The 56488-nt window shown below is 70.5% G+C and carries 55 protein-coding genes and 1 pseudogene (1 of these 56 cut by a window edge); 32 read left to right on the top strand and 24 right to left on the bottom strand.

The window, feature by feature from the left end; genetic code table 11:
* Positions 1–230: the 5' portion of a hypothetical protein gene (locus WA675_RS22225; protein WP_336086784.1), read on the bottom strand. Its footprint begins 223 nt before the window's first position; only the first 230 of its 453 coding nucleotides appear in the window; the start codon lies at positions 228–230; the stop codon falls past the left edge of the window.
* Positions 231–958: 728 nt separating this feature from the next.
* Here WA675_RS22225 and pheS point away from each other — a divergent pair.
* The 6 genes from pheS to WA675_RS22195 all read left to right on the top strand — a co-directional run bounded on the left by pheS (position 959) and on the right by WA675_RS22195 (position 8490).
* Positions 959–2020, top strand: coding sequence for a phenylalanine--tRNA ligase subunit alpha (gene pheS / locus WA675_RS22220; RefSeq protein WP_336086783.1), 1062 nt, complete (start codon positions 959–961; stop codon positions 2018–2020).
* Positions 2021–2057: 37 nt separating this feature from the next.
* Positions 2058–4559 carry a phenylalanine--tRNA ligase subunit beta gene (gene pheT / locus WA675_RS22215; RefSeq protein WP_336086782.1) on the top strand — a complete coding sequence of 834 codons (2502 nt, stop codon included), beginning with the start codon at positions 2058–2060 and terminating at the stop codon, positions 4557–4559.
* 113 nt (positions 4560–4672) lie between these two features.
* Positions 4673–6133 carry a TerD family protein gene (locus tag WA675_RS22210; RefSeq protein WP_336086929.1) on the top strand — a complete coding sequence of 487 codons (1461 nt, stop codon included), beginning with the start codon at positions 4673–4675 and terminating at the stop codon, positions 6131–6133.
* The gene (locus WA675_RS22205) at positions 6130–6897 is read left to right on the top strand and encodes an alpha/beta hydrolase (protein ID WP_336086780.1); all 768 of its coding nucleotides are present in this window, start codon (positions 6130–6132) and stop codon (positions 6895–6897) included. The genes WA675_RS22210 and WA675_RS22205 overlap by 4 nt, the downstream gene beginning before the upstream one ends.
* A 23-nt stretch (positions 6898–6920) precedes the next feature.
* Entirely contained in the window at positions 6921–7421 is a 501-nt protein-coding gene (locus WA675_RS22200; protein WP_336086779.1) for a PspA/IM30 family protein, read from the top strand.
* Between the two features lie 46 nt (positions 7422–7467).
* Positions 7468–8490 carry a hypothetical protein gene (locus tag WA675_RS22195; protein ID WP_336086778.1) on the top strand — a complete coding sequence of 341 codons (1023 nt, stop codon included), beginning with the start codon at positions 7468–7470 and terminating at the stop codon, positions 8488–8490.
* Positions 8491–8580: 90 nt separating this feature from the next.
* Here WA675_RS22195 and WA675_RS22190 read toward each other — a convergent pair whose 3' ends face one another.
* Positions 8581–9966 carry a lipase family protein gene (locus WA675_RS22190; RefSeq protein WP_336086777.1) on the bottom strand — a complete coding sequence of 462 codons (1386 nt, stop codon included), beginning with the start codon at positions 9964–9966 and terminating at the stop codon, positions 8581–8583.
* An 80-nt stretch (positions 9967–10046) separates the two neighbouring features.
* Entirely contained in the window at positions 10047–10688 is a 642-nt protein-coding gene (locus tag WA675_RS22185) for a TetR/AcrR family transcriptional regulator (protein WP_336086776.1), read from the bottom strand.
* Positions 10689–10758: 70 nt separating this feature from the next.
* Here WA675_RS22185 and WA675_RS22180 point away from each other — a divergent pair, with 70 nt between their 5' ends.
* Both WA675_RS22180 and ppc read left to right on the top strand, forming a co-directional pair.
* Positions 10759–11316: a sugar O-acetyltransferase gene (locus tag WA675_RS22180; protein ID WP_336086775.1), complete on the top strand. Its 558-nt coding sequence runs from the start codon at positions 10759–10761 to the stop codon at positions 11314–11316.
* 47 nt (positions 11317–11363) lie between these two features.
* Positions 11364–14135 carry a phosphoenolpyruvate carboxylase gene (gene ppc, locus WA675_RS22175; protein ID WP_336086774.1) on the top strand — a complete coding sequence of 924 codons (2772 nt, stop codon included), beginning with the start codon at positions 11364–11366 and terminating at the stop codon, positions 14133–14135.
* A 4-nt stretch (positions 14136–14139) separates the two neighbouring features.
* Here the strand turns inward: ppc and WA675_RS22170 are convergent, their stop codons facing one another.
* A complete protein-coding gene (locus WA675_RS22170) occupies positions 14140–14307 on the bottom strand; it encodes a hypothetical protein (RefSeq protein ID WP_336086773.1) in 168 nt (55 codons plus the stop codon).
* Positions 14308–14426: 119 nt separating this feature from the next.
* Between WA675_RS22170 and WA675_RS22165 the strand changes: the two genes are divergently transcribed.
* Positions 14427–15701, top strand: a complete 1275-nt coding sequence (locus WA675_RS22165; protein ID WP_442945699.1) for an amino acid deaminase — start codon at positions 14427–14429, stop codon at positions 15699–15701.
* A gap of 21 nt (positions 15702–15722) precedes the next feature.
* Here WA675_RS22165 and WA675_RS22160 read toward each other — a convergent pair whose 3' ends face one another.
* Entirely contained in the window at positions 15723–16265 is a 543-nt protein-coding gene (locus WA675_RS22160) for a TetR/AcrR family transcriptional regulator (RefSeq protein WP_336086771.1), read from the bottom strand.
* A 97-nt stretch (positions 16266–16362) separates the two neighbouring features.
* Here WA675_RS22160 and WA675_RS22155 point away from each other — a divergent pair, with 97 nt between their 5' ends.
* Positions 16363–17460, top strand: coding sequence for an FAD-dependent monooxygenase (locus WA675_RS22155; protein ID WP_336086770.1), 1098 nt, complete (start codon positions 16363–16365; stop codon positions 17458–17460).
* 104 nt (positions 17461–17564) lie between these two features.
* Here WA675_RS22155 and WA675_RS22150 read toward each other — a convergent pair whose 3' ends face one another.
* Complete coding sequence (locus WA675_RS22150; protein WP_336086769.1) at positions 17565–18530, bottom strand: helix-turn-helix transcriptional regulator; 966 nt, start codon at positions 18528–18530, stop codon at positions 17565–17567.
* 62 nt (positions 18531–18592) lie between these two features.
* Here WA675_RS22150 and WA675_RS22145 point away from each other — a divergent pair, with 62 nt between their 5' ends.
* The 10 genes and pseudogenes from WA675_RS22145 (at position 18593) to WA675_RS22100 (ending at position 27205) form a co-directional block, all read left to right on the top strand.
* Entirely contained in the window at positions 18593–19084 is a 492-nt protein-coding gene (locus WA675_RS22145) for a pyridoxamine 5'-phosphate oxidase family protein (protein WP_336086767.1), read from the top strand.
* Positions 19085–19161: 77 nt separating this feature from the next.
* The gene (locus WA675_RS22140) at positions 19162–20388 is read left to right on the top strand and encodes a cation:proton antiporter (protein ID WP_336086765.1); all 1227 of its coding nucleotides are present in this window, start codon (positions 19162–19164) and stop codon (positions 20386–20388) included.
* A 27-nt stretch (positions 20389–20415) separates the two neighbouring features.
* Positions 20416–21474, top strand: coding sequence for an N-acetyl-gamma-glutamyl-phosphate reductase (gene argC / locus WA675_RS22135; RefSeq protein WP_336086764.1), 1059 nt, complete (start codon positions 20416–20418; stop codon positions 21472–21474).
* Positions 21471–22670 carry a bifunctional glutamate N-acetyltransferase/amino-acid acetyltransferase ArgJ gene (argJ, locus tag WA675_RS22130; RefSeq protein ID WP_336086763.1) on the top strand — a complete coding sequence of 400 codons (1200 nt, stop codon included), beginning with the start codon at positions 21471–21473 and terminating at the stop codon, positions 22668–22670. The genes argC and argJ overlap by 4 nt, the downstream gene beginning before the upstream one ends.
* Entirely contained in the window at positions 22667–23551 is an 885-nt protein-coding gene (gene argB, locus WA675_RS22125) for an acetylglutamate kinase (RefSeq protein ID WP_336086762.1), read from the top strand. Before argJ ends, argB begins: the two co-directional genes overlap by 4 nt.
* The gene (locus tag WA675_RS22120; protein WP_336086759.1) at positions 23548–24750 is read left to right on the top strand and encodes an acetylornithine transaminase; all 1203 of its coding nucleotides are present in this window, start codon (positions 23548–23550) and stop codon (positions 24748–24750) included. The genes argB and WA675_RS22120 overlap by 4 nt, the downstream gene beginning before the upstream one ends.
* Complete coding sequence (gene argF / locus WA675_RS22115) at positions 24747–25679, top strand: ornithine carbamoyltransferase (protein WP_336086758.1); 933 nt, start codon at positions 24747–24749, stop codon at positions 25677–25679. The genes WA675_RS22120 and argF overlap by 4 nt, the downstream gene beginning before the upstream one ends.
* Positions 25680–25713: 34 nt before the next feature.
* Positions 25714–26217, top strand: coding sequence for an arginine repressor (locus tag WA675_RS22110; protein ID WP_336086757.1), 504 nt, complete (start codon positions 25714–25716; stop codon positions 26215–26217).
* Between the two features lie 373 nt (positions 26218–26590).
* Positions 26591–26677: pseudogene (locus WA675_RS22105) on the top strand (hypothetical protein); the annotation flags it as partial.
* Positions 26678–26731: 54 nt separating this feature from the next.
* Positions 26732–27205, top strand: coding sequence for a helix-turn-helix domain-containing protein (locus tag WA675_RS22100; protein ID WP_336086928.1), 474 nt, complete (start codon positions 26732–26734; stop codon positions 27203–27205).
* Positions 27206–27226: 21 nt separating this feature from the next.
* Here the strand turns inward: WA675_RS22100 and WA675_RS22095 are convergent, their stop codons facing one another.
* The gene (locus tag WA675_RS22095; protein ID WP_336086756.1) at positions 27227–28030 is read right to left on the bottom strand and encodes an aldose epimerase family protein; all 804 of its coding nucleotides are present in this window, start codon (positions 28028–28030) and stop codon (positions 27227–27229) included.
* 52 nt (positions 28031–28082) lie between these two features.
* On the bottom strand, positions 28083–28235 hold the full coding sequence (locus WA675_RS22090) for a hypothetical protein (protein ID WP_336086755.1): 153 nt from the start codon (positions 28233–28235) through the stop codon (positions 28083–28085).
* A 131-nt stretch (positions 28236–28366) separates the two neighbouring features.
* On the opposite strand from WA675_RS22090, the gene WA675_RS22085 reads away from it, so the two are divergent.
* Complete coding sequence (locus WA675_RS22085) at positions 28367–28720, top strand: GNAT family N-acetyltransferase (protein ID WP_336086754.1); 354 nt, start codon at positions 28367–28369, stop codon at positions 28718–28720.
* A gap of 4 nt (positions 28721–28724) precedes the next feature.
* Here the strand turns inward: WA675_RS22085 and WA675_RS22080 are convergent, their stop codons facing one another.
* The gene (locus WA675_RS22080) at positions 28725–28865 is read right to left on the bottom strand and encodes a hypothetical protein (RefSeq protein ID WP_336086752.1); all 141 of its coding nucleotides are present in this window, start codon (positions 28863–28865) and stop codon (positions 28725–28727) included.
* Positions 28866–28890: 25 nt separating this feature from the next.
* Positions 28891–29031, bottom strand: coding sequence for a hypothetical protein (locus WA675_RS22075; protein WP_336086750.1), 141 nt, complete (start codon positions 29029–29031; stop codon positions 28891–28893).
* A gap of 274 nt (positions 29032–29305) precedes the next feature.
* Between WA675_RS22075 and WA675_RS22070 the strand changes: the two genes are divergently transcribed.
* The 3 genes from WA675_RS22070 (at position 29306) to WA675_RS22060 (ending at position 32357) form a co-directional block, all read left to right on the top strand.
* Positions 29306–30508, top strand: coding sequence for an argininosuccinate synthase (locus WA675_RS22070; protein WP_336086749.1), 1203 nt, complete (start codon positions 29306–29308; stop codon positions 30506–30508).
* A gap of 102 nt (positions 30509–30610) precedes the next feature.
* The gene (gene argH, locus WA675_RS22065) at positions 30611–32029 is read left to right on the top strand and encodes an argininosuccinate lyase (RefSeq protein WP_336086747.1); all 1419 of its coding nucleotides are present in this window, start codon (positions 30611–30613) and stop codon (positions 32027–32029) included.
* 4 nt (positions 32030–32033) lie between these two features.
* Complete coding sequence (locus WA675_RS22060) at positions 32034–32357, top strand: DMT family transporter (protein WP_336086745.1); 324 nt, start codon at positions 32034–32036, stop codon at positions 32355–32357.
* 3 nt (positions 32358–32360) lie between these two features.
* Here WA675_RS22060 and WA675_RS22055 read toward each other — a convergent pair whose 3' ends face one another.
* From WA675_RS22055 to WA675_RS22020, 8 genes are all read right to left on the bottom strand, one after another.
* Positions 32361–32837 (bottom strand): GNAT family N-acetyltransferase, encoded by a 477-nt coding sequence (locus tag WA675_RS22055; RefSeq protein WP_336086744.1) that lies wholly within the window; start codon positions 32835–32837, stop codon positions 32361–32363.
* 82 nt (positions 32838–32919) lie between these two features.
* Complete coding sequence (ilvA, locus tag WA675_RS22050; RefSeq protein ID WP_336086743.1) at positions 32920–34143, bottom strand: threonine ammonia-lyase; 1224 nt, start codon at positions 34141–34143, stop codon at positions 32920–32922.
* A 42-nt stretch (positions 34144–34185) separates the two neighbouring features.
* Entirely contained in the window at positions 34186–35364 is a 1179-nt protein-coding gene (locus WA675_RS22045) for a serine hydrolase domain-containing protein (protein WP_336086742.1), read from the bottom strand.
* Between the two features lie 77 nt (positions 35365–35441).
* A complete protein-coding gene (locus WA675_RS22040) occupies positions 35442–35810 on the bottom strand; it encodes a hypothetical protein (protein ID WP_336086740.1) in 369 nt (122 codons plus the stop codon).
* 182 nt (positions 35811–35992) lie between these two features.
* Positions 35993–36556: an isopentenyl-diphosphate Delta-isomerase gene (gene idi, locus WA675_RS22035; protein WP_336086739.1), complete on the bottom strand. Its 564-nt coding sequence runs from the start codon at positions 36554–36556 to the stop codon at positions 35993–35995.
* Complete coding sequence (locus WA675_RS22030) at positions 36553–37425, bottom strand: geranyl diphosphate 2-C-methyltransferase (RefSeq protein ID WP_336086738.1); 873 nt, start codon at positions 37423–37425, stop codon at positions 36553–36555. The genes idi and WA675_RS22030 overlap by 4 nt, the downstream gene beginning before the upstream one ends.
* Positions 37422–38696, bottom strand: a complete 1275-nt coding sequence (locus tag WA675_RS22025) for a family 2 encapsulin nanocompartment cargo protein terpene cyclase (protein ID WP_336086737.1) — start codon at positions 38694–38696, stop codon at positions 37422–37424. Before WA675_RS22025 ends, WA675_RS22030 begins: the two co-directional genes overlap by 4 nt.
* A 12-nt stretch (positions 38697–38708) precedes the next feature.
* Complete coding sequence (locus WA675_RS22020; protein WP_336086736.1) at positions 38709–40115, bottom strand: family 2B encapsulin nanocompartment shell protein; 1407 nt, start codon at positions 40113–40115, stop codon at positions 38709–38711.
* A gap of 510 nt (positions 40116–40625) precedes the next feature.
* Between WA675_RS22020 and WA675_RS22015 the strand changes: the two genes are divergently transcribed.
* Positions 40626–43643, top strand: a complete 3018-nt coding sequence (locus WA675_RS22015) for an AMP-binding protein (RefSeq protein ID WP_336086735.1) — start codon at positions 40626–40628, stop codon at positions 43641–43643.
* Positions 43644–43680: 37 nt separating this feature from the next.
* Here the strand turns inward: WA675_RS22015 and rffA are convergent, their stop codons facing one another.
* Together rffA and WA675_RS22005 are read right to left on the bottom strand one after the other, a co-directional pair.
* Positions 43681–44817 (bottom strand): dTDP-4-amino-4,6-dideoxygalactose transaminase, encoded by a 1137-nt coding sequence (gene rffA, locus WA675_RS22010; protein WP_336086734.1) that lies wholly within the window; start codon positions 44815–44817, stop codon positions 43681–43683.
* Positions 44814–45938 carry a glycosyltransferase gene (locus tag WA675_RS22005; RefSeq protein ID WP_336086733.1) on the bottom strand — a complete coding sequence of 375 codons (1125 nt, stop codon included), beginning with the start codon at positions 45936–45938 and terminating at the stop codon, positions 44814–44816. Before WA675_RS22005 ends, rffA begins: the two co-directional genes overlap by 4 nt.
* A 139-nt stretch (positions 45939–46077) precedes the next feature.
* Between WA675_RS22005 and WA675_RS22000 the strand changes: the two genes are divergently transcribed.
* The 4 genes from WA675_RS22000 to WA675_RS21985 all read left to right on the top strand — a co-directional run bounded on the left by WA675_RS22000 (position 46078) and on the right by WA675_RS21985 (position 49880).
* A complete protein-coding gene (locus WA675_RS22000) occupies positions 46078–48315 on the top strand; it encodes a hypothetical protein (RefSeq protein WP_336086732.1) in 2238 nt (745 codons plus the stop codon).
* Positions 48312–48755, top strand: coding sequence for a GtrA family protein (locus WA675_RS21995; RefSeq protein ID WP_336086731.1), 444 nt, complete (start codon positions 48312–48314; stop codon positions 48753–48755). Before WA675_RS22000 ends, WA675_RS21995 begins: the two co-directional genes overlap by 4 nt.
* A 9-nt stretch (positions 48756–48764) precedes the next feature.
* Positions 48765–48989, top strand: coding sequence for a Trm112 family protein (locus WA675_RS21990; protein ID WP_336086730.1), 225 nt, complete (start codon positions 48765–48767; stop codon positions 48987–48989).
* Between the two features lie 81 nt (positions 48990–49070).
* Entirely contained in the window at positions 49071–49880 is an 810-nt protein-coding gene (locus tag WA675_RS21985; protein WP_336086729.1) for a class I SAM-dependent methyltransferase, read from the top strand.
* A gap of 1 nt (position 49881) precedes the next feature.
* On the opposite strand, the gene WA675_RS21980 is transcribed toward WA675_RS21985, so the two are convergent.
* The 4 genes from WA675_RS21980 to WA675_RS21965 form a co-directional block, all read right to left on the bottom strand.
* Positions 49882–50502, bottom strand: a complete 621-nt coding sequence (locus WA675_RS21980) for a TetR/AcrR family transcriptional regulator (RefSeq protein WP_336086728.1) — start codon at positions 50500–50502, stop codon at positions 49882–49884.
* A 17-nt stretch (positions 50503–50519) separates the two neighbouring features.
* The gene (locus WA675_RS21975) at positions 50520–51284 is read right to left on the bottom strand and encodes an ABC transporter permease (RefSeq protein ID WP_336086726.1); all 765 of its coding nucleotides are present in this window, start codon (positions 51282–51284) and stop codon (positions 50520–50522) included.
* On the bottom strand, positions 51281–52012 hold the full coding sequence (locus tag WA675_RS21970) for an ABC transporter ATP-binding protein (RefSeq protein ID WP_336086725.1): 732 nt from the start codon (positions 52010–52012) through the stop codon (positions 51281–51283). The genes WA675_RS21975 and WA675_RS21970 overlap by 4 nt, the downstream gene beginning before the upstream one ends.
* Positions 52013–52086: 74 nt before the next feature.
* Positions 52087–53598 carry a multicopper oxidase family protein gene (locus tag WA675_RS21965; protein ID WP_336086724.1) on the bottom strand — a complete coding sequence of 504 codons (1512 nt, stop codon included), beginning with the start codon at positions 53596–53598 and terminating at the stop codon, positions 52087–52089.
* Positions 53599–53738: 140 nt separating this feature from the next.
* On the opposite strand from WA675_RS21965, the gene WA675_RS27440 reads away from it, so the two are divergent.
* Genes WA675_RS27440 through tyrS form a run of 3 tightly spaced genes read left to right on the top strand, consistent with a single transcriptional unit; the run spans position 53739 to position 56156 of the window.
* The gene (locus WA675_RS27440) at positions 53739–54356 is read left to right on the top strand and encodes a sigma factor-like helix-turn-helix DNA-binding protein (protein WP_442945695.1); all 618 of its coding nucleotides are present in this window, start codon (positions 53739–53741) and stop codon (positions 54354–54356) included.
* Positions 54238–54867 carry a DNA-3-methyladenine glycosylase gene (locus WA675_RS21955; RefSeq protein ID WP_442945694.1) on the top strand — a complete coding sequence of 210 codons (630 nt, stop codon included), beginning with the start codon at positions 54238–54240 and terminating at the stop codon, positions 54865–54867. Before WA675_RS27440 ends, WA675_RS21955 begins: the two co-directional genes overlap by 119 nt.
* 2 nt (positions 54868–54869) lie before the next feature.
* On the top strand, positions 54870–56156 hold the full coding sequence (gene tyrS, locus WA675_RS21950) for a tyrosine--tRNA ligase (protein WP_336086722.1): 1287 nt from the start codon (positions 54870–54872) through the stop codon (positions 56154–56156).
* Positions 56157–56488: the final 332 nt, after the last annotated feature.

Below are 56488 nucleotides of genomic sequence, written 5' to 3'. Positions count from 1 at the left end.
AACCAGGCCGCCGCACCCGGATGCCGCTCCCGGTCGTAGACCCGCCTGTCCGCCTCGTACGGATTCACCAGATGATCGGTGAACCAGTCGTTACCGCTGCGGCGGAACCGCTCCTGCTCCACGCTCAGCCGACCCTCCGACGACAGACCGTTGACCAGGGCGAACACACCGGGGAACAACCCGTGGCGATTCGGTTCGACCGCCTGGAACCGCACATACAACCGCGGCACCGACGGCTCCGACCGACGATTCGCTCCCACCCGCCTGCTCACTCGGCCTCCTCCTGCTGAGTCGTTCCAGACCCGGACGACGTCTCCGGCTGTTCACACCGGCCCACTGCTCGCGGAAACGGACGCCGTCCCCGAGGATGGATACCCAATCCGCACAGCGCCAGCCCGCTGCCGGGAACGGTCAGGCGCGTACGCCGACCTCGGGGCGGGGTCGAATCACAAGTCTGTTCAGGCATCGAAACATCCTGTTCTCGAGTCGAACCGCTGATGTGTTTGATCGGTTGGACGCACATCGCCCCCGTTCGGTTCCCTTGATTTCGAACAGTTTCCGCATCACGACAAAGGTCGCTCGACCAGTTGGCCCCGTTGCTTCGATCCTGGTCACACACGTGCCGTGCCGACGGTGGAACATGTGGGGGAGTTCGTCGTCGGCGTGGACCTCGCGGCGGTGCGCCGTGCTCGGGCGTCGGTGCTCAGGACGTCGGGGCCCGGATTTCGGTCTGCGTCCGCGTCGAGATCGGTGGCGGGTGGCCTGGCGGAAAACCCAGGTCCAGCACCTGGAACTGGACTGGTCAGTCCTGGTGAAGACTCTCTTGACCAGGGTTGATCGCGCGGGGAGTAATCCGGATGAATCGCGCGAACCCGATCCCATAGGATTTATCCAGCACCGATGCGGGTTGGCAATGACGCGCCCGTGAACCGATCCCCAGGGGAGAGTCGAGAAGATCGTGGCCGACGACAACAGTGGAGTCGAGCAGAACGCCTCTTTGACCGAGGAGGCACTCGCGGCAGCGGCGGCGGAGGCCGAGAAGGCGTTCGCGGCAGCGGCCGATCTGGATGCGCTGGCGGTCGCCAAGACCGATTTCATCGGCGGCAAGTCGCCGATCGCGCTGGCGCAGCGTGGACTGGGCAGCCTGCCCAAGGAGGAGAAGGCCGAGGCGGGCAAGCGGGTCAATATCGCCCGCAAGCGGGTCTCCGACGCCTTCGAGGCCCGCCGCGCCGCGCTGCTGGAAGAGCGCGATCAGGCCGTGCTGGTGGCCGAGAAGATCGACGTCACCGCGCCCGCCCGGCGTCGTCCGGCCGGTGCCCGGCACCCGATCACCGTCATCTCCGAGGAGATCGCCGACGTGTTCGTCGCGATGGGCTGGGAGGTCGCCGAGGGTCCCGAGGTGGAGACCGAGCACTTCAACTTCGACGCGCTCAACTTCCTGCCCGACCATCCGGCGCGCACCATGCAGGACACCTTCCACATCGCGCCGGAGGGTTCGCGCCAGGTGCTGCGCACGCACACCTCCCCGGTGCAGGTGCGCTCCATGCTGGAACGCGACGTGCCGATCTACGTGGTGTGCCCCGGGCGCACCTTCCGCACCGACGAGCTCGACGCCACTCACACCCCGGTGTTCTCCCAGGTGGAGGGTCTGGCGATCGACAAGGGCCTGACCATGGCGCATCTGCGCGGCACCCTGGACGCGTTCGCCCGCGCCCTGTTCGGCCCGGACACCCGAACCCGCATGCGCCCCAACTACTTCCCGTTCACCGAACCCTCGGCCGAGGTCGACGTGTGGTTCCCGGACAAGAAGGGCGGCGCGGGCTGGGTCGAATGGGGTGGCTGCGGGATGGTCAACCCGAAGGTGCTGATCGCCAGCGGCATCGACCCGGAGGTGTACTCCGGCTTCGCCTTCGGCATGGGCATGGAGCGCACGCTGCAGTTCCGCAACGGCATCCCCGACATGCGCGACATCGTCGAGGGCGACGTGCGGTTCACCCTGCCCTTCGGTATCCGGTCCTGAGCGACACCCCCTTTCGACACAGAGAGCGAAACGTCAAGTGCGAGTAGCGCAGTCCTGGCTGACCGAGATCCTGCAGCGCACCACCCCCGAGTGGTCCGTGTCGGCCGACGAGCTCGACGCGGGCTTCGTCCGGGTCGGCCTCGAGGTCGAAGAGGTCGACACGCTGACCCCGATCGGCGGCGACATCGACAAGCCGCTGGTGGTCGGCCGCGTCGCCGAGATCACCGAACTCACCGAGTTCAAGAAGCCGATCCGCTTCTGTAAGGTCGATGTCGGCAACCCGGAGTTGCAGGAGATCGTCTGCGGCGCGCGCAATTTCGCGGTCGGCGACCTGGTCGTGGTGGTGCTGCCGGGCGGCGAGCTGCCGGGCGGGTTCAAGATCTCCTCGCGCAAGACCTACGGGCACACCTCCAACGGCATGATCTGCTCGGTCGCCGAGCTGGGCATCGGCAAGGACCACGACGGCATCCTGGTGCTCGAGCCCGGTTCCGCGCAGCCCGGTGACGACGCGAACGTGCTGCTGGGCACCGACGACACCATCATCGAACTCAACATCACCCCCGACCGCGGCTACTGCTTCTCGGTGCGCGGCCTGGCCCGCGAGCTGGCCTGCGGCTTCGACCTCGAATACGCCGACCCGGCCGTGCGGACCCTGCCCGACGGCGAGGCCGAGGCATGGCCGGTGCGGCTGGAGGCCGATGCGGAGTGCACCCGCTTCGGCGTGCGCCGCATCACCGGGATGAACCCCGGCGCGGTCAGTCCGCTGTGGCTGCAGCGCAGGCTGATGCTGTCGGGGATGCGCCCGATCTCCCCGGCCGTGGACGTCACCAACTACGTGATGCTCGAGCTGGGCCAGCCGCTGCACGCCTTCGACGCCGCCAAGCTGCACGGCGGGCTGGTCGTGCGCTCGGCCAACCGGGGCGAGACGCTGCGCACCCTCGACGACACCGAGCGCACCCTCGACGCCGAGGACGTGGTGATCGCCGACGACACCGGCGTGATCTCGCTGGCCGGTGTGATGGGCGGGGCCAGCACCGAGGTCGGTGCCGAGACCACCGATGTGGTGCTCGAGGCGGCCACCTGGAACCCGCTGCGGGTCTACCGCACCGCGCGCAGGCACAAGCTGGTCTCCGAGGCGGGCAAGCGTTACGAGCGCGTCGTCGACCCGGAGATCAATGTGATCGCGCTCGACCGCGCGGCCACGCTGCTGGCCGAGATCACCGGCGGCACCATCGAATCCACGCTCACCGACATCCGCGTCCCGCTGCCCGCTACGGCACCGATCGCGATGGACATCGACCTGCCCGACCGCGTCGCCGGTGTCACCTACCCGGCGGGCACCGCCGTGCGCAGGCTGGCCCAGATCGGCGCGGGCGTCGAGATCGAGGTCACCGACGCGGGCCGCACCCAGCTGCTGGTGACCCCGCCGAGCTGGCGGCCGGACCTGTCCCAGCCCGCCGACCTGGTCGAGGAGGTGCTGCGGCTGGAGGGGCTCGAACAGATCCCGTCGGTGCTGCCCGCCGCCCCGGCCGGGCGCGGCCTGACCCCGAAGCAGCAGCGCCGCCGGGCCGTGAGCCGGGCGCTGGCGTTCGACGGTGCCGTGGAGGTGCCCGCGCCGGTGTTCCTGCCCGCCGGTGTCTTCGACATCTGGGGCCTGGACGCCGAGGACCCGCGCCGCCACACCACCAGCGTGCTGAACCCCCTGGACACCGATCGCCCCGAGCTGGCCACCACCCTGCTGCCGGGCCTGCTCGAGGTCGCGGCCCGCAATATCTCGCGCGGCGCCCGTGACCTCACCATCTACGGCATCGCGCAGGTGGTGCTGCCCGGTGCGCAGACCCACGCGGTCGAGGCGCTGCCGGTGGATCGCCGCCCCACCGACGAGCAGATCGCCGAGCTCATCGGCTCGCTGCCCGCCCAGCCGGTGCACGTGGCCGCGGTGCTCAGCGGCAAGCGGGAACCGCGCGGTCCGTGGGGGCCGGGCCGCCAGGCCGAGGCCGCCGACGCGTTCGCTCTGGTCGACGCCGTCGCCGACGCGGCCGGTGTCACCATCGAGCGCCGCGCCACCGCCTACCTGCCGTGGCATCCCGGCCGCTGCGCCGAACTGGTCGTGGACGGGATCGTCGTCGGCCACGCGGGCGAACTGCACCCGGCCGTGCTCGAGCGCGCCGGTCTGCCCCCGCGCACCTGCGCCTTCGAACTCGACCTCGACGCCCTGCCGCTGACGGCCTCACGCCCGGCACCCACGGTGTCGGCGTTCCCGGCTGTGCTGCAGGACGTTTCGGTCAGCGTGGACCGGACCGTCCCCGCCGCCGAGGTCGAATCCGCCCTGCGCACCGGCGGCGGCGACCTCCTCGAGGACATCTCGCTGTTCGACATCTACGAAGGCGCCCAGGCAGGCGAGGGCCGCAAATCCCTCACCTACGCCCTGCGCTTCCGCGCCCCCGACCGCACCCTCACCGAGGACGAAGCCAGCGCCGCCCGCGACGCCGCCGTCGCCTCGGCCACCACCGCGGTCGGCGCCGAACTGCGCGGCTGATCCCGCCCCCTCGAAGGCCGCCCGCGCCGCCGGGCGGCCTTCGTTGTCTCCGTGTCCAGGCCATGGGCGGGTTGGGTGTGCCGCGCGGGCGGGATAGGTTGGACGGCGTGTCGATGATGAAAGGCGCCAATGTCGCGGTGCCTGCTGCCGCGGTCCGGGTCGAGTTGGGTTGGCAGGCGGGGGCGGGGGTGCCGGATGCGGACGCGTCGGCGCTGTTGCTCGCGGGGGCCAAGGTGCGGTCCGACGACGACTTCGTGTTCTACAACCAGGCTGTGCATCCGTCGGGGGCGGTGCGGCACGAGGGTAAGCGGCAGGGGGCCACGGTTGTCGACGCGCTGTCGGTGAATCTGGCGCAGGTGGAGGCGCAGATCGAGAGGATCGTGCTGGCCGCCTCCGCCGATGGTGGCACCTTCGGGCAGTTCCACGGGCTCTACATCCGGGTACTCGACGCGGCGGCCGGGGCCGAGCTCGCGCGGTTCGACAGCACCGGGGCCACCAGCGAGACGGCGTTCGTGCTCGGTGAGCTGTATCGCAGGCAGGGGGCGTGGAAGTTCCGGGCGGTCGGCCAGGGGTACGACTCCGGATTGGCCGGTCTCGCCACCGATTTCGGCATCTCCGTCGACGACGAACCCGCCCCGCCCGCTCCCACCGCCCAGCCGTACGCGCCCCCGCCTCCGCCGGTGGGTCAGCCGCAGGCCCCGTTCCCCGCACCGACGCCACCGCACGTCCCGGCCGCGCCCGTCCCGCCGTTCCCCGGCCCCGGCCAACCGCACCCCGGACAGCCCTACGCTCCGGCGCCCTTCCCGCCCGGCCAGCCACCCGCGCCGCACCAGGGTCACCCCGGCGGCCCGGCCGCGCACCCGGGCCAGCCACCCGCTCCCGGTCAGCCTCAGCCCCACGCCCCGCAGCTCCCCGCTCCTGGCCAACAACAGGGCGCCCCGGTCAACCTCAGCAAGGTCTCACTCACCAAGGAAGCCCCTTCGGTCTCGCTGACCAAACACGGCGCCACCGGTGGCGTCATGCGGGTGAATCTCAACTGGACTTCGATGGCCGCTACCGGCCGCCTGTTCGGCAAACTGCGCGGCAAGAACATCGACCTCGACCTGTGCTGCTTCTTCGAACTGGTCAACGGCGCGATCGGCTCGGTGCGCGCGCTGGACCGCCGCTTCGGCGCCCTCTACGAACCGCCGTTCATCCACCTCGACCAGGACGACCGCACCGGCGCCAGCATCACCGGCGAGAACCTGTCGATCAATCTCGACTACACCCAGTTCTTCCGGCGCATCCTGGTTTTCGCCTCGATCTACGACGGCGCCAGCGATTTCCGCGGCGTGCACGCCACCGTCACCCTGCATCCGGTGGGTTCGGCGCCGATCGAGATGACCCTCGACGGCTGCACCGACAATTCCCGCGACGCCGTGCTGGCCGTCATCGAGAATGTCGACGGCGAACTCGTGGTGCGCCGCGAGGGCGCGTTCGTCCGCCCGCCCGCCGGTCAGCCCGGCGGCGGTGTCATGGAGATCGCCCGGCTCTACCACTGGGACTTCGGTTTCCAGGCGGGACGCGGCAAATGATCCGTCATCCCGCGACCCGGGTGCTCAACGCGCTGGTCTACCACCCGGACAAGCACGTCGCCGAAACCCCCGCCGCGCTGGGCCTGGACTATCGCGACCTGACCATGCGCACCACCGACGGCATCGACGTGCACGGCTGGTTCGTGCGCGCCGAACGCCCGCGCGGGCACATCCTCTACGCGCACGGCAACGCGGGCACCATCGGCGACCGGGTGGCGATCATCGCGCTGCTGGTCGCCGCCGGTTTCGACGTGCTCGCCTTCGACTACCGCGGCTTCGGCCACAGCACCGGCGCGCCGGAGGAACAGGGCACCTATCTCGACGCGCGCGCCGCCCGCACCGCCCTGCTCGACCAGCCCGGCGTCGACCCCGACCGCATCCTCTACCTGGGCAAATCCCTGGGCGGCGGGGTGCTGCTGGAACTGGCCACCGAGTTCCCGCCCGCGGGCATGATCCTCATGTCCACCTTCAGCGGCATGCGCGACGCGGCGCGGTCGGTCTACCCGTTCCTGCCCGCGCCGCTCATCCCGGACGCCTACCCGAGCCTGCGCCGGATCGCGACGCTGCGGGTGCCGATCCTGATGATGCACGGCGACCGCGACGAACTCCTCCCGCTCCGGCACGCCGAACGCCTCTACGCGGCCGCCACCGAGCCCAAGCGGCTCATCGTGGTCCCCGGGGCCGGGCACAACGATGTCATCGACGCGCTCGGCGCGCGCTGGCCGAAGCTCATTACCGAATGGTCGGAATTCCTCGACAGCTGAGCCGGGCTGCGTAGCCTGGCGATATGAGCGAAACCAGCGAGATCCTCGGCCGCCTGGCGGCGCTGCCCGACGCCGACCTGGTGACGGTGCTGCGCGCCGCCGTCGCGGGCAGGCCGGGGCTGGTCGCGGTCGCCGCCGCCCTGGCCCAGGTGGACACCGGTCATGCCGAGACCGGATCGCCTGTGAACCTCGACACCGTCATAGCCGAGGCGGATGTGGCGCCCGTCGCATCGGAGCAGGTCGGGGGCGCCTTGCCGGTACCGCCGGTACCGCATGGCGGGCCGGGAACCGCCGCACCCACCCCCACCGGCGGATATTCCGCTTCCGGTGTGCCGACATTCGACGCGGTTCGGGATAAGGTCGAGCAGCGCTACGGCACCGCGCAGGGGATGGGTGAGCTCGATCGGCAGACCCCGGCGGGTCGCAGCGCCGACGAACAGTGGGAGACGCGGGAGAAGGCCGCGCGTGAGCGGCTGGCGCAGATCCGGAAATCGATGCATCGCGACGATTCCGGCCCCGAGTAGCCGAAGCGGTCTCCCGTCCCAACGACCGTGATGGGTGGACCCGACGATGACACAGGCGCGCCAGATCGCCGAACAACTGCTCGACGCGCAGGTGGATTTCCTGCTCGGCGAGGTGACCGGCGACCGGTTCGCCGAGGTGATCGCCCGCGACGTGGCCGCGGTGCTGGCCGTCGGCGACACCATCGTCTTCGGTGACGTGGTCTCCCTCGAACAGGGCGAGGAGACGGTCGCGACGGTCTTCGACCGCATCGGCGGCAGCCCCGTCATCGCCGACACCGTCGGCATCTTCTCCGACGCCATCTACGACCACATCGCCGCCAACACCGAGTACACCCTCGGTGACGTGGTCGACCGCGAACCGGTGGAAGCGTTGCTGGAGAAGATCTTCGGCATGCACCAGGCCCAGGAGCGCATCCTGGACCGGCTCACCGAGAGCCCGCTGGTCGCCACCGTGGCCTCCCGTTTCGTCGACAAGCTGATCGGCGACTTCCTGCAGGCCAATCGGGAACGCGCCGAGAAGATCCCGGGTGTCTCCTCGCTGATGTCGCTGGGCCAGTCGGCGGCGAACAGGGCCAAGAAGGTCGCCGACAGCACCTTCGTCGGCGATCTCGCGGGCAAGGGCGCGCTGTTCGCGCTCAAGCGCACCAACAACGCCATCCGCGACATGCTGCGCGACGCCCCCGTGCACTCCGCGGCCATGGAATTCTGGGACCTGCACGCCGACGAGCCCGTCGCGGGCCTGCGCGAATACCTCACCCAGAAGGATCTCAACGAGCTGGTCCAGATCTGCTACGAGATCGCCGTGACCACGCGTGAGAAGGAATACTTCGGCCTGCTGGTGCGCGAATGCGTCGAGGTCTTCTATCAGAAGTACAGCGACCGCACCCTCTCGGCCATGCTCCCCGAACTCGGCCTCACCGCCGAGGACATCAGCACCGAGATCCTGCGCTACGGCCCGGCCGTCATCGAAGCCGCCAAGCGCAACGGCGTCCTGGCCGGGCTGATCCGCGAACGCCTCGAGCCCTTCTTCCTCTCCGACCAGGTCCTGTCCATCCTCACCCCGGCCTGATCACAACCCCGGATCGACCAGCGCGGCAGCACACGCGCGAACCCCCTGGCGGCGACGAGGGAGCGGCCAGGGGGTTCGTGGGTGAAGGGCTCAGTGGGAGCCGAGGGGGGTGCCGAAGAGGGTGGCGAACTTGGCGGCGAGAGTGTCGCCGAGGAAGTTCAGGGCGCCGGGGGTGGCGGCCATGGTGCCCGCGTCGCTGATGGTGCAGCCAGGGGTGGCGGGGAGACCGTCGAGGCGGTCGCGCAGCCAGAGCAGGGCGGCCGGGCCGCCGACGACCTCGGCGATGATGTGTTCGCTGGCGTGGTCGCGGGTGTAGGTCAGTGAGGTGCCGGGGTCGCGGCAGTAGGTGTCGACGAGAGTGTCGGTGGCGGCCAGCGGCAGGATCTCGTCCCAGGCCGAATGCCAGACGAACATCGGCATGTCCGGCACCGTCTTGCCCATCTTGGTGTCGGCCAGCATGGCCGCGACGGGCGCGTCGTCGAGGGGATCGCCGTCGGAGCCGATCATGCCGATCATGTTCAGGAACGGCAGCAGCGCCGACTGGTACTGCACGCACAGCGGCGACTTGATCGCCGAGAGGCCCTTGCCGAGCGGGTCGAGCCGTTCGTCGAGATAGGCGGCGAAATCAGGGTATTCGCGGGCGAGGCCGAGGACCGCCGCGAAGACCAGCCCCGAGGTGGCCTGGTTGTTCGACATGCGCAGGGCCGCACCCAGATCCGCGCCGACGCCGCCTTCGGCCGCTCCGACGATATTCAGCTCGGGGGCGTAGGAGGCGTGCAGTTCGGCGGCGTGCCCGGTCGCGATCGAACCGCCGGAGTAGCCGTAGAGGCCCACGCGCGCGTCCGGTCCGGCTTCCAGGGGCGCGAAGTGGGTCGCTGCGCGGATGCCGTCGAGGGTGATCCGGCCAGCCAGCGGACCGGCGGCATAGGCCGAGTTCGGGCCCTGATGGTCCGGCACGACCACGGCCCAGCCCTGGGCCAGCGCGGCCTGGGCGAACAGGAACTCGGCCGGGACCACGATCTGCCCGGCCACCGGCGCCACCGACAGGTGTTGCAGCGCGTACGACGGCGCGCAGTAGCCCGCGGTCGAGTCCTCGGCCAGCTGCACCGAGAGCAGCTTGCGCGGCTCCACGGCGGTCCCGCGCGGCTTGATCAGGGTCGCCACCGCGGGGATGGCCTCGTCGCGGCTGTTGTTGGAGCGGTAGGACACCTGCCAGGCGTCCACGTCGATCGGCAGCAGGCCGAAGTCGGCGACGGTCACCTGACGGGCGGCGATGATCCCGCCCGGCGCGGTCGCGGCGACCACGTCGGCGGGCGGGAGATAGAAGCCGGGGTCCAGTTCCGGCGGCAGCGGGATCACCGGCGCGGGGGCGATGCCCGCCGGTTCGGCCGCGGCCGGGCCTGCCACCACGGCCGAACTCACCGCGATCAGGCCGGTGACCAGGGCGAGCCACCGGGCAACGGTAGGAGATGTCATGCGTGCTCAGTCCTCACGTGATTTGAGACGCCTTCGTCTCAACGAGGGTTACTATGGCACGGGTGTGGCGTAGATCGCAATCAGCGCGGCGGGGCGTCCGCGGCCGTGAGGGCGTTGAGCAGGGTGGAGAAGACCTCGACCAGCTCGTCGACGGGTGGGCGCGGGTCGTCGAGGCTCCACTGGTGCACCGCGCCGTTGACCGCGCCGATGAAGGCCGCCATGGCGACCCGCCAGCCGCCGGGGGGTGTGCGCGCGTCCGGCACGCCCGCCGCGATCGCCTGGACCACCTCGCCCCACTGGTCCCGGATCCGCGCCCGATGGGCCTCCACGGCCGGGCTCACACCGACGATCTCCACGAAAGCGACGGTGGCGCACCGGATATCGGCGGTGATGGCCCGGGTGTAGGCGCGCACGGCCACATCGACCAGTTCCCGCAGATCCGTCGACCCGCTCGCCGCCAGCGCCTCGGCGACCGCCGAGCGCGCCCGGCCCTGCACGCTGTCGTACACCGCGACCAGCAGTTCCTCGCGATCGGTGAACAGCTCGTAGAACTGCCGCCGCGACAGCCCCGCCGCCGCGCACACATCGGTCAGCGAACTGTTCGCGTAGGACTTCTCCGCGAACACGCTGAGCCCGGCCTCGAGGAACAGCGCCCGCCGCTCGACCTGCCGTTCGGCGACCGAGGTGCCGGTGTAGTTGTGTCGAGTCCGCGCCGGTTTCACACCGTCGACCCTACTGACCACAACCTCGGCCGAACTGGCTCAGACACCCGCGCGCCCTACACTCGGCCGCATGGGTGAGCAGAAACAGCGGATGCTGGCGGGGGAGCTGTACCGGGACAGTGATCCCGAACTGGTGGCCGAACGGCAACGCGCACAACGGCTCTGCGACGAGTTCAACCGCACCGGCCCCGACGAGACCGAACAGCGCACCGCCCTGCTCACCGACCTGCTCGGCAAGCTCGGCGCGGGCTCGTGGATCATGCCGCGCTTCCAGTGCGACTACGGCTCCCTGATCGAGATCGGCGCCAACAGCTTCCTCAACTACGACGCCATCCTGCTCGACTGCGCGCCCATCGTCATCGGCGACGACTGCTCGATCGGCCCGCGCTGCCAGCTGCTCACCGCCCTGCACCCCATGGACGATCACGAAAAGCGCAGGCAGCGCTGGGAATCCGCGGCACCCATCCGGATCGGGAACAATGTCTGGTTCGGTGGCGGGGTGATCGTGTGTCCGGGGGTGACCATCGGCGACGACGTGGTGGTCGGCGCGGGCAGCGTGGTGACCCGCGACCTGCCCGACCGCGTCTTCGCCGCGGGCAACCCCGCCCGGGTGATCCGCGCCCTGTAGCGCGTCGCCGGGTCGCGCGGGCGCCCGCGCGGCCATACTGTCTGTCCATGGGCGAAGCGCGGATCGAGACGGAGCAGGACGCGACCCGGCCGCTGCGCGAGGACATCCGGTTTCTCGGCGGCATCCTGGGCGACACCATTCGCGATCACGAGGGCCCCGAGGTGTTCGACCTGGTCGAGCGGGTGCGGATCGAGGCTTTCCGGGTGCGCCGCGAGGAGGTCGAGCGCAGCGCGGTGGCCGACATGCTCGACGGCACCCCCACCGAGGTCGCCATCCCGCTGATCCGGGCGTTCAGCTATTTCGTGCTGCTGGCCAATCTGGCCGAGGACATCCAGCGCGACCGCCGCCGCGCCGCCCACGTCGCCGCCGGGGAACCCCCGCAGGACTCCTCGCTGGCGGCCACCTACGCCAAGCTCGACGCCGCCGCCCTCGACGGCGACACGGTGGCCGAACTGCTGGCCGACGCGCTGGTCTCGCCGGTGATCACCGCGCATCCCACCGAGACGCGCCGACGCACGGTCTTCGACGTGCAGTCCGAGATCACCGGCCTGATGCGCCTGCGCCGCAGGCTCGACCCGGGCGAACCCGGCTACGACGAGTCCGAACTGGCGATCCGGCGTGCCGTACTCACGCTGTGGCGCACCGCGCTGATCCGCTTGGCGCGCTTGCGGATCCAGGACGAGATCGCCGTCGGCCTGCGCTATTACGACCTCACCCTCTACGACGTGATCCCCGCGATCAACGCCCAGGTGCGCGCCGCCCTGCGCTACCGCTGGCCCGAGGCCGACCTGCTGGCCCGGCCGATCCTGCGCCCCGGCTCCTGGATCGGCGGCGATCGCGACGGCAACCCCTATGTGACCGCCGAGGTCGTGCACACCGCGGCCGAGCAGGCGGCCGGTTTCGCCTTCGGCCGCTACCTCGACGAGCTGGTGGAGCTGGAGAAATCGCTGTCGCAGTCGGGCAGGCTGGTGCCGGTCACCGCGGCGGTCGCCGACCTCGCGCGGGCCGGGTACGAGGATCCGGCCTTCTTCGCCGACGAGCCGTATCGCCGTGCGCTGCACGCGATCCGGGCCCGGCTCAGCGCCACCGCGCGCCGCGCGCTCGGCACCCTGCCGGAGAGCGGGCTGGACACCCCCGCCACGCCGTACCCCACACCGCAGGCGGTGCTCGACGACCTCGACGCCATCGACGTGTCGATGCGCGCCAGCGGGGACGGCCTGCTCGCCGACGACCGGCTCGCCGCCCTGCGCCACGCCATCGAGACCTTCGGATTCCATCTGCAGGGCCTGGACCTGCGGCAGAACTCCGAGGTGCACGAGCAGGTGGTCGCCGAACTGCTGGCCTGGTCCGGCGCGCATCCGGACTACGCGAGCCTGCCGGAGGCCGAGCGGGTCGCCCTGCTGGCCGGGGAACTGCGCACGCGCAGGCCGCTACTCGGCCCGCACGCGCAGATCGGCGAGCTCGCCACGAAGGAACTCGGTGTGCTGCGCGCGGCCAAGGACGTGATCGACACCTTCGGCGCCGCGGCCGTGCCGAACTACATCATCAGCATGTGCACCTCGGTCAGCGACATGCTCGAGGCGGCGCTGCTGCTCAAAGAGGCGGGCATCCTCGATCCGGGCACGGCCGAGGGCACGCCGAGCTGCCCGGTCGGCATCGTTCCGCTCTTCGAGACGATCGAGGATCTGCGCGCCGGGGCCGCGACGCTGTCGGCGGTGCTCGAGGTGCCGGTCTATCGCGAGCTCGTCGCGGCGGCGGGGATGCGCCAGGAGGTGATGCTCGGCTACTCCGATTCCAACAAGGACGGCGGGTACCTGGCCGCGAACTGGGCGCTGTACCGGGCGGAACTGGATCTGGTGGAGGTCGCCCGCGCGACCGGTATCCGGTTGCGGCTGTTCCACGGTCGCGGCGGCACGGTCGGTCGCGGCGGCGGGCGCAGTTACGACGCCATCCTGGCCCAGCCCGCGGGCGCGGTGCACGGCGCGCTGCGGCTCACCGAGCAGGGCGAGGTGATCGCCGCCAAGTACTCCGAACAGGGTGCGGCACACCGCAATCTGGAATCACTGATCGCGGGCACCCTGGAATCGACGCTGCTGGACGTGGAGGGGCTGGGCGCCGACGCCGAACCGGCCTACGAGCTGCTCGACGACCTGGCCGCCCGCGCCCGCGCCGCCTACGCGCGGCTGGTGCACGACACTCCGGGGTTCGTCGAGTACTTCCGTCAGTCCACCCCGGTCGCCGAGGTCGGCGACCTGAATATCGGCAGCCGCCCCGCCTCGCGCAAGCCGACCAATTCGGTCTCGGACCTGCGGGCCATTCCGTGGGTGATGGCCTGGAGTCAGGCCAGGGTGATGCTGCCGGGCTGGTACGGCACCGGCACCGCGCTCGAGGAGTGGGTCGGCGGCGATCCCGCGCGGCTGGCCCGGCTCACCGAGCTCTACCGGCGCTGGCCGTTCTTCGGCACGGTGCTGTCGAACCTGGCGCAGGTGATGGCCAAGAGTGATCTGGATATCGCCGCCCGCTACGCCGAGCTGGTCGAGGACCCGGAGCTGCGCGCGGAGATCTTCGGGATGATCCGCGACGAGCACGCCCGCACCATCCGGATGTACCGGGCGGTCACCGGCCACGCCGAGCTGCTCACCGACAATCCGTCACTGGCCGAGTCCATCCACAACCGCTTCCCCTACCTGGAGCCGCTCAATCAGCTCCAGGTGGATCTGCTGCGCAGGCTGCGTGGCGGTGACGATTCCGAACTGGTGAAGCGCGGGATCCTGCTCACCATGAACGGTCTGGCCACCGCCCTGCGCAACTCGGGCTAGCGCACTACAGGCACACGCTGATGCTGATCGGACCCACCGGGATGCTGGCGCAGACGGCGACCGAGCCGACGACGGGCTGCGCGGTGGCGGCCGAGGCGGTTCCGGCGCCGAGCGCGGTGGCGGACAGGGCGAGTGCGGCGATGGCGAGCGGGCGAGCGGTCTTGGCAAACATAGGTACTTCCTAGATAGTGCGGTACCCCGGGCAAGGGGATTGCCCATAGAAGCATATCCCCGGCCGCCGGACGCCCTGATTGCGCCGGATTCCGGCCGGGTGACCGAGAGGACGCTGTGATCATCGACAACGACGCGGTGGACGTGCTCGCCGACCGGGCGCTCGGCCCGCAGGACAAGAGCGTCCCGCCCGCCGCCTGGGGCCGCAGCGCGCGCGAGTACCTGGGGACCGCCCCGGAGCTGCGCCAGTGGCAGACCCCGCTGCTCACCCTCGACCGGGGCAGGCTCGACGCCAATCTCGCGCTGATGGCCGAGTGGACCGCCGCCGCCGGGGTCGGGCTGGCCCCGCACGGCAAGACCACCATGGCCCCGCAGCTGTGGCGCGAGCAGCTCATGGCGGGTTCGTGGGCGATCACCCTGGCCACGGCCTGGCAGGCGCAGCTGGCGCGCGCGTTCGGTGTCGGCCGGATCGTGCTCGCCAACGCGGTCCTTGATCCGGTCGGATTGTCCTGGGCCGCCGCCGAATCCGCGCGGGACGCCACCTTCGAGTTCTACTGCTGGGCCGACGGGATCGACACCGTCGCGGCGATGGAGACGGTCCTGCGCACCGCGCCGCCCGGTCCGCCGGTACGGGTCTTGGTTGAGCTCGGCGGGCCGCACGGCCGGACCGGCGCGCGCACCCGCGCCGAAGCGCACGCGGTGGCCTCGGCCATCCGGGCCAGTGAGCGGCTCACCCTGGCCGGGGTCGGCGGGTACGAGGGCGCGCTGGCGCATGATCGCAGCGATGCCGGGATCGCGGCCGTGCGCGGCTATCTGGCCGAACTCGCCGCGCTGCACACCGAACTCGTCGCCGCGGGCGCCTATCCGGGCCCGGCGATCGTCACCGCGGGCGGCAGCGCCTATCCGGAGCTGGTCGTCGACGCGCTGGCGGGCCTGGCCGACGGCGCGACCACCGTGGTGCTGCGCAGCGGCGCCTACCTCGTCCACGATGACGGCTTCTACGCCGGGATCTCCCCGCTCAGCGGGTCCGCCGCGGTCCCCGGCCTGCGATCCGCCATGCACGGCTGGGCGCGGGTGGTCTCCCGGCCGGAGCCGGAACTGGCGCTGCTCGACGGCGGTAAACGCGACTTCCCGATCGACGAAGGACTGCCGGTCCCGCAGCTGGTCGCCGGTTCGACACTGCCGCCCGGCGCCGAGGTGACCGCGCTCAACGATCAGCACACCTTCCTGCGCCTGCCGGGCGCCAGCGCGGCGGACCTGCCGGTCGGCAGCGTGGTGCGGCTGGGCCTGTCGCATCCGTGCACGGCCTTCGACAAGTGGCGGCTCATCCCGGTCATCGACGACGCCGACGCCGAGCGGCCCCGCGTGGTCGACCTGGTGCACACCTACTTCTGACCGGGACCAGCTGGTCTTTGTTCACGACGCTAGCGCGCGCACCAGCCGGGTCAGCGCCGGGCGCGGATCGGTGTCGGCGCCGGTGAGCCGGTGCACGATGACGCCGTCGAGATAGTCGACCAGGATGCCCGCCTCGGCCGCCCCGACCCCGGCCAGAGCGGTGAGCTCGACCGCCATCCCGCGGAGCCGCCGGTGTCCCCGCCGGACCGCCTCGTCCAGCGCTGGCATCGTCTGCGCCTCGCCGAACAGGGCCAGCCGGGCCTGGGTGCGGACCCGGCCGTCGGTGGTCGCGTGCTCGGCGAAACGGGCCAGCCCTTCGACGAGATCGTCGAGGGTGGACAGGGTCAGCACCTGGTCCAGCGCCGCCCAGTCGCCGTGATCGCGCTGCTCGAGCCGCTCGGCGATCCCGGTGAGCAGGGCCGCCCGGGTGCGGAAGTAGTTGGACGCCGAGCCGGTGGGGAGTCCGGCCGCCTCGTCCACCGCGCGATGGGTCAGCGCGCGCGAACCCCGGGTGCCCAGCACCTCGATGGCCGCGTCGAGGACCTGCTCCCGTTTCGACACCACCCGGCGATACTACGCCCGTAGTGATCGTCACTACAGTCGTCGTGCATGGCACTACAGCCGTAGTACGGTGGCGGCAACCGGGAGTGAGGAGAGGCAGATGGCAACAGCGATCGTCGTCGGTGGCGGTATCGGGGGAATGGCCGCGGCCCTGGCGCTGCACGGCCGGGGCTGGTCGGTCGAGGTGCTCGAACAGGCGCCGGAGATCACCGAGGTCGGCGCGGGAATCTCGCTGTGGAGCAACGCGTTGCGCGCGCTGGACGCGATCGGGGTGGGCGACCGGGTTCGCGGGCAGGCCATCGACGGCACCTCGGCGGGTATCCGCGACACCCGTGGCCGGTGGCTCTCGCGCGCCGATCTCGCGGCTCTGCGCGAGCGCTTCGGCACGCCGGTGATCCTGCACCGCGCGGTGCTGCTCGACATCCTGCGCTCCGCCCTGCCCGCCGGTGCGCTGCGCACCGGGATCTCGGTGCGCGAGGCGCGAACCGACGGCACCGTCGTGCACTCGGCGGGGACCTCGACCGCCGACCTGGTCGTCGGCGCGGACGGCCTGCGCAGTGTCGTGCGCCGCGCGGTCTGCGGGGCGGTCGAGCCGCGGTATGCCGGGTACACCGCCTGGCGGGCGGTGGTCGACCTCGCCGATCCGCCCGCGAACTTCGGCGAAACCTGGGGTCGCGGTGCGCGTTTCGGTATCGCCCCGCTGAAGGACGGCCGCCTGTACTGCTTCGCCGTCTACAACGCCGCCGAGCACGCGCCCGGCAGCCTCGACGAGGTCCGCGCCCGCTTCGCCGGTTGGCCCGCGCCCATCCCGGCCCTGCTCGCCGCCGCCGACCCGGACACGGTGCTGCACAACGACATCTACGAGCTCCCCGCTCTGCCCACCTTCACCGCGGGCCGGATCGCCCTGCTCGGCGACGCCGCCCACGCCATGACCCCCAATCTCGGCCAGGGCGGCTGCCAGGCCCTCGAGGACGCCGTGGTGCTGGCCCGCTACGCCGCCGACCCCGGCGGCCTGGCCCGCTACGACCGCGAACGCCGCCCGCGCACCCGCATGATCACCCGCCGCTCGGCCCAGGTCGGCGTCCTCGGCCAGCTCTCCGCCGCCCCGCTGGTCGCGCTCCGAAACACCGTCCTGCGGCTGACCCCGGCCTCGGCCCAGCTCCGCTCGATGGCGCCGGTCCTCGACTGGACCTGTTGAGCCGCAGTCGATCCGGCCTATCCGGCGTCGTCGAAGATCGCCACCGCGCGGGCCGTATCACTACGCCTCCACGATGAACGGCGGACGACCGCGCGGTGGCGCTGTCACCCGTAGCGGGCGGCCATGGCCGTGGCGGTGGCCGCCAGGGCGGCGCGCAGGGGCGTGGGTGTCAGGACCTCGAGATGTTCGCCGAGAGGGAGCAGGGCGTGGGCGAGGATCTCGACGGACTCCCCGGGAATCGTGATCTCGGCCCAGCCGTCGGCATCGGGTGCGCCCAGCGACGCGAGGGCCTCGCGCACGGCCGCGGGATCGTTCGTCAGGCGCAGCAGCCGCACCTGGGCGGTATCGATACGGCAGTGCGCGCGCACGCGCAGGATGGACCGGGCGAACTCCTCGGCCGCTGTCCGCCAGTGTGCGGCCAGATCGAAATCGGCAGGGCGGGTGAAGGTTTCGCCGGTGGTCTCGGCGGTGACGATCCGGCTCGCCCGGTACGACCGGATGTCGGCGGCTTCCCGCGCCACCAGATACCAGGTGCCCGCCTTCATCACCAGGCCCAGCGGGTCGACGATCCGCTCCACGACACGGTCCGGGCGCCGGTAACCGAGGGCGAGCCTGCGGTCGTGCCAGAGCGCGTCGGCCACCGTGGCCAGGGCGGGGGTGTCGTCGGGACGGTGGAACCAGCCGGGCATATCGATGTGGACGCGGTCGGCGATCCGGGTCGCGCGGCCGCGCAGTTCCGGCGGCAGCGCGGCCAGCATCTTCAGCTGGGCGGTGGCCAGCACCGTGCCGAGCCCGAGATCGGCGGCCGCGCCCGGCAGCCCGGCCAGCAGCACGGCGTCGGCCTCGTCGGAGGTGAGCCCGGTCAGCCGGGTGCGGTAGCCGTCGATCAGGCGCACCCCACCCCCGCGGCCCGGTTCGCAGTACACCGGCACTCCGGCCTCCGACAGCGCCTCCACATCGCGGTACACCGTGCGCGTCGACACCTCCAGCTCCCGCGCCAGCTCGCCCGCGGTCGTCCCGCCGGAGGCCTGGAGCACCAGCAGCAGCCGTACCAATCTGCTCGCGCGCATACCACCGAGACTAGCCGGGAAACCTGACAGGAGATGTCCGGTTTGCGTCGTACCGTCGAGGCATGACCACGTGGAGCCAGTTCACCCAGGAAGCACCGAGCATCGCCGCCCTGTTCCTGCGCAGGCATCAGGCCACCCGCAACCTGTGCATGCTCGGCACCGTTCGCGCCGACGGATCACCCCGGATCAGCCCGATCGAGCCGATGATCTTCGAGGACATGCTCGTCCTCGCCGGTATGCCGCACACCCGCAAGTTCGACGACCTCGCCCGCGACCCCCGCTTCTGCCTGCACACCGCCACCGTCGACACCGAGGTCACCGACGGCGACGCCAAACTCTTCGGCACCGTCACCGACGTGAGCGACGAGGCCGTGCACCGCCGCTTCACCCAGATGCTGTTCGAGAAGAGCGGCTTCGACATCCGCGAGGAGAAGTTCGACCACTTCTACGTCGCCGATCTCACCGGCGCCTCCACCGTCGAGGTCGACGACGACCACCTCGACATCACCGTCTGGAAGCCCGGCCGGGGCGAGACCGTGGTCCAGAAGCGCTGAGTCGCCGCTGATCCGGTACCGCGCCACGACCGCGCGGTACCCGGGACGGCGGTGTGCGCTGTGCCACGATGACGGGCATGGAGCTGCTCGCGTCCGCGGCCGTGGACGGCCCGTCGCCGATCGTGTCGCTGTTCTGGATCGCGCTGGTCGCCGTGGCCGCCCCGCTGCTGTCGCGGGTGCTGCGCGGGTATGCGCCGGATGTGGTGATCCTGCTGCTCGCGGGCACGGTGCTCGGGCCGTTCGCGCTGGGGTGGGCTTCCGCGGACGGCGGCGTCGACCTGATCGAGGAACTCGGCCTCGGCATGCTGTTCCTGCTGGCCGGATACGAACTGGATCCGAAACTGCTCGGTGGGCGGTCGGGGCGGGTCGCGTGGCTGGTCTGGCTGGCCGGGCTGGTCTTCGGGTTCGGCCTGGTCACCGCGCTGGCGAGCGGGGAGTCGACCACCAATCACATCGCCGTGGCCATCGCGATGACCTCCACCGCGCTCGGCACGCTGCTGCCGATCGTCAAACAGGCGGGCCTGCTCGACACCCCGCTCGGCCGGGCGGTGCTCGCGCACGGCGCGGTCGGCGAGCTCGGCCCCATCGTGGCCATGTCGGTGCTGCTGAGCAGCCACAGCGTCGGCGCGGCGCTGGTGGTGCTGGCGCTGTTCGTGGTGGCCACCCTGCTGGCCGGGGTCGTCCCGCTGCGACTGTTCGCGCGCATCCCCGATCTCGGCGCGGCGCTGGCCCGGATGGACGGCGGCACCTCCCAGCTGCCGGTGCGCGGCTCGATCCTGCTGCTGCTCGTGCTGATGGTGGTGGCGGAACGCTTCGAGCTGGACGTGGTGCTGGGCGCCTTCGCGGCGGGCATGGTGCTGCGCCGCCTCATCGCCGCCGGGCATCCCCAGGTCGACGAGCAGCTGGAGACCATCGGCTACGGCCTGCTGATCCCGGTGTTCTTCGTGGTCTCGGGCATGGGCATCGATCTGGCCGCGGTCGCCGACAAACCACTGATGTGGCTGGGCTTCGTGGCCGCCATCGCGGTCGCGCGCGGATTGCCGGTCTGGCTCAGCGAGCGGTTCGTCCCGCACGGCCGCAATCTCGAGTCCCCGCACGAACGCGCCCAGCTCGCGCTGTTCGCCGCGACGGGCCTGCCGATCATCGTCGCGGTCACCCAGGTGGCGGTGTCGACGGGCATGATGACCGCCGAGACCGCCTCGGTCCTGATCGCCGCGGGCGCGACGACGGTATTGTTGTTTCCGCTGGTAGCGCGCCTGATCGGGCGCGGGGCACCGGCGCCGGTCACACCTGCCCATGAATGAGCTTGCATAGTCGTGCATAATCATCACATGGTTGATTCGTCGGGAGGACCCGTGTTGCGGGTGGCGGTTGCCGGTGCGAGTGGATACGCCGGTGGCGAAGTGTTGCGTCTGCTGCTGAACCACCCGGAGTACCGAGCCGGGCGCCTCGAGATCGGGGCGCTGACCGGTGGATCCAACGCGGGAACCGCGCTGGGTGAGCTGCAGCCGCACCTGCTGCCGCTGGCCGATCGGATCCTGGAAGCGACCACCCCCGACACCCTGGCGGGCCACGATGTGGTCTTCCTCGGCCTGCCGCACGGCCAGTCCGCGGCCATCGCCCAGGCCCTGCCCGAGTCCACCGTCATCATCGACTGCGGCGCCGACTTCCGGCTCACCGACGCCGCGGCCTGGGAGAAGTACTACGGCGGCGCCCACGCGGGCAGCTGGCCCTACGGCCTGCCCGAACTGCCCGGCGGCCGGGAGCGGCTGACCGGCGCCACCCGCATCGCGGTGCCCGGCTGCTACCCGACCGTGGCCAGCGTGGCGCTGGCCCCGGCCATCGCCGCCGGGATCATCGAGCCCACCGTGAACGTCGTCGCCGTGAGCGGCACCTCGGGCGCGGGCCGCAAGCTCGATGTCGGGCTGCTCGGCTCCGAGGTGATGGGTAGTGTGCGCGCCTACAGCATCGCGGGCGCGCACCGGCATACCCCCGAGATCGCGCAGAACCTGAAAGCCGCGGGCGGCGTGGACGTCTCGGTGTCGTTCACCCCCGTGCTCGCGCCGATGCCCCGGGGCATCCTGGCCACCTGCACCGCGCCGGTGAAGGTCGACGCGGCCCAGGCGCGCGCCGTCTACGAGAAGGCCTACGCCGACGAGCCGTTCGTGCACCTGCTGCCCGAGGGCCTGCTCCCGCAGACCGGGGCGGTGCTCGGCTCCAACGCGATCACCCTGCAGGTCACCGTCGACGCCGACGCGGGCCTGCTCGTGGTGATCGGCGCGATCGACAACCTGGCCAAGGGCACCGCGGGCGCCGCCGTGCAATCGATGAATCTGGCCGTCGGCTACGACGAGACCGCAGGACTTTCCACCGTAGGAGTGGCACCGTGACCAGCAAACTGATCCACACCCAGGGCGTCACCGCGCCGCTCGGTTTCCGGGCGGCGGGGATCGCGGCCGGGATCAAGGCCAGCGGCAAGCCCGACCTCGCGCTGGTCCTCAACGAGGGTCCCGAGTACGCGGCGGCCGGTGTCTTCACCAGCAATCAGGTCAAGGCCGCGCCGGTGCTGTGGTCGCAGCAGGTGCTGAAGACCGGTCGGCTGCGCGCGGTCATCCTCAACTCGGGCGGTGCCAATGCCTGCACCGGCCCCGGCGGTTTCCAGGACACCCACCAGACCGCCGAGGAACTCGCTGCCGCACTGAGCAATTGGGGTACCGAGACCGGCGCGGGCGAGATCGCGGTCTGCTCCACCGGCCTCATCGGTGACCGGCTGCCGATGGACAAGCTCCTGCCCGCGATCACCGAGATCGTGCACGAGATGGGTGGGGGCATGTCGGGCGGTTCCGACGCGGCTCAGGCCATCATGACCACCGACACCGTGCCCAAGGAATCGGCCTTCCACCACGAGAACAAGTGGAATGTCGGCGGCATGGCCAAGGGCGCGGGCATGCTCGCGCCGTCGCTGGCCACCATGCTCGTCGTGCTCACCACCGACGCGGTGGCTACCCCCGAGCAGCTCGACGAGGCCCTGCGCAAGGCCACCAAGTACACCTTCGACCGGCTCGATGTCGACGGTTCGTGCTCCACCAACGACACCGTGCTGCTGCTGGCCAACGGCGCCAGCGGCGTCGCCCCGTCGCAGGAGGAACTCGACGCCGCGGTGTTCACCGTCTGCGACGACCTGGCCGCCCAGCTCATGGCCGACGCCGAGGGCGTCACCAAGCGGGTGCGGGTCACCGTCGCCGGTGCCGCCAGTGAAGACGAGGCCCTCACCGCCGCCCGCGCGGTGGCCCGCGACAGCCTGGTCAAGACCGCGCTGTTCGGCTCCGACCCCAACTGGGGCCGGGTGCTGGCCGCGGTCGGCATCGCCCCGGTGACCCTGGACCCGAACCGGATCGCGGTGTCGTTCAACGGCAATCCGGTCTGCGTCGACAGCGTCGGCGCGCCGGGCGCGCGCGAGGTCGACCTGTCCGGCGCGGATATCGACGTGCTGATCGAGCTGAATGTCGGCGAGGGCACCGCCATGGTGCGCACCACCGACCTCTCGCACGCCTACGTCGAAGAGAACTCGGCGTACAGCTCATGAGCAGTGTGGTGCACAGCCTTTCGGCCCTGGACAAAGCCCACGTGCTCGCCGACGCGCTGCCGTGGCTGCAGAAGTTCCGCGACAAGATCGTCGTGGTGAAGTACGGCGGCAACGCCATGATCGACGCCGAACTCAAGGCCGCCTTCGCCGCCGACATGGCCTTCCTGCGCACCGTCGGCGTGCACCCGGTGGTGGTGCACGGCGGCGGCCCGCAGATCAACGCCATGCTGAAACGGCTCGGCATGGAAGGCGAGTTCCGCGGCGGCTTCCGGGTGACCACGCCCGAGGTGATGGACGTGGTGCGGATGGTGCTGTTCGGACAGGTCGGGCGTGAGCTCGTCGGCCTGATCAACGCGCACGGGCCCTACGCGGTCGGCATCTCCGGCGAGGACGCGCACCTGTTCACCGCGACCCGGCGCACCGTCACCGTCGACGGCGCGGCCACCGATATCGGCCTGGTCGGCGATGTCACCGAGGTCAATCCCGGTGCGGTGCTGGACCTGATCGACGCGGGGCGGATCCCGGTGGTCTCCACCATCGCCCCCGACGCCGACGGCGTGGTGCACAACATCAACGCCGACACCGCCGCGGCCGCCCTGGCCGAGGGCATCGGCGCCGAGAAACTCGTCGTCCTCACCGATGTCGAGGGCCTCTACACCGACTGGCCCGACCGGTCCTCGCTGACCAGCGAGATCGACGCCGCGGCCCTGGCGGAGTTGCTGCCACGCCTGGATGCGGGCATGGTGCCCAAGATGGAAGCCTGCCTGCGCGCTGTGCAGGGCGGGGTGCCCAGCGCCCACGTGATCGACGGCCGCGTGCCGCACTCGGTCCTGCTGGAGCTGTTCACCGGAGAAGGAATCGGAACGATGGTGACCCCATGAGTGAAGTAGAGAAGATCCAGCAGCGGTGGTCGGCCGCGATGATGAACAACTACGGCACCCCGAAGGTCGCGCTGGTGCGCGGCGCGGGCGCGGTGGTCTACGACGCCGACGGCAAGCGCTATGTCGATTTCCTCGGCGGCATCGCGGTCAACAGCCTCGGCCACGCCCATCCGGCCATTCTGGAAGCGGTCACCCAGCAGCTGGGCACCCTCGGCCACGTGTCGAACATCTACGCCAACGAGCCGGTGATCGAACTGGCCGAGAAGCTGCTCGCGCACTTCGGTGACGGCGAGGGCCGGGCGTTCTTCTGCAACTCCGGCACCGAGGCCAACGAGGCCGCGTTCAAGATCGCCCGGCTCACTGGCCGGACCAAGATCGTCGCCGCCGAGGAGGCCTTCCACGGCCGCACCATGGGCGCCCTCGCGCTCACCGGTCAGCCGTCGAAGCGCGAGCCCTTCGAGCCGATGCCGCCCGGCGTCGTGCACGTGCCCTACGGTGACGCCGCCGCGCTGGAGGCCGTCGTCGATACCGACACCGCCGCGGTGTTCCTGGAGCCGATGATGGGGGAGAGCGGCGTGGTCGTCCCGCCGTTCGACTACCTGGCCAAGGCCCGTGAGATCACCTCCCGGGCGGGCGCGCTGCTCATCCTCGACGAGGTGCAGACCGGAATCGGCCGCACCGGAACGTTTTTCGCGCACCAGGCGGCGGGCATCGTGCCCGACGCGATCACCCTGGCCAAGGGCCTGGGCGGCGGTCTGCCGATCGGCGCCGTGCTGGCGCAGGGCCGCGCCGCCGAGCTGCTCACGCCGGGTCTGCACGGCACCACCTTCGGTGGTAACCCCGTCTGCGCCGCCGCGGCGCTGGCGGTGCTGCGCACCATCGACGCCGAAGACCTGCTCTCGCATGTGGAATGGGTCGGCAAGCGGCTCAGCGACGGCATCGCCCTGCTCGAGCATCCCGAGATCGACCACGTCCGGGGCGCGGGCCTGCTCATCGGTATCGTGCTGCGCAACGACATCTCCGCGCAGGTGGACGAGCGGGCGCGGGAGGCGGGCTACCTGATCAATCCCGCCAAGCCGAACGTGATCCGGCTGGCGCCGCCGCTGGTGCTCACCGAAACCCAGGCCGACAACTTCATCGCCGACCTGCCCGGCATTCTCGACCTGGCCGCCGCCGATGCGAAGGGAGCGAGTAAGTGACCCTGCGCCACTTTCTGCGCGACGACGACGTGACCCAGGCCGAACAGGCCGAAATCCTCGCCATCGCCGCGGAATTGAAGCAGAACCCGTTCGCGCACCGGCCGCTGGACGGCCCGCGCGGGGTCGGGGTGATCTTCGAGAAGAACTCCACCCGCACCCGCTTCTCCTTTGAACTGGGCATCGCCCAGCTCGGCGGGCACGCGGTGGTGGTGGACGGCCGTGACACCCAGCTCGGCCGCGAGGAGACCCTCGGCGACACCGGCAGCGTGCTCTCGCGCTACGTCGACGCCATCGTCTGGCGCACCTTCGAACAGTCGCGGCTGGACGAGATGGCCGTCACCGCCACGGTTCCCGTGGTGAACGCGCTGTCCAACGAGTTCCACCCGTGCCAGGTGCTCGCCGATCTGCAGACCATCGCCGAGCGCAAGGGCACCCTGGCGGGCCTGAACCTCACCTACTTCGGCGACGGCGCCAACAATATGGCGCACTCGCTGCTGCTGGGCGGGGTGACCGCGGGCATGAACGTCACCGTGGCGGCCCCGGCCGGGTTCGAGCCGCTGCCGTGGATCCTGGAGGCCGCAGCCAAGCGGGCCGCCGAGACCGGCGCGAGCGTGCACGTCACCGGTGATCCGGTGGCCGGGGCGAGTGGCGCCGATGTGCTCGTCACCGACACCTGGACCTCGATGGGGCAGGAGAACGACGGCCTGGACCGGGTCGGCCCGTTCCGCCCGTTCCAGCTCAATGCCGAACTGCTCGGCCACGCGTCTCCGGAAGCCATTGTGCTGCACTGTCTTCCGGCGCATCGCGGCGAGGAGATCACTGACGAGGTGCTCGACGGCGCGCACAGCGTGGTCTGGGACGAGGCCGAGAACCGCCTGCACGCCCAGAAGGCGCTGCTGGTCTGGCTGCTCGCGAAAGCCGCCGCGTGAGACCGCGAACCGGGGCCTGCGCGGAGGGCAGGCCATGAGCGCGCCCGAGAAGGGCTCGCCCGCGATCGCCCGCACCCGCGCAGGCCGCCAGTCGCGCATCGTCGAGCTGCTGTCGGCGCATTCGGTGCGCAGCCAGACCGAGCTGGCCGCGCTGCTCGCCGCCGAGGGTATCGAGACCACCCAGGCCACCCTCTCGCGGGACCTCGACGAACTCGGCGCGGTGAAGCTGCGCGCGGCCGACGGCGGCGCGGGCGTCTACGTGGTCCCCGAGGACGGCAGCCCCGTGCGCGGAGTCACCGGCGGCACCGGCCGGTTGTCCAAACTGCTCGGTGACCTGCTGGTCTCCACCGACGCCAGCGGCAATCTCGCCGTCCTGCGCACCCCACCCGGCGCCGCCCACTTCCTGGCCAGCGCGCTGGACCGGGCCGCGCTGCCCTTCATCGTCGGCACCATCGCCGGTGACGACACCATCGCGGTGATCGCCCGCGAACCCCTCACCGGCGCCGAACTGGCCGCGAAAATCGAAGGATTGGCCTGAGGGGACCACGGTTGCAGAGCCGGGGCCCATTATCCAATGATGGGCATATAAGGTTAAGCAAAGAAGATACTTACTTAACGCTAATGGCTCAGGCTGAAGCCGACGAAGCCGCGCAGGAACTGGTGCGGTTCGATGCGCATCTATCGGCCGAGCTCGGAACCGACTGCGAACTCGGACCGATGAGCTCCGTGCTGCTACGCACCGAGAGCTCCGCGTCGTCGCAGATCGAGAACCTCACTGTGGGCGCTCGGCAACTCGCGATGGCCGAGCTCGGTGAGCACACCAACCGGAACGCGCGCATCGTCACTGCCAACGTGCGCGCGATGGAAGTGGCGCTCGAGCTCGGCCTCCACACCATGATCGGGTCCCCGCAGCTATCGCTGACCTCATCCACTTCGTGCAGCGGACAGACGTGCCCGCCCTGGCGCATATCGCGCTCGCACACGCGCAATTCGAGACGATCCATCCCTTCACTGACGGTAACGGCAGAACCGGCCGCGCTCTCGTCCACGCGATGCTGAACAGTCGACGGCTGACCAGCCACGTCACCGTGCCGATCTCGGCTGGCCTGTTGGTGAATACCGGAAGTTACTTCGATGCCCTGACCCATTTCCGATCCGGCGACCCCGAACCGATCGTGCGCCAGTTCGTCGACGCGGCGTTCTATGCCATCGGCAGCGGGCGCCGACTTGTCGACGAGCTCAGATCTGTCCGTGCCGCTTACCAGGAACAGACCACCGCGCGCGCGGATTCCACGGCCTGGAAGCTGATCGATCGGCTCATGGCACAACCGGTGGTCAACAGCGGTTATGTCGTCGAGGCTTTCGGCATCAGTGGGGTCGCGGCACAGCGGGCCATCGATCGGCTGGTGGAATCCGGAGTGCTGCGCGAGGTGACACAGCGCGCTCGCAATCGAGTCTGGCAAGCCGACGGAATACTCACCGCCCTTGACGATTTCGCGGCGGGGATTCGCCGAGTACGCGGTTGAGCGACGCGCACGCGGTCGGATTCAGGTCGGTGGCAACCGGCGCCAGTTCCAGTCGACCCGGATGTCGATCGGCGCGTCGGCGGTGACCATTCGGGGTTGGGTGTTGAGGCCATCCGGCGGGCCGGACTGTGCCTCCACCGACAGCGATTCCTCCGGCAGCGTCCACACGACGACATCGGAAACCTGGCTCGTGATGGTGAACTCGAGGAACCCCGGCCAGGTGAGGCGGGCACGGACACCGTCGGGCATGGCGAAGCAGTCGTCCCACGGTGGCGGCATCGGCGGGATGTGGCGACCGGTAGGGAGGTAGTTCGTGCCGCGCTCATACTGCCAGTCGGGGTGGAAGTCGAGTTCGAGCGGGCCGGTGGCGGGCGCGAGTTCGCGCAGGAACCACGGATGCCAGCCGCCCTGCGCCGGGAACGGGTCGCCGTCGGTGGCGATGCGCATGGTCAGGGTGAGGCCGGTGTCGGTGAGCGCGAAGGTCTGGGTGACTGTGCCCGCGAACGGCCAGGGATCGCTGAGCCGGTGCAGCAGGGTGGCCGTGCGCTCGGTGGCGTCGACCACCACCCACGTGCCGTGGCGGGCCGTGCCGTGAATCGCGTGCGGCGGATGGTCGATCGGCATCGTGTAGGTGTGCGCTCCCACGGTGAACCGGCCGTAGCCGAGCCGCCCCGCCCACGGCGCCATGACGAAACTCCCGGTGCCCGGGTCCTGCCGGAGCAGTTCGGTGCCCGCCACGGTGAGGCTGTGCAGCGCGCCGCCGTCGCCGGGGGCGATGATCAGCGCCGCGTCGTCGGCCTGGAGGCGCACATCCTGGGCTGCCATGCCCGGAGACTAGCGGCGCGGCGGCGCACTCCGGCGCATCCCACGCCGGTGCTCAGGTGAACGGATACTGCCCGCCGCCCCCGCCGCCCCGCTGGTCCGGCGTCGCGACATCGATGATGTCTTGCACGAGCTCGACCAGCGCCCGGCCGACATCGAGCACACCGTTGCCGAGCGTGGAGAATTCCTGCGCGATGTAATGGAGCATCTCGTTCGTCCTCACGTCCGTGGAGCCGAATAGTGCACTCCCAGGGTGCCATACACCCCTGACACCGGCCGTAGATTCGTCCCCGTGCGACACAACACCACCTTCGAACCGGTCCCTGACCGGCGGGCTCGGTGGTCGGCCTCACCTGCTACCTGGACGCGCGACCCCGCGACGCCTCCCTGGAGATCGGCTTCACCGCCTACGCGCCGTCGGTCTGGGGGAGTGCGGTCAACCCCGACGCGAAGCTGCTGGTGCTCGGGTACGCGTTCGAGTCGCTGGGTGTGGGCCGGGTGCAGCTGAAGACCGATGTGCGCAACCAGCGCTCCCAGCGCGCCATCGCCCGGCTCGGCGCGGTCTACGAGGGCACCCTGCGACGCCACTTCCGGCGCGGGGACGGCACCGTGCGCGACAGCGTGCTGTTCTCGATCACCGCCGAGGACTGGCCGCGCGTACGGGCGCGGCTGCGGGACCGGCGGGCCCGCTGACGGGTCAGGCGGTGCCGAGGAAATTCAGGATGGCCAGCAGCAGTGGTGCGGCGATATCGAAGCCCATGCGGCCGAGGGCGAGGCCGGTGGTGGCCAGGGCCTCGTAGTTGTCGGACAGGACGCCCAGGATCTTGTCTTCGTTCATGGTGCCGCCTCTCGGTGTCGGAAGGTCAGTAGAGGAGATCGCGCAGGATCGGCGCGCCCATCTCGATGACGACCTTGGCGACGGTCAGGCTGAGATTGCCGAGCCCGATCACCACCGTGCCGATCAGGTCGTAGTTGTCCTGGGCGAACTGCTGCAATTCATGCATGGTGACCACTCCCTCGACCCCGACCGATTGGTAGCTGCTGTGACCAGCGTCTCACATCGCCGAGGAGTCGCCAAGGTCCGTCTCGCTGTCGCCGCAGGTGGCCGCCCATTTCGGGGGTCGCCGACCCGGCCGTGACCCCCGGTTATGAATGAGATTGCATCATCATGCATAATCATTTGCAGCAACGGCGCGAGCCGACCGGCGGCCGGAGCATTCATACTGCTCAGGGCAGCCCGTGCAGATGTACTACCAGACTTCGAGGAGCACAACAGACATGTCCGATCGCGTCGTACTCGCCTACTCCGGTGGGCTGGACACCTCCGTCGCCATCAGCTGGATCGCGAAGGAGACCGGTTCCGAGGTGGTGGCTGTGGCCATCGACCTCGGCCAGGGCGGCGAGGACATGAACGTGGTGCGCCAGCGCGCGCTGGACTGCGGCGCCGTGGAGGCCATCGTGGTCGACGCGCGCGACGAGTTCGCCGACGAGTACTGCCTGCCCACCATCCAGGCCAACGCCATGTACATGGGCCAGTACCCGCTGGTCTCGGCCATCAGCCGCCCGCTGATCGTCAAGCACCTCGTCGAGGCCGCCAAGTTCCACAACGCCACCACCGTCTCGCACGGCTGCACCGGCAAGGGCAACGACCAGGTCCGCTTCGAGGTCGGCATCGGCGCGCTGGCCCCCGACCTGAACGTGATCGCCCCGGTCCGCGACTACGCCTGGACCCGCGAGAAGGCCATCGCCTTCGCCGAGCAGAACAAGCTGCCGATCAACGTCACCAAGAAGTCGCCGTTCTCCATCGACCAGAACGTGTGGGGCCGCGCGGTCGAGACCGGCTTCCTCGAGGACCTGTGGAACGCGCCGACCAAGGACGTCTACGACTACACCGCCGACCCGACGGTGAACTTCGAGGCGCCCGACGAGGTCATCATCACCTTCGACAAGGGTGTGCCGGTCGCCATCGACGGCCGTCCCGTCAGCGTGCTGCAGGCCATCGAGGAGATGAACACCCGCGCCGGTCGCCAGGGCGTCGGCCGCCTCGACATGGTCGAGGACCGGCTCGTCGGCATCAAGAGCCGCGAGATCTACGAGGCGCCGGGCGCCATCGCGCTGATCACCGCGCACCAGGCCCTGGAGAACGTCACCATCGAGCGCGAGCTGGGCCGCTACAAGCGTCAGGTCGAGGCCCGCTGGGGCGAGCTGGCCTACGACGGCCTGTGGTTCTCCCCGCTCAAGCGCGCCCTGGACGCCTTCGTGCAGGACACCCAGCAGCACGTCTCCGGTGACATCCGGATGGTGCTGCACGGTGGTTCCGCCGTGGTCAACGGCCGTCGCTCCGAGCAGTCGCTCTACGACTTCAACCTGGCCACCTACGACGAGGGCGACACCTTCGACCAGTCGCTGGCCAAGGGCTTCGTGCAGATCCACGGCCTGTCCTCGAAGGTCGCCGCCCGTCGCGACCTGAACCAGAAGTAAGTAACAGCACGTCGTAGTCTCGACACCGGCCGGTCCCGTCACGGACCGGCCGGTGCCGTGCCCGGCCCTGCCCACCCGCCATCCCGACCGGAGGAGAACCCGATGACCCACAGCGGAACCAACGAAGGTGCCCTCTGGGGTGGGCGATTCGCGTCCGGCCCGGCCGAGGCGATGGCGGCGCTGAGCAAGTCGACCCACTTCGACTGGGCGCTGGCGCCCTACGACATCCGCGCGTCCAAGGCGCACGCCCGGGTGCTGCACAAGGCGGGGCTGCTCTCCGCATCGGACCTGTCCGGCATGCTCGCCGGGCTCGACGCGCTCGCCGCCGACGTGGCCTCCGGCGCCTTCGGGCCCGCCGAGTCCGACGAGGACGTGCACGGTGCGCTCGAGCGCGGTCTGATCGACCGGGTCGGCACCGAGCTCGGTGGCCGGTTGCGGGCGGGCCGCTCGCGCAACGACCAGGTGGCCACCCTGTTCCGCATGTGGCTGCGCGACGGCGTGCGCCGGATCGCCGCCGGGGTGCTCGATGTGGTCGACGCGCTCGTCGCCCAGGCCGCCGCCCACCCCGACGCCGTGATGCCGGGCAAGACCCACCTGCAGGCCGCCCAGCCGGTCCTGCTGGCCCACCACCTGCTGGCCCACGCGCACCCGCTGCTGCGCGACCTGGAACGCCTGCGCGACTTCGACAAGCGCGCCGCGGTCTCGCCCTACGGGTCGGGCGCGCTGGCCGGTTCCTCGCTGGGCCTCGACCCCGAGCAGATCGCCGCCGAACTGGACTTCACCGCCGCCGCGGCCAACTCCATCGACGCCACCTCCTCGCGCGACTTCGCCGCCGAGGCCGCCTTCGTGCTGGCCATGATCGGCGTCGACCTGAGCCGGATGGCCGAGGAGATCATCCTCTGGAGCACACCGGAATTCGGCTACCTCACCCTCGCCGACGCCTGGTCCACCGGCTCCTCGATCATGCCGCAGAAGAAGAACCCGGACGTCTCCGAACTGACCCGCGGCAAGGCCGGTCGCCTGATCGGCAACCTGACCGGCCTGCTGGCCACCCTCAAGGCGCAGCCGCTGGCCTACAACCGGGATCTGCAGGAGGACAAGGAACCCCTGTTCGACTCGGTCGCCCAGCTGGAACTGCTGCTGCCCGCCATCGCGGGCCTGGTCGGCACCCTCACCTTCCACACCGACCGGATGGCCGAACTCGCCCCCGCCGGTTTCACCCTCGCCACCGATATCGCGGAATGGATGGTGCGCCAGGGTGTTCCGTTCCGGGTGGCCCACGAGGCCGCCGGTGCGTGTGTGCGCGCCGCCGAGATCCGCGGCGTCGGCCTGGACGAGCTGACCGACGCGGAATTCGCCGCCGTCGACCCGGCCCTGACCGCCGGGGTGCGCGAAGTGCTCACCGTCGCGGGCTCGATCGCCTCGCGCAACGCCCGCGGCGGCACCGCCGGTGTCCGGGTGGCCGAACAGCTCGACGAGGTGCGCGCGTCCGCCGACGACGCCCGCGCCTGGCTGCGCTGACCCGATGACCCTGCTGTTCCTGGCGCTGGCCATCGCCACCGAGGTGACCGCGACCGTGTCGCTGAAACTCTCGGAGGGGTTCACCAAACTGGTGCCCTCGATCGTGGTGGTGATCGGCTACGCCCTGGCGTTCTTCTTCCTGGGCCAGGCACTGAAGCGGGGTATGGCGATCGGCGTGGCCTACGGCATCTGGTCGGCGGTCGGGGTGGCCGCCATCGCCGGGATCGGCGTGCTGTTCCTGGGCGAGCGGCTCACCCTGATCCAGGTCGGCGGCATCGGCCTGGTCATCCTGGGGGTCCTGGCGCTGGAACTCGGCGGCGCCCACTAGCTGTCAGGAACGCGCGGTCTTGGTGTATTCGAGCTTGGCGGGCCCCTCATCCGCCAGCTGATCCCCGAGGATCCAGCCGCAGGACTCGTAGAACGACCGGGCCCTGGCATTGTCCGGGAAGGTCTCCAGCCGGATGCTCGGGTACCGGGTGAAGAGTGTTTCCTCCGCGTGCCGGAGCAGCAGGCGCCCCAGCCCCCGACGGTGCTGATCCGGGTCGATCATCATCAGGTCGACCGTGGGGCCGTCGAGGATGGACAGACCGACGATTCGGTCGTCCTGATCGAGGCAGTACACGCGACCCTGCTCCAGATGACTCCGGACATGGTCGTCGGAAGCGCCGCTGTTGATGAACCAGTCCACGGCCTCGTCGCCGAGGAACCCGCGATAACAGGTGTCGATCGTGCGACGCGCGAGCGCCTGGAGCGCGCCGAGATCCTGCCCGGTCGCCGGGCGGATGGTGGGGCGGTGCTGTTCGGTCACGGTGATCCTGGTGTCGGCGGCGGTTGGCGGAACTCCCGAACTCTAGCGCTCGGCCGTTCCGCGATCGAGGAACGGCGGGTGTTCACAGCTCCGCGCGGACGCGGAAGCCTGCGTCGCGCAGGGCGTCGAGGACCTCGTCGCGGTGCGTGGGGCCGCGGGTCTCGGCGGTGAGGGAGACCTCGACCTCGTCGACGGCCAGCCACCTGCCGGTGCGGGAGTGGACGATATCGACCACGCTCGCGCCCGCGCGGCCGACCACGCCGAGCAGGGTCGACAGCGCGCCGGGCCGGTCGGCGATGGTGACGCGCATGGCCAGGTAGCGGCCCGCCGCGCTGAGGCCGTGGCCGATCACCCGGGTGAGCAGCAGCGGGTCGATATTGCCGCCGGACAGGATCGCCACCACCGGGCCCGGCAGGTCGCGCAGGGTGGGGGAGAGCAGGGCGGCCACCCCGGCCGCGCCCGCGGGCTCGACGATGAGCTTGGCGCGTTCCAGGCACAGCAGCAGCGCCTTCGACAGCGCGTCCTCGTCGACGGTGACGATCTCGGTCACCAGGTCGAGCACGTGCGCGAACGGCACTGCGCCCGGCAGGCCGACCGCGATCCCGTCCGCCATCGTCGCCATCCGCGCCGCCCGCACCGGGACCCCCGCGGCCAGCGAATCCGGCCAGGCCGCCGCCTCCGCCGCCTGCACCCCGATCACCCGCACGTGCGGGGCCAGCGCGTGCAGGGCGACCGCCACCCCGGCCAGCAGCCCACCGCCGCCGGTCGGCACGACCACCGTGCCCACCTCGGGCACCTGCTCGAGGATCTCGAGCGCGACGGTGGCCTGCCCGGCGACGATATCGGGATGGTCGAACGGATGGATCAGCGTCGCCCCGGTGCGCTCGGCGAATTCCTGTGCGGCGAGCAGGGATTCGTCGATGGTGTCCCCGATCTGATGCACCTCGGCACCGTAGGCGCGCGTCGCCGTCAGCTTCGGCAGCGAGGCGCCGATCGGCATGAACACCGTCGAGGTGATTCCCAGCTCCGCCGCCGCCCACGCCACCCCCTGCGCGTGATTGCCCGCCGACGCGGCCACCACGCCGCGCGCCCGCTCGGCCGCGGCCAGGTGCGCGATCCGGTGGTAGGCGCCGCGCGGCTTGAACGACCCGGTCCGCTGCAGGTTCTCGCACTTGAGCAGCACCGGCGAGCCCGCCCGGTCCGACAGCACCCGCGAGGCCACGGTCGGCGTCCGCCGGATGACCGGCGCCAGCAGCGCCGCGGCAGCTTCGATCCGCTCCAGCCCGACGGTCTCCATGCGCCTCATCGTGCCAGCTCACGCCCCGCGCGGGTGATCACCACACGCGGGTCAGCGACGCTGGTCGGCCTTGGCGATATTGTGGGCCACCGTGCCCAGCCGGGTGAGCCGGGCGTCACCGAGCGGGGTGAGCTTGCCGCCGAGCCGGTTGGTGACGAAGGCCAGCGACAGCCCGGTCTCCGGATCGGCGAACGCCCCCGAGCCGCCGAGCCCGAAGTGGCCGAAGGCCGAGATCGGGTCGGCCTTGGACGGTTTCATCGGGACCCCGTGGAAGCCCAGCGCCCACGGAATCCGGAAGGCCAGCACGTAATCGGGGGTGAAGACCTGGCGGGCGCTGAACCGGCGGATCGACTCCGGGTCCAGGATCCGGGTGCCGCCGAGCTCGCCGCCACCGGCCAGCGCGGCGTAGAGACGGGCCAGGGCCCGCGCGGAGAACACCCCGTTCACGCCCGGCATCACCGAATCGTGCACGCGCGGGTCGACGATGAGGTCGGCGAAACCACGCGGGGTGGTCTCGGCGGCGGCCGCGAACCGGGTGCGGGTGAGCAGATCCGAGCCGGTATCCCAGTTCATGCCCGCCGCGCGCAGCCGCGGGAAGGTGGTGGCGATGCGGTGCCGCTGCTCGGCGGGCACCCGGAACCAGAGTTCCTCGGCGCCCAGCGGCTCGGCCAGCTCGGTGCGCACCACCTCGGTGAACTCACGCCCGGTCACCCGGTGCGCCAGCTCGGCGGCCAGGTGGCCGTAGCTGATGCCGTGGTAGCCACTGGTGCTGCGATGCCGGGGATCGGGCGTGGCGGCGGCCAGCGCCGCGGTGACGGCCGCGTCGTCGAAGAACGACTCCGCCGGACCGGGCAGCAGGCCGCGCAACCGGTGCAGCCCGGCCCGGTGGGTGAGCACATCGCGCACCGTGATGTGGGATTTGCCCGCCGCCGCGAACTCCGGCCAGTACTCGGCCACGGCGGTGTCGTAGCCGATCAGCCCGCGCTCGGCGAGCTGGTGGATCACCGTGGAGGCCACGCCTTTTCCGGTGGAGAACCCCAGCGCGACCGTCTCCGCCGTCCACGGCACCCCCGGGCTCGCGTATCCCGCCCAGACGTCGACCACCGGTTCCCCGTGCAGATACACGCACAGCGCGCCGCCACCGTGCGCGGGCGTACGGAACAGCCGATCGAAGATGGCCACCAACCGGACGAAACGTCGATCCACCGACTGCGTTGTCGAATCTCCCATGATCCGAGCATGCCACCACACCTGGACGACCGGCCGGTTCGGTGATCACTTACCGGCCGGTCGGTGTGGGTAGCGGGTCAGCCGCGGACGGACTCGGCGGTCAGGGCGTCGAGTACCGCGTCGAGGTCGTCGACGTCGACGACGAGCCGGGTGAAATCGGGGCCGTCGAGGTCGATGCGGACCGCGTGGCCGGTGAATGTGGTGTCCCAGAACTCTTTCCGGCCCTTGCCCCGGTAGACGCCCGCGGCGATCACGCCGGGGATGAAGGTGCCGGGCGCACGGACCCACGGCGGGCGCAGGTCCACCTCGGCGGTGGTGATCTCGGTGATCGCGGCGCGATCGATCACCACCTGCTGGCGCAGGGCGAGGAGGCGATGCCCACCGAGCACATGGACCGTCACCGTGTCGTCATCGATCTCGACCTCGACCATCGCTACCTCACTCACCTCTGCGGAACCTTTCCCGGTCCAGAATGGGCGCGCGGCCTGGTCGGCGACTGTGGCGATCCTGTGATTTGGCCAAGGAACGCCAAGACATCGGCAGATATAGATATGCGCATCTATCCGATGTGCCTCCTCGAGGGGCGATCGTCGGGGTGTGGGGAAGAAATGCTGGGGAGGGAAGGGGGTCAGCGGGCCCGGTGGGCCGCGTCGGCGATCTCGAGGACCTGGGCCAGCCACGGAGTGTATTTGCCGGGCTGCTCGGCGAGGTCGGCGCGCAGATCGCGCGGGGCGATCCAGGCCCAGTCGCCGATCTCGGCGGGGTCGGGGCGTGGCGGCTGCTCGCCCGCGTCACCGATCAGCACGTGGTCGTACTCGTGTTCCACGCGGCCGGTGGTCGCGTCCCCGGCGTGGTAGCGGAAGGTGCCGACCTCGGTGAGCTCGGCGGCCAGGCCGAACTCCTCGTCCAGGCGGACCGCGGCGGCCTCGGCCACCGGCTGACCGGGCAGCGGATGCCCGCAGCAGGTATTGGCCCACTGCCGGGGGAAACGGGTCTTCACCCCGGCCCGCTGCTGGATCAGCACCCGGCCCGCCCGGTCGAACAGCAGCACCGAGAAGGCCCGGTGGAGCGTGCCCGGTGGCCGATGCGCATCGGCCACCGAGCACGCTCCGATCGCAGCTCCGGAATCGTCGACCAGCTCCACGGGCAGGGCTTCGCGGGTGGTCGACGGGTCGGCGAGCTGTTCGGTCACCTGGCCACCTTATCGGCGACGATCATCAGGTACTGGAAGCTCCCCTCGCGGTAGGCGGTGAGGAAGGGCTGCTCCACGCCGGTGGCGAGCTCGGAGTGGGTGCGCAGATCCCAGTACGGGATGGTGTCGGGGGTCAGGTCCACCACGGTGGTGGGGATCAGGCCGTTGTCGGCCAGGGCACGGAAGTACTCGCTGCGCGGGTGGATCATGCAGCCGTAGTGCGCGTCGATCCAGCTGACCGAGGCCGAGCGGCCCCCGGTGACATCGTTGGAGCAGCCGGTGATGCACACGTACCGGCCGCCGGGCTCGAGCAGCCGGGCGAACTCGGCGTAGAGGTCGAACAGGTCGACGTACATGGTGGTCTCGTTGGTCCAGATCCCGCGCACCGACTCGTCGGCGAAGCCGGTGTCGAGCATATTGCGGAAGTGGAAGTTGACCTTGTCGGTGACGCCCCGGCTCGCGGCCTGCTCGTTGGCGAAGCCCACCTGGTACTCCGAGATGGAGACCCCGTCGACCTGGCAGCCGAAGCGATCGGCGGCCATGAAGCTGGTGCCGCCGCGCCCGGACCCGCCGTCGACCAGCCGGTCGTGCGGCTGGATCGCGCCGAGGTGGTCGAGCAGGTAGTCGGCCTGGGCGGTTTCCAGGCGGTGCAGTTCGCGCACGATGCGGTCCTGCCGGGTCTGCTCCGGGCCCTCGATGACCGACCAGTCCGGCTCGCCGATGCCGTAGTGGTGGTGGTAGAGACCGTCGACCTCGCCGAGCTTGGTGTTGACCCGGTCGTCGTTGGGGTTGTCGTTCCAGTATGCCGCGACCGAGCGCTGGTAGGTGGTGCGCAGGACAGTGTCGGTGCGGGGGTTCGCGATGGTCATCGGTCGTCCTCTCCAGGTGCGATGTCGTGATAGCGGCGGCTGCCCGCGTGCCAGGCGCGGTTGCCGCCCATCCAGGCCCACAGCCCGGCCAGGAAGCGGCGCAGCTCGGGGGAGCCGGTGGCGGCGAGCGGGGCCGCTTCCCGTTCGAAACGGTGCATCAGTTCGTCGTGGATCTGCGCGGTCCGCAGCACCGCGTCCGCGCGCGTGCAGTTCTCCTCGGCGGCGAGCACGGTCGGCAGATTGAACTCCCTGCCGTCCGAAAGATCCTCGCGCGCCATCGAATACAGGTCGTTCACCATCTGGGCGGCCAGCGCGGCGGTGGTGACGACCCGCCGCACCGCCGGATCGGTGTACCCGGCGGCGGAGAGCTCGTAGCCGCCGACCACGTCGATCGGGGCCATGCACGGCAGGAAGCTGTGCGGTTGCCGGTTGGTCAGGTACTCCCAGACCGGGGGCATACGGCCCGCCGCACGCCAGCCCGCCTCGGCGCCGAGCGCGATGAACCAGCCCGCGATCTCGGTGCGCAGCCGGGCCAGCTGCGCCGAGCTGGAATAGCCCGCCAGATGGGCGAACGAGGTCCGGAACGCGCGCAGGATCGGGTCGGCCTGCATGGCCAGTTCGAGCCGGGGCGCGTAGCGGGCGGGCAGGTGGGCCGGGTCCATGGCGGCCGCGGCGAGTTCGAGCCGGGGCCCGAGTTCGGCGGCGGCGCTGGACGGGGTGCCGTCGGGTGCGGTGTCGCCAGGGGCGTCCTCCTCGCAGTAGTAGTCGTCGACCGACCATTCGGCGACCGCGCAGCGCGCGGCGGCCAGCAGCAGATCGGGGTCGTCGCAATCGGGATGGGCGAGCATGATGAGCCTGCCGAAATCGGCCTTGCGCAGGTCGTCGAGCCTGCCCTCGTAGAGACCGATCTCGGCGGCCCAGGCCAGCAGGCCGACGTTCACGGCCTCGGCGAGCGCCGGGTCGTCACGTTCGGGCGGCGGACAGTACAGCGCCGGAATCTTTTGTGGCGCCGTGGGTTTCGGTTCGGCGACGGTCGCGCCGAGCCCGACGGGGCGTAAGCCGCTGGTGCCGAGCCCGGTCGGTCCCGGGAGCCGGAAGGGGGCGGGGGAGGTGGGCGTCGGCGCCGGGATCCGCTGCGGCACAACGGATGCCGACCTGCCGAGCCGGGGGAACAACTCGGCCGGGGCCGTGGCGTCGTGCAGCAGCGCCGCGACCGTGGCGGCGAGCTCGGTGCCCGTGTGCGGGGCCGCCGCCCGGGTGAGGAGGGACACGGCGGTCGCCGATCAATCGGCCCGGCGCGCGACGAGCACGTCGTCGAGTACGCCGAGCGCGTCGGGGACCAGGACCGCGGCCGAGTAGTAGCAGCTCACCAGGTACGACATGATCGACTGGTCGTCGATCTGCTTGAACCGCACGTTCAGGCTGGGCTCGTACTCGTCGGGGATGCCGGTCTGGTGCAGGCCGACCACGCCCTGGTCCTTCTCGCCGATGCGCATGGCCATGATCGAGGTGGTCTGGGTGCCGCTGACCGGGATCTTGCCGCACGGCAGGATCGGCACCCCGCGCCAGGCGGGCACCCGCGAGCCCTGGTACTCCACCGGGTCGGGGTAGAGGCCGCGGCGCGAGCACTCGCGACCGAACGCCGCGATCGCCTTGGGATGCGCGAGGAAGAACTTGGTGCCGCGGCGCATGCTGAGCAGCTCGTCCATGTCGTCCGGGGTCGGCGCGCCGGATTCGGTGGTGATGCGCTGCTTGAGATCGCAGTTGTGCAGCAGGCCGAATTCCGGATTGTTCACCAGGTCGTATTCGCGGCGCTCGTAGAGGGCCTCGACGGTCAGCCGCAGCTGCTGGTCGATCTGGTTCATCGGGTCGTTGAACAGATCGGCCACCCTGGTGTGGATGCGCAGCACGCTCTGGGCGAGGCTGAGTTCGTACTCGCGGGGGCTCGCGTCGTAGTCGACGAAGGTGCCCTCGAGCAGGGGTTCCCCGGAGTGGCCGGAGGCGATCTCGATATCGGCCTCACCCTTGGAGTTCTGTGTTCGCGGGGTCGTCCGGGCGTCGTCGGAGCGAATGGCGGCCAGTTCGGGATTGTTGTCCAGGAATTGTTCGAAGGCGGCCCTGGGCAGACAGAGAACGGTGGTTCTGGTCACCGTTTTGACGGTGTCCGGCCAGATCGCGGACGGGTCGGTGAGCATGTCCTCGCCGTAGTAGTCACCACCGGAGAGCATGCCGAGTTTGGTCGATTCGCCGTATTCCCCGGAACCGATCCTGGCGAGTTTTCCGTGCACCACCAGGACGACCTGGTCCATCGGATTCCCGAATTCGGCGACGACATGACCGGGATCCAGATCGTATTGCACGAACAATTCGGCCAGCGGGCGCAACAGCTGGTCGTCGTCGATATCGTGCAGCGCGGGCAGTTCGCGCAATTCCTGCGGAATGACCCGGGCCCGGGAACCGTCGACGACGAATTCGACTTCGCCGTTGCCGACGGTATGGGTGAGCCTTCGGTTGACGCGGTAGATACCGCCCGCGACCTGCACCCACGGCAGCGCGCGGGACAGCCAGCGCGAGCTGATGCCCTGCATCTGCGGCTCGGATTTGGTGGTGTGCGCCAGCTGATGAGCGGCGGTGGTACTGAGGCTCTTGCGGACGGAATTGTCTGTGGGCAGCGGCATTTCGATGGTCATGAAGATCCTCACCTCGGGACGGAAATCGGCACGGCCGATCGGCCTGCGTGGCGCGACGATGCGCCGACAGGCTGGGGGTGGGCAACGATGCGAATCGAGAATGGTCCTGCGCGGATCGAACCGGGCGTGTGAAACGGTACTTCGCGAAAGGTGATGCGGGGCAGTGCGTTCCGGACGTGATCGATGGTAGGGCCAAGGGGCGGCCGTGTGCGGCACAATCCGGAAAACACGTCTGTGACCGGGAGATCTGTTGTGCCGTAGGCGATTGCGGCGCGATCGATGTCCTGGGATGAATCGCCGAGCGGTGCCGGAACCGCGGCGGCGGTGGCTATTCTCGAACGGCGCGCACCGGGGTTGCCGGGTGCCTGTCGCCGGGCCGCGCGTGCCCGGGGCCGCGCCGCGGGGCCGGGGTCGGCGCGGTGCCGCTGAGCAGCGGTTGTGATGCGAATCGCCGGAACATGCGGCGTGTCACAGCCGACACATAATGGAGGTCCGGTGTGGTTAGCTCATATGAGCACATCGGGGTGTGTGAGGTGTGTCACTTTCAGCAGGGTAGGCCAGGTGGGAACAGTGGATATCAGTCCAAAGGGTGTGGTCGGTTCGATGCAGCGGTTGCTGGCTACCGCGCAGAACGGGCTGGAGGTGATCCGCTTCGGCGGTCTGTCGCACGACGTGGAGTCCTCGCCGTTCGAGGTCGTCGAGCGCAGACGGATGTACCGGTTGCGGCACTACTTCCCCGACGACACGACGCCGGGGCGTCCGGTGGCGCTGCTGGTGCCGCCGTTGATGGTCAACGCCGACATCTGGGATGTGAACGCGGCCGGGGGTGCGGTCGGGATCCTGCACGCGAGCGGCGTGGACTGCTGGGTCATCGATTTCGGGTCACCGGCCACCGAGGAGGGCGGCTGGGAACGTGACCTGGCCGACCACGTGCTCGCGGTGAACTCGGCCATCGACACCGTGTGCGAGGCCACCGGCGCGCAGGTGCACCTGATGGGGTACTCGCAGGGCGGCATGTTCGCCTACCAGACCACCGCCTACCGCTACGGCAAGGGCGTGGCCTCCATCGTCACCTTCGGCAGCCCGGTCGACATCGTCGCGGGCATGCCGTTCGGGCTGCCCTACGGGCTGGTGTCCGACGTCGCCGACTTCCTGGCCGACCACGTGATGCACCGGCTGCCGATCACCGAGTCCATGGTGCGGGTGGGCTTCCAGATGCTCGACCCGGTGAAGACCGCCAAGTCGCGCATCGATTTCTTGCTGCAGCTGCACGACCGGGAAGCCTTGCTGCCCAAGGAACGTCAGCGCCGGTTCCTGAACAGCGACGGCTGGGTGGGGTATTCGGGCCCGGCGGTGGCCGATCTGCTCAAGCAGTTCGTGGCGCACAACCGGATGATGCTGGGCGGCTTCGTGATCCGCGATCATCCGGTGTCGCTGGCCGAGCTGAAGTGCCCGATCCTGGCCTTCGTCGGTGAGGTCGACGACATCGGTCAGCCCGCGGCGGTGCGCGGCATCGTGCGCGCGGCCCCGAACGCCGAGGTCTACGAGGCCAGCCTGGTGGCCGGGCACTTCGGGCTGGTGGCCGGTTCCATGGCGACCAACCACACCTGGCCGCTGGTGCGCGACTGGATCGGCTGGATGGACGGCAACGGCACCCTGCCCGAGGCGATCGCGCCCATGCGCGAGCACGTGCCCAGCAATGCCCCGCGCACCGCGGCCACCCGGGTGGTGCACACCGCGGCCACCCTGGCCGAGGCGGGCGCGGGCGTGGGCAAGGCGCTGGAAGGCATCGCGGGCAATACGATTCGCGGTTCGGTCGAGCTCGCGGGCGAGGCGGCCCGCGCGCTGCCCCGGCTGACCCGTCTCGGCATGATCCAGCCGCACACGCGCATCTCGCTGGGCAAGCTGCTCACCGAGCACGCGCGCCGCGCCCCGCACAAGGACCTGGTGCTCTTCGACGACCGCGTGCACACCAACGCGGCGGTGGAGGAACGCGTCGACAACATCGTGCGCGGCCTGATCTCGGTGGGTATCCGGCCCGCCACCCGGGTCGGCATCATGATGGAGACCCGGCCCAGCGCGCTGGCCTCGGTGGCCGCGCTCTCGCGCCTCGGCGCGGTCGCGGTGCTGCTGGCCCCCGGCGCCGAACTGGACCGGGCCATCGAGCTCACCGGCGTGCAGACGCTGATCACCGACCCGGAGAACCTGCGGGCAGCCGCGGCGACCGGCGCGCGGGTGCTGGTGCTCGGCGGCGGCGCCACCCGGACGCTGGCGGTGCCCACCGGCGAGCGGGTGATCGATCTCGAGCAGGTCGACCCGGCGCGGGTCCGGGTGCCCGCCTGGTACCGCCCCAACCCCGGCCTGGCCCGCGAACTGGCCTTCGTGCTGGTGCTCGGCTCCGGTGACCGGCTCGAGGCCAAATACATCACCAACCACCGCTGGGCCCTGTCGGCCTTCGGTACCGCCAGCGCGGCCGACCTGGACCGCCGCGACACGGTGTACTGCCTGGCCCCGCTGCACCACTCCTCGGGGCTGCTGGTGAGCCTCGGCGGTGCCATCGCGGGCGGCAGCCGGATCGCGCTGGCCCGCCCGATGGACATGGATCCCGGGCGCTTCGCCGCCGAGGTGCACCGCTACGGCGTCACCGTGGTGACCTACACCTGGACCATGCTGCGCGACCTGCTCGACGCGCAGGTCTTCCCGGCCGGGCACAACCACCCGATCCGGCTGTTCATCGGCTCCGGCATGCCCGCCGGGCTGTGGCGGCGCACCGTCGAGCAGTTCGAGCCCGCCCGGGTGCTCGAGTTCTACGCCTCCATCGACGGTGATGTGGTGCTGGCCAATGTGACCGGCGCCAAGATCGGCTCCAAGGGCAGGCCGGTGCCGAGCACCGCCCGGGTGGAACTCGTGGCCTACGACCCGATCAGCGAGCAGATCCTGGTGGGCGACAGCGGTTTCGCGCGGCGCTGCGCCGACAACGAGCCGGGCCTGCTGCTGGGCAAGGCCGTCGACGGCGGCGACATCTCCGACGGCGGCCTGCGCGGGGTGTTCAAGGCCGGTGACGCCTGGTGGCCGACCGAGAACCTGTTCCGTCGCGACAGCGACGGCGACTACTGGCTGCTGGACCGCCGCGACACCGTCATCCGGACGCCGCGCGGACCGGTGTTCACCCAGCCGATCGTCGACGTGCTCAACGACATCACCGCCGTCGACATGGAAGTGGCCTTCGCGCTGCCCACCGCCGCGGGCACGCTGGCCGTGGCCGCCCTGAGCGTGCGCACCGGCTTCCGGATCGAACCGGGTGATGTCACCGAGGCGATGCGGGCCCTCGACCGCGACCAGCGCCCCGATCTGGTCTACGTCGTCGACGACATCCCGCGCAGCCCCAGCTTCCGGCCCTCGGCGGCGGCGGTACAGGCCGCCGGGCTCCCGCAGGCGGGCCCCGGTACCTGGGTCTACGACCGGTCCAGCGACACCTACGGTGTGCTCACCGAGGCCGCCGCGGCGGTGCTGTTCGAGGGGAACTGAGGCGATCCCCGCGTGGCCTGCCCGGCCACGCGGGGCGCTACACCCGGTAGGCGGTGACCGCGTCGAGGACGCGGTCGAGCTGCGCGGCGTCGAGCATCGGCCACAGCGGCAGCCGCAGGATGGTGGCCGAGAAGTTCGCCGAGCGGGTGCACGGTACCGGCGTGCGGCCGTACTTGAGCCCGGCCGGGCTGGAATCCAGCGGGATGTAGTGGAACGGCGCGACGATGCCGTGCTCGGCGAGGTGGCGGATCAGGCCGTCGCGGCTGTCCTCGGTGGGCATCCGCAGATAGAACAGGTGCGCGGTGTGGCCGCGATCGGCGGGGACGGTCATCGGGCGCACGTCGTTGGCCGCCGCCCAGCCGGGCAGCGCGGCCGCGTAGGTATCCCACACGCGGTGCCTGCCCGCCTGGATGGTGTCGAACTCGGCCAGCTGCGCGTCGAGCACGGCGGCGTTGAGTTCGCTGGGCAGATAGCTCGAACCGATGTCCTGCCAGGAGTACTTGTCCACCTGGCCGCGCAGGAACCGGGCCCGGTCGGTGCCCTTCTCGCGCATGATCTCGGCGCGGCTCATCAGGATCTCGTCGGAGAGCAGCAGCGCGCCGCCCTCGCCGCAGTGCACGTTCTTGGTGTCGTGGAAACTCTGGGTGCCCAGGGTGCCGATGGTGCCCAGCTGCCTGCCGCGCCAGGTGCCGCCCAGGCCGTGCGCGTTGTCCTCGATGACGGCCAGACCGTGTTGGGCGGCCAGCTCGTGCAGCGGCGCCATGTCGGCGGCGACCCCGCCGTAGTGCATCACCAGGATCGCCTTGGTGCGCGCGGTGACGGCGTCGGCGGCCGCGGCCGGGTCGATATTGCCGGTGCTGTCGTCGATGTCGACGAACACGCAGGTGGCGCCGCGCAGCGCCATGGCGGTGGCGGCGGAGGTGAACGCGAAGCTCGGGACGATCACCTCGTCGTCGGGGCCGAGTTCGAGCAGCAGCGCGCCCAGTTCCAGCGCGTGCGTGCAGGAGGTGGTGAGCAGCGCGTGTTCGGCGCCGGTGATCGCCTTGATCCGCGCGGTGGCCGACTTGGTGAACTGGCCGTCGCCGTGGCTGTGATCGGAATCGAGCACGGTCATCAGGTTGGCGCGTTCGGCGGCCGCGCGGAACGGCCTGCTGAAGATGATGCGGTCGCTCACTCGCGGTGGCCCTTCTCCGCCGCGGCGGAAACCGCGGCCTCGATCCGATGGTGCGCGGCAGGCGCGTGCAGGGTGTCCGGGCGCGGGGTGGGGGTCTGCACGGTCAGATACAGCGGCTTGCCGACCAGGATGTGCAGCGCCACACCGAGATACTCGGCGATCAGGCCGAGCGAGAACAGGATCGCGCCCGAACACAGCAGCAGCACCACGATGATCGACGCCCAGCCCTCGGGGTCGTTGTTGTCGTTGTTGGTCAGCGCCTGCACCACGACCACCGCGGCCATGATCACCCCGGCCAGCGCCAGCGAGATCCCCAGCATGCTCACCAGCCGCAGGCCGCGGGTGCCGCTGCACAGCACCATCTTCCAGAACAGCGAGAACAGCCGCCGGTAGTTGTAGCCGGACTCGTCGCGGCCCTCGGCGCGCAGCACCACCGGCACCGACACCGTGCGCCCGACCACCCAGGTGAGCGCGACATCGAGATAGACGCCGTTGGCGGCGACCTCGGCCAGCTGACGGCCGATATCGCCGCGGATCAGCCGGAAGCTCTCGAACCGGGTGGAATCCGGGAACGCGAACACCGTGGCCAGCACAATCTTCGCCCCGCGCGAGGTGAGGTTGCGCAGGAAACCGTGCGGCCGGGTGTTGGCGGGCTTGGAGTAGGCCAGATCCGCGCGCGAGGCCAGCGCGGCGTCGAGGAAATCGGCGATGAAGGCCGGGTCGTGCTGGCCGTCCTCGTCCATGGTGACGATCCAGTCGCCCCGCGCCGCCGCCATGCCCGCGATGGTCGCCGCGTCCTGGCCGAAGTTTCGGCTCAACCAGACCGCCCGCACCTGCGGGTAGTTCCGTTCGAGTTCCTGCATGACCACATCGGAACGGTCGGGGCCGTTGTCGTGGACGAGGATGATCTCCTCGATCGCGAAGCGCGCGCCCGCCACCGAGGTGGTCGGCCCGGTGAGCCGGTCCAGTTCGGCGACCAGCGCGGCGATCGTCTCCTCGCCCCGGTAGATCGGGACCACGACCGACACCGAGTGGACCGTGCCCGGCCCGCTGCCACGATCGGACGCGCCCGCGTGCAGCACGGCGCCGAGCCGGGACGAGTGTGCGGAAGGAATCGGCATCGTCGACTTTCGGTGTGACCGGAACAGACCCAACAGTGCTGCGAACTTTAACACCGGAACACGGTGAGTCGGCTGCTGCGCCATGGCCTGTGTGGCGGTGGGCGTTTCCGCCGCGTACCTGTAGGGTCTGGTCCTCGTGGTGGAAAGTAGAACCCCTTCCCGGCGGGCCGTGTACCTGTGGGGCTTGCTCACCTCCCTGGGCGTGATCGCCGGGTACGGCGCGGTGGTGCTCGCCAACGTCCGGCACTTCTACACCGACGACACCGAATCCCAGTACGTCCCGCTGTGGGTGATGCTGGGCAGGCGCCTGCGCGACGGGGATCTGCCGGTGATGGTGCCCGAGCACTGGATGGCCGGGAACTACGCCATCGAGGAAGCGGGCCTGCTGAATCCGCCGCAGCTGCTGATCGACCTGATCGCGCCCTCGGTGGACAACCTGGTGCTCTACGCGACCGTGGTGAAGCTGATCTTCGCGATCATCCTGGGCCTGGGTGTCTACCGGATCTGCCTGGCCTACGGCGCGCGGGTGCAGTGGGCGGCGCTGGCCGGGGTGTCCATCCCGTTCACCGGCTGGCTGCTGTTCTTCGACGAGGCCAGCTGGATGACCGCGTTCACCGGCACCGCGTGGATGGTGCACGCCTGGGCCTCCGGGGTGCGTTACGCGCGTGGGCGGGGCGGGCCTATCCCGGTGTTCGGCTACCTGTATCTGGCGATCTCGGTGCAGTACATCTTCCCCGCGGTGGAGGCCGGTCTGATGATCGGCGCCGTCGCGATCGGCGAGCTGGTCTACCAGCGCGCCTGGCGGCCCTCGCTGAAGCTGCTCACGGTCTCGGGGCTGGCGGCGCTGGCCGGGCTGGCCACCTATCTGCCGAGCATGCTCTCGGCCAAGGTGACCTGGCGCGGCACCGCCCAGATCAACAACGACCAGTTCCTCACCGTGCCGTGGTCGGAATCGCTGAACGCCAGCCTGCCCTCGACGCTGCCCGCGTTCACCTCCTGGTGGGGCTATGTCCAGCCGCTGCCGGTCGTCTACATCGCCTGGTTCCTGATTCCGGCGCTGGCCTTCATCGACTGGGCCAGGGCTCGCGCGGCCTGGCGCGAACTGACCGGCATCGGGCTGTTCGCGGTGGCCGCGCTGATGTGGACCGCCGGGCCCGGCACCATCGGCCCGCTGCGCTGGCCCGCCCGCGTGCTGCCGATGGTGGCGCTGGGTCTGCTGCTGCTGGTCTGCGTGCTGCTCGGGCGTTTCGCGACGGTGAAGGACTGGCGGTCGCGGTATGTCGCCGCGGCCGTGCTGATCGGGCTGCTGTGGGTGCGGTCGTTCTCGGCCGACCCGCACCACGTGCCCGCGCATCTGCTCGCCGCGGCCGCCGTGGCGGCCCTGGGCGCGGGCATGGTGTGGCTGGCCCTGCGCAAGGGCACCTCGGCGGCGGTCGCGCTGGCGATCGTGGCGGTGTTCCCGATCGCCTACGTGCAGGTCGAACGCGCGCAACCGACACCCATGAGCTGGAACCTGCCCAGCGACCGGGCCGCGGCGAAGGCGGCGTTCCCCGAGTTCGCGGGCACCACCCTGCAACTGGGTGACCGCGCGCTGATCCAGCCGGGCGAGCGCACCCTCGACGGCGCCTACGGGTCACTGGTGTTCGGCAACTACGCCAAGGACATCGAGCGCACCTACGTCAGCGGGTACACCCCCAACGGGCACTACTGGTTCGGCGACATGCTCTGCATGCGCTGGGACACCAGCGTGTGCCCCGACGCCTTCCGCCGCGCCTTCGCGGTGGAGCCGTCCACCGGCAAGACCATCGTCGACCTGATGAACGTCGACCGGGTCGTCCTGCAGACCGCGCTGTACCCCGACGCCCGCGACCAGCCCGCCCCCACCGGCTGGCGGTGGGTCGACTACCCGGGCCACGAGAAGTACATCGCCGTGCTCGAACGCGAGGACGGGTTGATCTCCACCCGCAACGGCCGGATCTCCGCGGCCGAGGACGTCACCGCGGTCTCGCTGTCGGAAACCGACACCACCAGCCGCGTGCGGGTCAGCTCGGACACCGGCGGCCGGGTGGTCTTCGCCCGGCTGGGCTGGCCGGGCTACCGGGTGAGCCTGGACGGCAAGGACATCCCGTTCGACGTGGTCGCGAAGAGCTTCGTCGCGGTCGACATCCCCGCGGGCACCCGCGACGCCACCCTCGACGTCACCTGGCGCCCGCCGGGCTGGAAGATCGGCGGCGCCGCGATCGCCACCGGCCTGCTCGGACTGGCCCTGCTGCAGTGGCTGTACCTGCGCGGCCGCAAGCCCGAGGACGAGCGGGAAGCGCCGGTCGAGACCCCGGTCCCCGACGACGATCCCGAACTCGTGGACGCGCTGCGATGACCACCGAGGCGGCCACGGCAGGCGGTGTCCTGGAGACGCCGGGCCCGCTGCTGCGGATCGTCAAACGCCAGGAACTGGCCTTCGCCCTGGTCGGCGGGTTCAACACCCTGCTCGGCATGGCGCTGGTGGTGTTCTGGCTGCGGGTGCTCGGTGACGGCAGGCCCGGCCTGGCCGTGGTCGCCGCCTACGCGGTGAGCACCCTGGTGGCCTTCGTGCTGCACCGCACCCTGGTGTTCCGGGTGCGCGGGAGGGTGCTGCGCGACTTCGTGGCCTTCTGCGGGGTGAACGCGGGCGGGCTGGTGCTCAACGTGATCCTGGTGGAGTTCGCGGCCACCGTCCTCGGTTTCCCCGCCGAACCCGCCTCGGTGATCGTGATGGGGCTGGTCGCGGTGTTGAGCTTCTTCGGACACCGCTACATCTCGTTCCGGCGGGCGCGGTAGGTTAGGCGCATGGCGCACGAATCCACCCTCGACGCAACCCTGCTCGGCCTGCTGGCCTGCCCCCAGGACAAGGGCCCGTTGCAGCTGGTGCGTACCGAAGACGGCGCGAGCGTGCTCTACAACCCCCGCCTGCGCCGGGCATACCCGATCGACAACGGCATTCCGGTGCTGCTGATCGACGAGGCCCGCGATGTCACCGACGCCGAACACGAATTCTTCGCCTCGGAGTCCTGACCTCAGCCCGATCTCGAGTTAGGCTTGCCTTACCGAGGCAAGCCGTCCGGGCCGTCGCGCCCGCACACGAGAGGGTGTCCGATGGCCGATGACGTCGCACTCAGCGGAATCCCGCTGACCATGCTCTGGACCCTGCACAACCGGGCCTGCGAGGTCCGTCGCCCCGACGCCGTCCTCGACGACCCGGAGGCCGTGCGGCTCTACCAGGCCATCGACTTCGACTACCACCGTGCCTTCGGCGCGCCCGACGGCACCCATGCCGTGCGCGCGGCCCGCTTCGACGCCGCCTTGCGGCCGTGGCTGGCCGCGCATCCCGGCGGCACCGTCGTCGAGCTGGCCGCCGGGCTGGAGACCCAGTTCCAGCGCTGCGACGACGGCCGGGTGCGCTGGGTCTGCGTGGACGTGCCCGAGGCGATCGAGATCCGCACCCGGTTCCTGCCGCCCGGGTCGCGCACCCGCTACCTGCCGATCAGCGCGCTCGACCTGTCCTGGCTCGACGAGGTCGATACCGCGCACGGCGTGTTCGTCACCGCGCAGGGCCTGTTCATGTACTTCGACCCCGAAGATGTGCGCCGCCTGGTGACCGCGATCCTGGACCGCTTCCCCGGCGTGGAGCTGATGTTCGACACCATCCCGCCCTGGTTCTCCCGCAAGACCCTGCGCGGCTTCCAGAAGACCCCCGACTACACCGCGCCGCCCATGCCGTGGGGTGTGCGGCGCAGCACCGTCCCGGCCCTGCTGCGCGGGTGGAGCCCGCGGGTCGACGCGGTCGAGATCGCCTGCTACGGACCCTCGCACGGCCCGCTCGCCACCCTGACGCCGCTGTTCGACCGGCTGCCGGTGCTGCGCGACATCCCGCCGAGCATCGTCCGGGTGCGCGCCGCCGCCTGAATCACCCTGCGGCGGCACCGATCTCGCCGGTGAGATAGCGCTGCATGCTCGGGCCGATCGCGGCGACCACCTCGGGCAGTGGCATCGAGGCCAGCGGCTCCAGGCCGATCACCTTGCGGGTGATGAGCAGCCCCACCATCTGCGCGGCCACCAGCGCGACCCGCGCGTGTCCGTCGTCCGCGGCGGTGGCGATGCGGGCGCGTACCCGTTCCAGCACCACCTCGAGCAGGAACGAGCGCGCCAGGGTCGGTTCCCCGGCGATCATGCTGCGCGCCATGGCCACCACGCCCGGTCCGGCGGGGGAGTCCCACACCGTGACCACGGCCCGCACGATCGTGGCGCCCAGTTCGTCCAGCGGTGCCGCGTCGATGGTGGACAGGGTCACCTCGGGGTCGGCGGGGAACTGCACGACCGTCGCGAACAACTGCTGCTTGGTGCCGAAATAGTGGTGCACGAGCGCGGGATCCACCCCGGCGTCGGCGGCGACGGCCCGGATCGAGGTCTTGTCGAAACCGGACTCGGCGAACCGGGTCCGGGCGGCGTCCAGGATGGCCGCCTTGGTGTCGACCTTGCCCGGTCTGCGCCCACTGCGCCTGCCGGGCCGGGATCCCTCGCCGCTCATGCTCTCCTCCTATCGGGTCACGCGGTCCGCCGCCGCAGCGTGGCGGCGGCCAATGCCAGCGCCACCACCGCGAATCCGGCGACCACGGCGATGTCACGCCACATCGTCGCGGTCGGCTCGGGGTACACCGAGACCTGCTGCAGCGCGTCCACCGCGTAGCTCAACGGCATCACATCGCTGAGCACCTCGAGCCAGCGGGGCAGCTGATCGCGCGGAACGAGCAACCCGCACAGGAAGATCTGCGGCGCCACGATCACCGGCATGAACTGCACCGCCTGGAACTCGGTGCGCGCGAACGCGCTGGCCAGCAGGCCCAGCCCGACCCCGCACACCGCGTCGACCATCGCGATCAGCATCACCCAGCCCGGATTCCCGGCCGCCTGCATACCGAGCAGCCAGAACGCGACCGCGCAGGCGACGGCGGCCTGGGCCGCGGCCGCCAGCGAGAACGCGGTGCCGTAACCGGCGAGCAGATCGAATTTGCTCAGCGGCGTGGTGAGCAGGCGTTCGAGCGTGCCCGAGGTGCGTTCGCGCTGCATGGCGATGGCGGTGATCAGGAACATCACCACGAACGGCAGGATGCCGAGCATGGTGATGCCGACGCGGTCGAACAGCGTCAGCGGCGCGAACGCCGGGCGCGGGGCGTCCCGGTAGATGAAGTACAGCAACGCCATCAGCAGCGCGGGCACCACCAGGATCATGGCGACGGTGCGGCGGTCGTTGCGCAGCTGACGCAGGATCCGGCCGGTGGTGGCGGTGTATGGCCGCAGCAGGGTGTTCATGCGTTCGCTCCCAGCGTGATCAGGGCGAGGAAGGCCGTCTCGAGGTTCTGTTCGCCGGTGCGTTCGCGCAGCTCGTCCGGGGTGAGCTGGGCCAGCAGCGCGCCCTCGCGCATGAGCAGCAGCGTGTCGCAGTGGTCGGCCTCGTCCATCACGTGACTCGACACCAGCAGCGTCGTCCCGGCCGCGGCCAGTTCGCGGAACTGCTTCCACAGTTCCACCCGCAGCACCGGGTCCAGCCCGACGGTCGGTTCGTCGAGCACCAGCAGTTCGGGCTTGCCCACCAGCGCGCACGCCAGCGAGGCCCTGGTCTGCTGCCCGCCCGAGAGCTGGGCGCCGAGCTGGTCGGCGTGCTCGGCCAAACCGACGGCGGTGAGCGCGGATTCGGTGTCGGCGCGGTCGCGTCCGTAGAGCGCGGCGTAATAGGCGACGTTCTCGCGCACGCTGATATCGGCGTAGATGCTCGGCGCCTGGGTGACGTACCCGACCCGGCGCCGCAGCCCGGCACTGCCCGCGGGTTCGCCGAGCACGGTGACCGTGCCCGACCGCACCAGCTGGGTGCCGACGATGCTGCGCAGCAGGGTGGTCTTGCCGCAGCCGGAGGGGCCGAGCAGCCCGGTGATCGATCCGCGCGGGATCCGCATCGACAGGCCGGGCAGGACGGTGCGTTGCCCGCGCCGGACGGTCAGCTCGGTGACCTCGACAGCTGGCGGCGGGGATGTGTGCGACATGGGCCGACTCAATTCATCAAGTGTTGAATTCACTACGTGATGAATTTAGCGCGACCGGTCCGTCACGGCAAGGGTCAGTGGGCGTGTCCGTGCGGCGTGCCCGCCTGCTGACCGGGTTCGACCACCACGAACTGGCCCATCATTCCCAGGTCCTCGTGCCAGAGCAGGTGGCAGTGATACATGTACGGGGTGTCCGGATCGGCCGGTCCGTCGAAACGCAGCGCCAGGCGCGCGGTGGTGTTCGGCGGCAGGAAGATCGTGTCCTTGGGCCCGGTCAGCGCGGGCGGCGGTGCCCCACCGTCGTAGTCGAGCACCCGGAACTGCACGTCGTGGACGTGGAAGTTGTGTGGCATGCCGTCGGTATTGCGCACCACCCAGATCTCGGTGGTCCCCCGGGTGACCGTCGTGTCGATGCGGTCCATCGCCATCTCCGCGCCGTTGATCCCCGACAGCGTCAGGTCGAAGCGGCGTTCGGTCACCGCGTCACTGCCGTCGGGGGTGGAGGCGGGAACGAGAGCCACGGGGAGCGGCGCGGATGCGCGCAGGGTGGGCGCGGCGCGCAGTTCCAGGATGTCGAAGCGGTCGTCACCCCCAGCGAAGCGGTTGCCCCAGAAGTCCAGTCCGGCGTCGAGGCGTTCGCTGCGCAGTACGGTCCGTTCACCGGGCCGCATCCGCACCACGATCTCGGCGCGTTCACCGGGGGACAGCTGCACCCGGTCGAGGGTGGCGGGGCGTTCCAGCAGCCCGCCGTCGGAGCCGATCAGCGCGAACGGCCGGGCGTCGTCGAAGGCGAAGGTGTAGATCCGCGCGGTCGAGGCGTTGAGCAGCCGCAGCCGCACCAGTTCGTCGCCGACCTCGTGATACGGCGCGAGCGTGCCGTTGACCAGCGTGCGATCCCCGAGGAAACCGACATCGCGGAAGATCCCGTGCGTACCGTCGAGCCGGTCCCCGCGCAAGCGGACGTCCTGCACGATCACCGGAAGATCGTCGACGCCATAGGTGTTCGGCAGCGGCAGTTCCGCGGCGGCGGCGTCGTCGATCAGGAACATGCCCGCCAGGCCGCGCCGGACATGGTCCTCGGTGGCACCGTGCGGGTGCGGGTGGTACCAGAGCGTCGAGGCCGGTTGCGCCACCGTCCATTCCGGCGTCCAGCTCGCGCCGGGCTCGACCATCTGGTGCGGTCCGCCGTCCATCGCGGCGGGCAGGTGCATGCCGTGCCAGTGCACGGTCGACGCCTCGGGCAGCTGATTGCGGATGTTCACCCGCACCCGCTCCCCGGCGCTCGCCCGCAGCGTCGGCCCGAGGTAGCTGCCGTTGAAGCCCCAGGTCGCGATGTCGTTGCCGTCCTCGAACGCGGTTGTCCCGCTGCGCATGTCGAGCGAGAAGACGCGGGTGCCGTCGGCCTCGACGGTCGACTCGGCCAGCGGCGGCACGGACAGCGGCCGGGTGAACTCGATGCCGACGGTGGAGATGTCGGCGGTGGACCACGTCCAGGCGACGCCACCGGCGATCGCGGTGAGCAGGACGACGACGAGAGCGCCCGTACCGAGCAGGACGCGGCGCAGGCGGCGCGGGAGAGAAACCATGTGCCGACGGTAGGGAGCACCCGGGTCCGCACACATCCGGGCGCGACCCCCATCCGGACCCCGAATTTCCCCCTACTTCCGGCATTCCCGCAGGTCACACTCATGCGATCTGAATCATTTCGGGGGTTGTCCTCGAACACATGCCCGACCAGGACCCGCTTCTCGAACATCGCAGGCTGCTGTTCGCGACCGCCTACCGCATGCTCGGCACCGTCACCGACGTCGAGGACACCGCACTGGCCGACACCGTCTCCACCGCCATGCTGGTGGTGCTCGAGACCCTCGCCCCGGTCGAGCGCGCGGTGTTCCTGCTGCGCGAGGTCTTCGGCTACTCGCACGCCGAGATCGCCGACACCCTCGACCGTTCCGAGGCGAGCGTGCGCCAGATCGCCCACCGCGCCCGCGATCACGTGCGGTCGCGCCGCCCGCGCTACGACACCGACCGCGCCCCCCGCGCCCGCAGCACCGACCGGTTCATGGCCGCCTGCGCCGGTGGTGACCTCGCCGCGCTGATGGACCTCCCCGCCCGGATGCCACCTGCTGGTCCGACGGCGGCGGGGTGGTCACTGCGGCCCGCAGGCCCATCCACGGCCCCGACCTACTCGGCTCAGGCCGTGCGGATGGGCGAGAATGATCGTCGTGTCCGCCCAGGAACTCGCCGTCGATCCACCGGCCGCCGCGCGCAGGCTGCTCGGCGCGACCCTGTCCGCCGGTCCGGTGGCCCTGCGCATCGTGGAGGTCGAGGCCTACGGCAGTGATCCCGCCGGACCGTGGCCCGACCCGGCCGCCCACTCCTGGCCCGGCCCCACCGCCCGCAACGCGGTGATGTTCGGGCCCGCCGGGCGCCTCTACGTCTACCGCTCCTACGGAATTCACCTCTGTGTCAACGTCACCGCGACCTTCGACGGGGTCGCCGGTGCGGTGCTGGTCCGCGCGGGCGAGGTGGTCGACGGCCTCGAGGTCGCCCGGCAGCGCCGCCCCGCCGCCCGCACCGATCTCGACCTCGCCCGCGGCCCCGGCAATGTCGGCAGTGCCCTGGGCATCGGTCTCGACGACTACGGCACCGAACTGTTCGATCCGTTCTCCGCGATCCACCTCACCCTCGGCCCGCCGGTGCCGGATGCGGAGATCGCCGCCGGACCCCGCGTGGGCGTCAGCCTGGCCGCCGAGGTGCCCTGGCGGTTCTGGCTCCCGGCCTCCGCGGCGGTCTCGGCCTACCGGCGCAGTCCCCGCGCCGGGGCCGCAACCCGGATACGGAAAGATGGCTGATCGTGACCGGTGACATCTTCGACGAACTGACCTGGCGCGGCCTGATCGCGCAGTCCACCGACCTGGACGAACTGCGCGCGGCCGCCGCCGCGGCGCCGCTGACCCTCTATGCCGGTTTCGATCCCACCGCGGCCAGCCTGCACGCGGGCCACCTGGTTCCGCTGCTCGCGCTCAAGCGATTCCAGCGCGCGGGCCACCGCCCGATCGTGCTCGCCGGCGGCGCCACCGGCCTCATCGGCGACCCGCGCGATGTCGGCGAACGCACCATGAACTCCACCGACACCGTCGCCGAATGGGCCCAGCGCATCCGCGGCCAGCTCGAACGCTTCGTCGACCTGGACGACTCGCCCACCGGCGCCGTCATCGCCAACAACATGGACTGGACCGGGCCGCTGTCCACGGTGGACTTCCTGCGCGATGTCGGCAAGCACTTCTCGGTCAACGTGATGCTCGCCCGCGACACCGTCAAGCGGCGCCTGGAAGGCGAGGGCATCTCCTACACCGAGTTCAGCTACATGCTGCTGCAAGCCAACGACTACCTGCAGCTGCGCCGCGAGTACGGCTGCACGCTGCAGGTCGGTGGCTCCGACCAGTGGGGCAACATCATCGCCGGCGTCGAGCTCAACCGCCGCGTCGACGGCGCGCACGTGCACGCGCTCACCGTGCCGCTGGTGACCTCGGCCGACGGCAAGAAGTTCGGCAAGTCCACCGGCGGTGGCAGCCTCTGGCTCGACCCCGAGCTGACCAGCCCCTACGCCTGGTACCAGTACTTCGTGAACACCGCCGACGCCGACGTGATCCGCTACCTGCGCTGGTTCACCTTCCTCAGCCGCGAGGAACTCGACGCTCTCGAACAGGCCACCGCCGAACGCCCCTTCGCCCGCGAGGCGCAGAAGAAGCTCGCGGCCGAGATGACCACCCTGGTGCACGGCGAAGCCGAGACCCACGCGGTCGAACTGGCCAGCCAGGCCCTCTTCGGCCGCGGTGACCTGCGCGAACTGCCCGAGGCCACGCTCGGCGCCGCGCTGCGCGAGACCGCGGTGGACGGCAAGATCGCCGAGGTGACCCCGGGGGAGCCGAGCACGATCGTCGACCTGCTGGTCGCCGCCGGCCTGTGCGAGAGCCGCGGCGCGGCCCGGCGCGCGGTCAACGAGGGCGGTGCCTCGGTGAACAACGAGCGCGTCACCGACATCGACTGGACCCCGGCCGACGCCGACTACCTACACGGACAGTGGCTGGTGCTGCGTCGCGGAAAGAAGAACATGGCCGGTGTCCGTCGGATAGCCTGAAGCCGTCGCGGAGGCCTGAATCACATCTGTGTGATTCAGGCCGATGCGCCGCCTGGCCGCGCCGCGCCTACCAGCGCAGATACCCTGCTGTCCAGGCGATTTGACGCGGCGTTATCCGGCGCGTAACTTATTGGAAGTCAGAGCGACACGGACACCAACCCGGAGCCGAGACGCTGGTCCTCGAGACCGGCGGGCGAGGGACAACGAGGTAGGACGGGGAGCGCCTGACAGTGCCTCAACTGTGTGACCAGGGTTACGATTGACATCGCCTGGAAGCGAAGTTAGGCTGGAACAGTTGCCCTGCGGAAGATCTGAAGAAATTCGGTGGTTCT

It is taken from the genome of Nocardia sp. SSK8, assembly GCF_037034205.1.
In the GTDB taxonomy this organism is placed as follows: Bacteria; Actinomycetota; Actinomycetes; order Mycobacteriales; family Mycobacteriaceae; genus Nocardia.
Note: the sequence above shows the minus strand (reverse complement) of the source record. Positions and strands in the feature narration are given on the sequence as shown.

Bases quoted from the DNA above. Each gene is read 5' to 3' on its own strand.
- WA675_RS22170 (WP_336086773.1), bottom strand. From the start codon at position 14,307: ATGTTTGCCAAGACCGCTCGCCCGCTCGCCATCGCCGCACTCGCCCTG.
- WA675_RS22195 (WP_336086778.1), top strand. From the start codon at position 7,468: ATGACACAGGCGCGCCAGATCGCCGAACAACTGCTCGACGCGCAGGTG.
- WA675_RS21990 (WP_336086730.1), top strand. From the start codon at position 48,765: ATGGCGCACGAATCCACCCTCGACGCAACCCTGCTCGGCCTGCTGGCC.
- ppc (WP_336086774.1), top strand. From the start codon at position 11,364: ATGGGCGAAGCGCGGATCGAGACGGAGCAGGACGCGACCCGGCCGCTG.
- argC (WP_336086764.1), top strand. From the start codon at position 20,416: ATGGTTGATTCGTCGGGAGGACCCGTGTTGCGGGTGGCGGTTGCCGGT.
- WA675_RS22140 (WP_336086765.1), top strand. From the start codon at position 19,162: ATGGAGCTGCTCGCGTCCGCGGCCGTGGACGGCCCGTCGCCGATCGTG.
- WA675_RS22095 (WP_336086756.1), bottom strand. From the start codon at position 28,030: ATGGCAGCCCAGGATGTGCGCCTCCAGGCCGACGACGCGGCGCTGATC.
- WA675_RS21970 (WP_336086725.1), bottom strand. From the start codon at position 52,012: ATGTCGCACACATCCCCGCCGCCAGCTGTCGAGGTCACCGAGCTGACC.
- WA675_RS22150 (WP_336086769.1), bottom strand. From the start codon at position 18,530: ATGCGCGCGAGCAGATTGGTACGGCTGCTGCTGGTGCTCCAGGCCTCC.
- WA675_RS22060 (WP_336086745.1), top strand. From the start codon at position 32,034: ATGACCCTGCTGTTCCTGGCGCTGGCCATCGCCACCGAGGTGACCGCG.
- WA675_RS22190 (WP_336086777.1), bottom strand. From the start codon at position 9,966: ATGACATCTCCTACCGTTGCCCGGTGGCTCGCCCTGGTCACCGGCCTG.
- WA675_RS22205 (WP_336086780.1), top strand. From the start codon at position 6,130: ATGATCCGTCATCCCGCGACCCGGGTGCTCAACGCGCTGGTCTACCAC.
- WA675_RS22100 (WP_336086928.1), top strand. From the start codon at position 26,732: ATGCTGAACAGTCGACGGCTGACCAGCCACGTCACCGTGCCGATCTCG.
- WA675_RS22090 (WP_336086755.1), bottom strand. From the start codon at position 28,235: ATGCTCCATTACATCGCGCAGGAATTCTCCACGCTCGGCAACGGTGTG.
- argH (WP_336086747.1), top strand. From the start codon at position 30,611: ATGACCCACAGCGGAACCAACGAAGGTGCCCTCTGGGGTGGGCGATTC.
- WA675_RS22075 (WP_336086750.1), bottom strand. From the start codon at position 29,031: ATGCATGAATTGCAGCAGTTCGCCCAGGACAACTACGACCTGATCGGC.
- WA675_RS22180 (WP_336086775.1), top strand. From the start codon at position 10,759: ATGGGTGAGCAGAAACAGCGGATGCTGGCGGGGGAGCTGTACCGGGAC.
- WA675_RS22080 (WP_336086752.1), bottom strand. From the start codon at position 28,865: ATGAACGAAGACAAGATCCTGGGCGTCCTGTCCGACAACTACGAGGCC.
- WA675_RS22110 (WP_336086757.1), top strand. From the start codon at position 25,714: ATGAGCGCGCCCGAGAAGGGCTCGCCCGCGATCGCCCGCACCCGCGCA.
- WA675_RS22210 (WP_336086929.1), top strand. From the start codon at position 4,673: ATGATGAAAGGCGCCAATGTCGCGGTGCCTGCTGCCGCGGTCCGGGTC.
- WA675_RS22030 (WP_336086738.1), bottom strand. From the start codon at position 37,425: ATGACCATCGCGAACCCCCGCACCGACACTGTCCTGCGCACCACCTAC.
- WA675_RS22070 (WP_336086749.1), top strand. From the start codon at position 29,306: ATGTCCGATCGCGTCGTACTCGCCTACTCCGGTGGGCTGGACACCTCC.
- WA675_RS22145 (WP_336086767.1), top strand. From the start codon at position 18,593: ATGACCACGTGGAGCCAGTTCACCCAGGAAGCACCGAGCATCGCCGCC.
- WA675_RS22015 (WP_336086735.1), top strand. From the start codon at position 40,626: ATGAGCACATCGGGGTGTGTGAGGTGTGTCACTTTCAGCAGGGTAGGC.
- WA675_RS22020 (WP_336086736.1), bottom strand. From the start codon at position 40,115: ATGACCATCGAAATGCCGCTGCCCACAGACAATTCCGTCCGCAAGAGC.
- WA675_RS22155 (WP_336086770.1), top strand. From the start codon at position 16,363: ATGGCAACAGCGATCGTCGTCGGTGGCGGTATCGGGGGAATGGCCGCG.
- ilvA (WP_336086743.1), bottom strand. From the start codon at position 34,143: ATGAGGCGCATGGAGACCGTCGGGCTGGAGCGGATCGAAGCTGCCGCG.
- WA675_RS21985 (WP_336086729.1), top strand. From the start codon at position 49,071: ATGGCCGATGACGTCGCACTCAGCGGAATCCCGCTGACCATGCTCTGG.
- argB (WP_336086762.1), top strand. From the start codon at position 22,667: ATGAGCAGTGTGGTGCACAGCCTTTCGGCCCTGGACAAAGCCCACGTG.
- WA675_RS21980 (WP_336086728.1), bottom strand. From the start codon at position 50,502: ATGAGCGGCGAGGGATCCCGGCCCGGCAGGCGCAGTGGGCGCAGACCG.
- WA675_RS22045 (WP_336086742.1), bottom strand. From the start codon at position 35,364: ATGGGAGATTCGACAACGCAGTCGGTGGATCGACGTTTCGTCCGGTTG.
- WA675_RS27440 (WP_442945695.1), top strand. From the start codon at position 53,739: ATGCCCGACCAGGACCCGCTTCTCGAACATCGCAGGCTGCTGTTCGCG.
- WA675_RS22120 (WP_336086759.1), top strand. From the start codon at position 23,548: ATGAGTGAAGTAGAGAAGATCCAGCAGCGGTGGTCGGCCGCGATGATG.
- WA675_RS22005 (WP_336086733.1), bottom strand. From the start codon at position 45,938: ATGCCGATTCCTTCCGCACACTCGTCCCGGCTCGGCGCCGTGCTGCAC.
- WA675_RS22200 (WP_336086779.1), top strand. From the start codon at position 6,921: ATGAGCGAAACCAGCGAGATCCTCGGCCGCCTGGCGGCGCTGCCCGAC.
- WA675_RS21995 (WP_336086731.1), top strand. From the start codon at position 48,312: ATGACCACCGAGGCGGCCACGGCAGGCGGTGTCCTGGAGACGCCGGGC.
- WA675_RS21965 (WP_336086724.1), bottom strand. From the start codon at position 53,598: ATGGTTTCTCTCCCGCGCCGCCTGCGCCGCGTCCTGCTCGGTACGGGC.
- WA675_RS21975 (WP_336086726.1), bottom strand. From the start codon at position 51,284: ATGAACACCCTGCTGCGGCCATACACCGCCACCACCGGCCGGATCCTG.